Annotated in this window: 61 protein-coding genes (1 of these 61 cut by a window edge); 31 read left to right on the forward strand and 30 right to left on the reverse strand. The window is 71.1% G+C overall.

Annotated elements, in window-relative coordinates; genetic code table 11:
* Nucleotides 1-309: 309 nt before the first annotated feature.
* The 6 genes from ABZ342_RS32955 to ABZ342_RS32980 form a co-directional block, all read right to left on the reverse strand.
* Nucleotides 310-675, reverse strand: a complete 366-nt coding sequence (locus ABZ342_RS32955; protein ID WP_360481304.1) for a hypothetical protein — start codon at nt 673-675, stop codon at nt 310-312.
* Nucleotides 672-2,012: an alpha/beta hydrolase gene (locus ABZ342_RS32960; RefSeq protein WP_360481307.1), complete on the reverse strand. Its 1,341-nt coding sequence runs from the start codon at nt 2,010-2,012 to the stop codon at nt 672-674. The genes ABZ342_RS32955 and ABZ342_RS32960 overlap by 4 nt, the downstream gene beginning before the upstream one ends.
* A gap of 25 nt (nt 2,013-2,037) precedes the next feature.
* Nucleotides 2,038-3,345: a WXG100 family type VII secretion target gene (locus tag ABZ342_RS32965; protein WP_360481309.1), complete on the reverse strand. Its 1,308-nt coding sequence runs from the start codon at nt 3,343-3,345 to the stop codon at nt 2,038-2,040.
* A complete protein-coding gene (locus ABZ342_RS32970; protein ID WP_155541945.1) occupies nt 3,342-3,728 on the reverse strand; it encodes a hypothetical protein in 387 nt (128 codons plus the stop codon). The genes ABZ342_RS32965 and ABZ342_RS32970 overlap by 4 nt, the downstream gene beginning before the upstream one ends.
* A gap of 106 nt (nt 3,729-3,834) precedes the next feature.
* Nucleotides 3,835-4,137, reverse strand: coding sequence for a hypothetical protein (locus ABZ342_RS32975; RefSeq protein ID WP_020644701.1), 303 nt, complete (start codon nt 4,135-4,137; stop codon nt 3,835-3,837).
* Between the two features lie 17 nt (nt 4,138-4,154).
* Nucleotides 4,155-4,499: a WXG100 family type VII secretion target gene (locus ABZ342_RS32980; RefSeq protein ID WP_360481313.1), complete on the reverse strand. Its 345-nt coding sequence runs from the start codon at nt 4,497-4,499 to the stop codon at nt 4,155-4,157.
* Nucleotides 4,500-4,754: 255 nt separating this feature from the next.
* Between ABZ342_RS32980 and ABZ342_RS32985 the strand changes: the two genes are divergently transcribed.
* Nucleotides 4,755-6,218 carry a long-chain fatty acid--CoA ligase gene (locus ABZ342_RS32985; RefSeq protein ID WP_360481316.1) on the forward strand — a complete coding sequence of 488 codons (1,464 nt, stop codon included), beginning with the start codon at nt 4,755-4,757 and terminating at the stop codon, nt 6,216-6,218.
* Between the two features lie 63 nt (nt 6,219-6,281).
* On the opposite strand, the gene ABZ342_RS32990 is transcribed toward ABZ342_RS32985, so the two are convergent.
* The 3 genes from ABZ342_RS32990 to eccCa all read right to left on the reverse strand — a co-directional run bounded on the left by ABZ342_RS32990 (nt 6,282) and on the right by eccCa (nt 11,557).
* The gene (locus ABZ342_RS32990; protein ID WP_360481319.1) at nt 6,282-6,725 is read right to left on the reverse strand and encodes a YdeI/OmpD-associated family protein; all 444 of its coding nucleotides are present in this window, start codon (nt 6,723-6,725) and stop codon (nt 6,282-6,284) included.
* A gap of 55 nt (nt 6,726-6,780) precedes the next feature.
* Nucleotides 6,781-7,479: a trypsin-like serine protease gene (locus ABZ342_RS32995; protein ID WP_360481322.1), complete on the reverse strand. Its 699-nt coding sequence runs from the start codon at nt 7,477-7,479 to the stop codon at nt 6,781-6,783.
* A gap of 151 nt (nt 7,480-7,630) precedes the next feature.
* Nucleotides 7,631-11,557, reverse strand: a complete 3,927-nt coding sequence (gene eccCa, locus ABZ342_RS33000) for a type VII secretion protein EccCa (RefSeq protein ID WP_360481325.1) — start codon at nt 11,555-11,557, stop codon at nt 7,631-7,633.
* A 143-nt stretch (nt 11,558-11,700) separates the two neighbouring features.
* Between eccCa and ABZ342_RS33005 the strand changes: the two genes are divergently transcribed.
* The 7 genes from ABZ342_RS33005 (at nt 11,701) to ABZ342_RS33035 (ending at nt 17,617) form a co-directional block, all read left to right on the forward strand.
* Nucleotides 11,701-12,477 (forward strand): WXG100 family type VII secretion target, encoded by a 777-nt coding sequence (locus ABZ342_RS33005; protein WP_155541951.1) that lies wholly within the window; start codon nt 11,701-11,703, stop codon nt 12,475-12,477.
* 38 nt (nt 12,478-12,515) lie between these two features.
* Nucleotides 12,516-13,580, forward strand: coding sequence for a hypothetical protein (locus ABZ342_RS33010; protein WP_360481330.1), 1,065 nt, complete (start codon nt 12,516-12,518; stop codon nt 13,578-13,580).
* 2 nt (nt 13,581-13,582) lie between these two features.
* Entirely contained in the window at nt 13,583-14,944 is a 1,362-nt protein-coding gene (locus ABZ342_RS33015) for a WXG100 family type VII secretion target (protein WP_360481333.1), read from the forward strand.
* Nucleotides 14,944-15,414 (forward strand): hypothetical protein, encoded by a 471-nt coding sequence (locus tag ABZ342_RS33020; RefSeq protein ID WP_360481336.1) that lies wholly within the window; start codon nt 14,944-14,946, stop codon nt 15,412-15,414. The genes ABZ342_RS33015 and ABZ342_RS33020 overlap by 1 nt, the downstream gene beginning before the upstream one ends.
* Nucleotides 15,411-15,731 carry a YbaB/EbfC family nucleoid-associated protein gene (locus ABZ342_RS33025; RefSeq protein WP_086674669.1) on the forward strand — a complete coding sequence of 107 codons (321 nt, stop codon included), beginning with the start codon at nt 15,411-15,413 and terminating at the stop codon, nt 15,729-15,731. The genes ABZ342_RS33020 and ABZ342_RS33025 overlap by 4 nt, the downstream gene beginning before the upstream one ends.
* 37 nt (nt 15,732-15,768) lie before the next feature.
* A complete protein-coding gene (gene eccD / locus ABZ342_RS33030; protein WP_360481340.1) occupies nt 15,769-17,142 on the forward strand; it encodes a type VII secretion integral membrane protein EccD in 1,374 nt (457 codons plus the stop codon).
* 175 nt (nt 17,143-17,317) lie between these two features.
* Nucleotides 17,318-17,617 carry a hypothetical protein gene (locus ABZ342_RS33035; protein ID WP_360481343.1) on the forward strand — a complete coding sequence of 100 codons (300 nt, stop codon included), beginning with the start codon at nt 17,318-17,320 and terminating at the stop codon, nt 17,615-17,617.
* A 7-nt stretch (nt 17,618-17,624) separates the two neighbouring features.
* On the opposite strand, the gene ABZ342_RS33040 is transcribed toward ABZ342_RS33035, so the two are convergent.
* Nucleotides 17,625-18,674, reverse strand: a complete 1,050-nt coding sequence (locus ABZ342_RS33040) for a type VII secretion protein EccE (protein WP_360481346.1) — start codon at nt 18,672-18,674, stop codon at nt 17,625-17,627.
* A gap of 141 nt (nt 18,675-18,815) precedes the next feature.
* Between ABZ342_RS33040 and eccB the strand changes: the two genes are divergently transcribed.
* From eccB to ABZ342_RS33055, 3 genes are read left to right on the forward strand one after another with little or no spacing between them, the layout of a single operon-like run.
* Nucleotides 18,816-20,237: a type VII secretion protein EccB gene (gene eccB / locus ABZ342_RS33045; protein WP_360481348.1), complete on the forward strand. Its 1,422-nt coding sequence runs from the start codon at nt 18,816-18,818 to the stop codon at nt 20,235-20,237.
* An 11-nt stretch (nt 20,238-20,248) separates the two neighbouring features.
* On the forward strand, nt 20,249-20,944 hold the full coding sequence (locus ABZ342_RS33050; protein WP_196425225.1) for a response regulator transcription factor: 696 nt from the start codon (nt 20,249-20,251) through the stop codon (nt 20,942-20,944).
* Entirely contained in the window at nt 20,941-21,600 is a 660-nt protein-coding gene (locus ABZ342_RS33055; protein ID WP_155541960.1) for a response regulator transcription factor, read from the forward strand. Before ABZ342_RS33050 ends, ABZ342_RS33055 begins: the two co-directional genes overlap by 4 nt.
* A 42-nt stretch (nt 21,601-21,642) precedes the next feature.
* On the opposite strand, the gene ABZ342_RS33060 is transcribed toward ABZ342_RS33055, so the two are convergent.
* Nucleotides 21,643-22,437 carry a carbon-nitrogen hydrolase family protein gene (locus tag ABZ342_RS33060; RefSeq protein WP_360481487.1) on the reverse strand — a complete coding sequence of 265 codons (795 nt, stop codon included), beginning with the start codon at nt 22,435-22,437 and terminating at the stop codon, nt 21,643-21,645.
* 83 nt (nt 22,438-22,520) lie between these two features.
* On the opposite strand from ABZ342_RS33060, the gene hisD reads away from it, so the two are divergent.
* Genes hisD through ABZ342_RS33080 form a run of 4 tightly spaced genes read left to right on the forward strand, consistent with a single transcriptional unit; the run spans nt 22,521 to nt 25,694 of the window.
* Nucleotides 22,521-23,846, forward strand: a complete 1,326-nt coding sequence (hisD, locus tag ABZ342_RS33065; protein WP_360481353.1) for a histidinol dehydrogenase — start codon at nt 22,521-22,523, stop codon at nt 23,844-23,846.
* A complete protein-coding gene (locus ABZ342_RS33070; protein ID WP_360481356.1) occupies nt 23,843-24,943 on the forward strand; it encodes a histidinol-phosphate transaminase in 1,101 nt (366 codons plus the stop codon). The genes hisD and ABZ342_RS33070 overlap by 4 nt, the downstream gene beginning before the upstream one ends.
* Entirely contained in the window at nt 24,940-25,539 is a 600-nt protein-coding gene (gene hisB / locus ABZ342_RS33075; protein WP_155541963.1) for an imidazoleglycerol-phosphate dehydratase HisB, read from the forward strand. The genes ABZ342_RS33070 and hisB overlap by 4 nt, the downstream gene beginning before the upstream one ends.
* Complete coding sequence (locus ABZ342_RS33080) at nt 25,536-25,694, forward strand: hypothetical protein (protein ID WP_360481359.1); 159 nt, start codon at nt 25,536-25,538, stop codon at nt 25,692-25,694. The genes hisB and ABZ342_RS33080 overlap by 4 nt, the downstream gene beginning before the upstream one ends.
* Nucleotides 25,695-26,617: 923 nt before the next feature.
* Here the strand turns inward: ABZ342_RS33080 and ABZ342_RS33085 are convergent.
* The gene (locus ABZ342_RS33085) at nt 26,618-28,813 is read right to left on the reverse strand and encodes an MMPL family transporter (RefSeq protein WP_360481362.1); all 2,196 of its coding nucleotides are present in this window, start codon (nt 28,811-28,813) and stop codon (nt 26,618-26,620) included.
* 205 nt (nt 28,814-29,018) lie between these two features.
* Between ABZ342_RS33085 and ABZ342_RS33090 the strand changes: the two genes are divergently transcribed.
* Nucleotides 29,019-29,612, forward strand: a complete 594-nt coding sequence (locus ABZ342_RS33090; RefSeq protein ID WP_155541965.1) for a TetR family transcriptional regulator — start codon at nt 29,019-29,021, stop codon at nt 29,610-29,612.
* Between the two features lie 217 nt (nt 29,613-29,829).
* On the opposite strand, the gene ABZ342_RS33095 is transcribed toward ABZ342_RS33090, so the two are convergent.
* A complete protein-coding gene (locus tag ABZ342_RS33095) occupies nt 29,830-30,363 on the reverse strand; it encodes an RNA 2'-phosphotransferase (RefSeq protein WP_360481365.1) in 534 nt (177 codons plus the stop codon).
* A 33-nt stretch (nt 30,364-30,396) separates the two neighbouring features.
* A complete protein-coding gene (gene soxR, locus ABZ342_RS33100) occupies nt 30,397-30,858 on the reverse strand; it encodes a redox-sensitive transcriptional activator SoxR (RefSeq protein ID WP_360481368.1) in 462 nt (153 codons plus the stop codon).
* Nucleotides 30,859-30,910: 52 nt separating this feature from the next.
* Here soxR and ABZ342_RS33105 point away from each other — a divergent pair, with 52 nt between their 5' ends.
* Together ABZ342_RS33105 and ABZ342_RS33110 are read left to right on the forward strand one after the other, a co-directional pair.
* Nucleotides 30,911-31,600, forward strand: a complete 690-nt coding sequence (locus ABZ342_RS33105; RefSeq protein ID WP_360481371.1) for a thiamine pyrophosphate-dependent enzyme — start codon at nt 30,911-30,913, stop codon at nt 31,598-31,600.
* 6 nt (nt 31,601-31,606) lie between these two features.
* Nucleotides 31,607-32,491, forward strand: a complete 885-nt coding sequence (locus ABZ342_RS33110) for a transketolase (protein WP_360481374.1) — start codon at nt 31,607-31,609, stop codon at nt 32,489-32,491.
* Here the strand turns inward: ABZ342_RS33110 and ABZ342_RS33115 are convergent.
* Together ABZ342_RS33115 and ABZ342_RS33120 are read right to left on the reverse strand one after the other, a co-directional pair.
* Nucleotides 32,469-33,584 (reverse strand): hypothetical protein, encoded by a 1,116-nt coding sequence (locus ABZ342_RS33115; protein ID WP_360481377.1) that lies wholly within the window; start codon nt 33,582-33,584, stop codon nt 32,469-32,471. The genes ABZ342_RS33110 and ABZ342_RS33115 overlap by 23 nt on opposite strands.
* Complete coding sequence (locus tag ABZ342_RS33120) at nt 33,581-33,784, reverse strand: hypothetical protein (RefSeq protein WP_360481380.1); 204 nt, start codon at nt 33,782-33,784, stop codon at nt 33,581-33,583. Before ABZ342_RS33120 ends, ABZ342_RS33115 begins: the two co-directional genes overlap by 4 nt.
* 44 nt (nt 33,785-33,828) lie before the next feature.
* On the opposite strand from ABZ342_RS33120, the gene ABZ342_RS33125 reads away from it, so the two are divergent.
* Nucleotides 33,829-34,449 carry an NUDIX hydrolase gene (locus ABZ342_RS33125; protein ID WP_360481383.1) on the forward strand — a complete coding sequence of 207 codons (621 nt, stop codon included), beginning with the start codon at nt 33,829-33,831 and terminating at the stop codon, nt 34,447-34,449.
* Here ABZ342_RS33125 and ABZ342_RS33130 read toward each other — a convergent pair.
* Genes ABZ342_RS33130 through ABZ342_RS33140 form a run of 3 tightly spaced genes read right to left on the reverse strand, consistent with a single transcriptional unit; the run spans nt 34,435 to nt 36,394 of the window.
* Complete coding sequence (locus ABZ342_RS33130) at nt 34,435-34,959, reverse strand: NIPSNAP family protein (RefSeq protein WP_360481386.1); 525 nt, start codon at nt 34,957-34,959, stop codon at nt 34,435-34,437. The genes ABZ342_RS33125 and ABZ342_RS33130 overlap by 15 nt on opposite strands.
* Before the next feature lie 37 nt (nt 34,960-34,996).
* Complete coding sequence (locus ABZ342_RS33135) at nt 34,997-36,169, reverse strand: acyl-CoA dehydrogenase family protein (RefSeq protein ID WP_360481390.1); 1,173 nt, start codon at nt 36,167-36,169, stop codon at nt 34,997-34,999.
* Between the two features lie 48 nt (nt 36,170-36,217).
* Entirely contained in the window at nt 36,218-36,394 is a 177-nt protein-coding gene (locus ABZ342_RS33140; RefSeq protein ID WP_196425229.1) for a hypothetical protein, read from the reverse strand.
* Between the two features lie 169 nt (nt 36,395-36,563).
* Here ABZ342_RS33140 and ABZ342_RS33145 point away from each other — a divergent pair, with 169 nt between their 5' ends.
* From ABZ342_RS33145 to ABZ342_RS33165, 5 genes are all read left to right on the forward strand, one after another.
* Nucleotides 36,564-37,418, forward strand: coding sequence for a hypothetical protein (locus tag ABZ342_RS33145; RefSeq protein ID WP_360481393.1), 855 nt, complete (start codon nt 36,564-36,566; stop codon nt 37,416-37,418).
* A gap of 32 nt (nt 37,419-37,450) precedes the next feature.
* A complete protein-coding gene (gene hisH, locus ABZ342_RS33150; protein ID WP_155544323.1) occupies nt 37,451-38,068 on the forward strand; it encodes an imidazole glycerol phosphate synthase subunit HisH in 618 nt (205 codons plus the stop codon).
* A gap of 36 nt (nt 38,069-38,104) precedes the next feature.
* Complete coding sequence (gene priA, locus ABZ342_RS33155) at nt 38,105-38,842, forward strand: bifunctional 1-(5-phosphoribosyl)-5-((5-phosphoribosylamino)methylideneamino)imidazole-4-carboxamide isomerase/phosphoribosylanthranilate isomerase PriA (RefSeq protein WP_155541974.1); 738 nt, start codon at nt 38,105-38,107, stop codon at nt 38,840-38,842.
* 103 nt (nt 38,843-38,945) lie between these two features.
* Nucleotides 38,946-39,296 (forward strand): DUF1330 domain-containing protein, encoded by a 351-nt coding sequence (locus ABZ342_RS33160; RefSeq protein ID WP_360481396.1) that lies wholly within the window; start codon nt 38,946-38,948, stop codon nt 39,294-39,296.
* A 40-nt stretch (nt 39,297-39,336) separates the two neighbouring features.
* A complete protein-coding gene (locus ABZ342_RS33165; protein WP_360481399.1) occupies nt 39,337-39,813 on the forward strand; it encodes a GNAT family N-acetyltransferase in 477 nt (158 codons plus the stop codon).
* Here ABZ342_RS33165 and ABZ342_RS33170 read toward each other — a convergent pair.
* The 3 genes from ABZ342_RS33170 to ABZ342_RS33180 are packed head-to-tail and all read right to left on the reverse strand — an operon-like array spanning nt 39,797 to nt 41,641.
* Nucleotides 39,797-40,183 (reverse strand): PPOX class F420-dependent oxidoreductase, encoded by a 387-nt coding sequence (locus ABZ342_RS33170; protein WP_360481402.1) that lies wholly within the window; start codon nt 40,181-40,183, stop codon nt 39,797-39,799. The genes ABZ342_RS33165 and ABZ342_RS33170 overlap by 17 nt on opposite strands.
* A gap of 13 nt (nt 40,184-40,196) precedes the next feature.
* Nucleotides 40,197-40,931 (reverse strand): ABC transporter permease, encoded by a 735-nt coding sequence (locus ABZ342_RS33175; protein ID WP_360481405.1) that lies wholly within the window; start codon nt 40,929-40,931, stop codon nt 40,197-40,199.
* On the reverse strand, nt 40,928-41,641 hold the full coding sequence (locus ABZ342_RS33180; protein ID WP_360481408.1) for an ABC transporter ATP-binding protein: 714 nt from the start codon (nt 41,639-41,641) through the stop codon (nt 40,928-40,930). Before ABZ342_RS33180 ends, ABZ342_RS33175 begins: the two co-directional genes overlap by 4 nt.
* A 171-nt stretch (nt 41,642-41,812) precedes the next feature.
* Between ABZ342_RS33180 and ABZ342_RS33185 the strand changes: the two genes are divergently transcribed.
* Nucleotides 41,813-42,760, forward strand: a complete 948-nt coding sequence (locus ABZ342_RS33185; protein WP_360481411.1) for a hypothetical protein — start codon at nt 41,813-41,815, stop codon at nt 42,758-42,760.
* On the opposite strand, the gene ABZ342_RS33190 is transcribed toward ABZ342_RS33185, so the two are convergent.
* The 5 genes from ABZ342_RS33190 to ABZ342_RS33210 form a co-directional block, all read right to left on the reverse strand.
* On the reverse strand, nt 42,750-43,721 hold the full coding sequence (locus ABZ342_RS33190) for a hypothetical protein (RefSeq protein WP_360481414.1): 972 nt from the start codon (nt 43,719-43,721) through the stop codon (nt 42,750-42,752). The two genes, ABZ342_RS33185 and ABZ342_RS33190, sit on opposite strands and share 11 nt — an antisense overlap.
* Nucleotides 43,718-44,212 carry a SigE family RNA polymerase sigma factor gene (locus ABZ342_RS33195; RefSeq protein ID WP_360481417.1) on the reverse strand — a complete coding sequence of 165 codons (495 nt, stop codon included), beginning with the start codon at nt 44,210-44,212 and terminating at the stop codon, nt 43,718-43,720. The genes ABZ342_RS33190 and ABZ342_RS33195 overlap by 4 nt, the downstream gene beginning before the upstream one ends.
* 51 nt (nt 44,213-44,263) lie before the next feature.
* Nucleotides 44,264-45,763, reverse strand: a complete 1,500-nt coding sequence (locus tag ABZ342_RS33200; protein WP_360481420.1) for a right-handed parallel beta-helix repeat-containing protein — start codon at nt 45,761-45,763, stop codon at nt 44,264-44,266.
* Between the two features lie 137 nt (nt 45,764-45,900).
* Nucleotides 45,901-47,046 carry a phytase gene (locus ABZ342_RS33205; RefSeq protein ID WP_360481492.1) on the reverse strand — a complete coding sequence of 382 codons (1,146 nt, stop codon included), beginning with the start codon at nt 47,044-47,046 and terminating at the stop codon, nt 45,901-45,903.
* 88 nt (nt 47,047-47,134) lie between these two features.
* Nucleotides 47,135-47,776, reverse strand: a complete 642-nt coding sequence (locus ABZ342_RS33210) for a TetR family transcriptional regulator (RefSeq protein ID WP_360481423.1) — start codon at nt 47,774-47,776, stop codon at nt 47,135-47,137.
* A gap of 38 nt (nt 47,777-47,814) precedes the next feature.
* Between ABZ342_RS33210 and hisF the strand changes: the two genes are divergently transcribed.
* Genes hisF through ABZ342_RS33230 form a run of 4 tightly spaced genes read left to right on the forward strand, consistent with a single transcriptional unit; the run spans nt 47,815 to nt 49,680 of the window.
* Nucleotides 47,815-48,588: an imidazole glycerol phosphate synthase subunit HisF gene (gene hisF / locus ABZ342_RS33215; protein WP_086674706.1), complete on the forward strand. Its 774-nt coding sequence runs from the start codon at nt 47,815-47,817 to the stop codon at nt 48,586-48,588.
* Nucleotides 48,585-48,962 carry a hypothetical protein gene (locus tag ABZ342_RS33220; RefSeq protein WP_360481427.1) on the forward strand — a complete coding sequence of 126 codons (378 nt, stop codon included), beginning with the start codon at nt 48,585-48,587 and terminating at the stop codon, nt 48,960-48,962. The genes hisF and ABZ342_RS33220 overlap by 4 nt, the downstream gene beginning before the upstream one ends.
* The gene (gene hisI / locus ABZ342_RS33225; RefSeq protein ID WP_155541985.1) at nt 48,959-49,321 is read left to right on the forward strand and encodes a phosphoribosyl-AMP cyclohydrolase; all 363 of its coding nucleotides are present in this window, start codon (nt 48,959-48,961) and stop codon (nt 49,319-49,321) included. Before ABZ342_RS33220 ends, hisI begins: the two co-directional genes overlap by 4 nt.
* Nucleotides 49,318-49,680 carry a DUF1304 domain-containing protein gene (locus ABZ342_RS33230; protein ID WP_360481430.1) on the forward strand — a complete coding sequence of 121 codons (363 nt, stop codon included), beginning with the start codon at nt 49,318-49,320 and terminating at the stop codon, nt 49,678-49,680. The genes hisI and ABZ342_RS33230 overlap by 4 nt, the downstream gene beginning before the upstream one ends.
* Nucleotides 49,681-49,697: 17 nt before the next feature.
* Here ABZ342_RS33230 and ABZ342_RS33235 read toward each other — a convergent pair whose 3' ends face one another.
* Both ABZ342_RS33235 and ABZ342_RS33240 read right to left on the reverse strand, forming a co-directional pair.
* A complete protein-coding gene (locus ABZ342_RS33235) occupies nt 49,698-49,898 on the reverse strand; it encodes a DUF397 domain-containing protein (RefSeq protein WP_360481433.1) in 201 nt (66 codons plus the stop codon).
* An 11-nt stretch (nt 49,899-49,909) separates the two neighbouring features.
* Entirely contained in the window at nt 49,910-50,743 is an 834-nt protein-coding gene (locus ABZ342_RS33240; RefSeq protein WP_360481436.1) for a helix-turn-helix transcriptional regulator, read from the reverse strand.
* 162 nt (nt 50,744-50,905) lie between these two features.
* Here ABZ342_RS33240 and ABZ342_RS33245 point away from each other — a divergent pair, with 162 nt between their 5' ends.
* Nucleotides 50,906-51,859 carry a DUF3592 domain-containing protein gene (locus ABZ342_RS33245; protein ID WP_360481439.1) on the forward strand — a complete coding sequence of 318 codons (954 nt, stop codon included), beginning with the start codon at nt 50,906-50,908 and terminating at the stop codon, nt 51,857-51,859.
* Here ABZ342_RS33245 and ABZ342_RS33250 read toward each other — a convergent pair.
* Nucleotides 51,840-52,445 carry a TetR family transcriptional regulator gene (locus tag ABZ342_RS33250; RefSeq protein ID WP_196425230.1) on the reverse strand — a complete coding sequence of 202 codons (606 nt, stop codon included), beginning with the start codon at nt 52,443-52,445 and terminating at the stop codon, nt 51,840-51,842. The two genes, ABZ342_RS33245 and ABZ342_RS33250, sit on opposite strands and share 20 nt — an antisense overlap.
* Before the next feature lie 95 nt (nt 52,446-52,540).
* On the opposite strand from ABZ342_RS33250, the gene ABZ342_RS33255 reads away from it, so the two are divergent.
* A protein-coding gene (locus tag ABZ342_RS33255) for an anthranilate synthase component I (RefSeq protein ID WP_360481443.1) crosses the window boundary here: on the forward strand, nt 52,541-53,998 show its 5' portion. The gene runs 102 nt beyond the window's last position; 1,458 of the gene's 1,560 nt are visible here — the first part of the coding sequence; the start codon lies at nt 52,541-52,543; its stop codon lies beyond the right edge, outside the window.

Raw genomic sequence — 53,998 nt, forward strand, 5'->3', positions numbered from 1 at the left:
CTGGCCGGCGTGGCCCTCGCGGCCGCGGCGGGAGTGGCGATGGCGGCGGTCCGCCGCGCCCGGCGCCGTGGTTGGCGCCCGTCCCGCTTCACGCCATAACCCGTGTCGACCCCGCAATCACGAGTGATGCCCCTTCAATCACGCGAGATGCCCGCTCAATCACACGTGATGCCCGTTCGGTCACACGAGTCCGGTGTGCCTGGAGGGTCGGTTCGCCGGACTCGTGTGATCAGAGGGGTATCTCGCGTGATCAGGAAGGCATCACGTGTGATCAGAGGGGCATCACGCGTGATTGGAGGGTCGACACGGTCAGGCGGGGACGGGGCGGGTTGAGCCGATGATCGCCACCGCGTGGCTGGCCCTGGCCACGTGGATCGTGAAGTCCGCGCCCTCGCGGGAGAACCGCGCGATCAGCTCGCGGGGGGTGCTGCGGTCGTGGGCCTGCCAGCCGCGCTGCTCCAGGGTGGGGATCACCTCGGTGAGGCGGCGTTCCGGCTCGCCCGAGTGCTCCAGGCGGACGCCGTACTGCCAGCAGAAGAGCTTGCCCGGCTGAGTGGGGTCGCAGTCCAGCTCGCCGTTCACCGTCGGGGCCGCCGACGGGCCGAACGCCGCCGCGACGCCGTCGATCACGTCCGTCAGCTCGCTTGCCAGGAGGTCCAGGTCCGGAGTGGTCATCGCAGCACACCCCCGTCGTTGAGGAACTCGACGCCGTTCTCGAGGATGCCACGCGCGTCGAAGCTGCCGTTCGGCGTGGTGGGCCCGGACGTGAGCACGCGGTACATGTTCGTCCACGACTCCGAACCCGGCTTCAGCACGTCACTGTGCGAGGACAGGCCCCACAGCTGCGACCCGTCGGCGGCCCGGCCCGTCTCCAGCTCCGTGACGCCGGGGAACGTGTCCGGGTCGGCGCCGTGGCCGATGCCGGTCCACTCCAGGCCCCACGCGTTGCCCTGGGCGAGCTCGATCGGATCGAGCGGCGCGGTCATCGAGAACCGCTGGACGCCCGCCTGGCTCGGCGGCAGATCCGCGGGCGACCAGACGCCGTGGCCCATGCCCGCCGACTCGACGTGCAGGACGCGGTCGACGTCGAGACCCTGCGTCTCGGCCAGCCCGACCGTCGCGCCGCCGTAGCTGTGCCCGATCGCGGTCAGCGTGACGTCGGAACCGGCGTGGCTCGAGATCTCGCCGCGCAGGTCGTCGGTGAAGTGCTTGAGGTCCGGCGCCATCGCCTGCGCGTAGCTCGCGTCCGGGCCCTGCACCACCGGGTTCTGCGGGAAGACGCCGTCGGCCCAGACGACCATCGCCGTGCGCCCGGTCGGGTCTGCGGCCACCAGGCTGCGCCCGAGGCCCGCGTAGGCGTCGAAGTTCGACATCTGCGTGTTGACGCCGGGGACGAACAGCCCGACGTTGCGCGTCCCCGGCTCGATGTGCCCGACCAGCTCGGCGATCCGGCCGTTGCCCGACGGGTCGAACTTCAGGATCTGCCGGTTGTTCGCGAGGATATCCTCGTACAACTTGATCCGTGCCCGCGACCGCGCGATCTCGTCGGCGTCGGTCAGTCCCGCGAGCTTCGACCGCTCGGCGGTCAGCGCGTCGGCGACCTTCGTGTGGTTGGCGGCGATCGCCCGCGCCCACGCGCCGGTGTCGGCCGCACCGCCGATGCCCGCCGGGTTTCCGGCGGCCGGCAAGGGATCCTCGGGCAGCAGGGCACGGTACATCGCCGCGACCTGCGCGTCGGCCCGCCGGTACCCGGCCGCCGACTCGGTCAGTCCACTTTGGATCGTCTTGAGCCGGGACACGCTCGAATCGAGCTTCGACCCCAGCTCTTTCATGGTCTTCTCGAACGTCTTGGCCGCGGCCGCGGACGCATCGACCCGGCCGAAGGCGGTGGCGGGCACCTTCTCGCCCGCCACGGCCGTCTGCGCGGTGTGCAAAGCCCCGGCCCGCGAGCCGGACTCCCCGGCCACGGTGTCGAGGCGGGCCGGGGCGACGCGATAGCCGGCAGCCGTCACGGCCCGCCTCCAATCGTAGAGTGGCTCAGTACGCTTCCGGCTCTTCGCCGATCACCGGCGGCGCGACCGGCGCCGACTGGCCCCAGACGTTCTCCGTCTCGACCAGCCACGCCGGGATCCGGCGCCCGGACCCCATCTCGCCGCCACCGCCCATGCCCATCGGCATCATGGGCATCATCGGCATCGCGCCCTTGGCCGCCGCCGCGCCCGCGGCTCCGGCCGCGCCGCCGGCGAGCCCGCTCAGGGCGTTGCCCGCGCCGCCGTCGCCGGCCAGGCCCGAGTGCGCCGCCGGACCGTCGGCGCCGCCGCCGATCCCGGCCCCGCCGGGAATCCCGCCGGCGCCGCCGAGGGAAGGCGCGTCACCCCCGCCGATCGGGATGCCGCCCCCCGCGCCACCTTCGACGCCGGCCCCGCCGCCGCCGAGCTTCGTACCGGCCGGGTTTTCCTTGTCGTCCTTGGGATCCTTGCCGGTCGCCCACGACGGCACCTTCGGCATGATCGAGCCGAACCGGCCGAACGCGGCGGCCGAAGCCGCGGCGAGCCCGGCGGTGAACATGTCGCCGAACAGCGGGTTCGACGTCGGCACGGTGCCCGGCTGCTGCGGCGTGCCGGTCGAGGGCAGCGGGTGCCCGTCGGCCGGGGTGACGACGACGCCGGGGTCGGTGACGCCGTTGCCGACGAGCCCGGGCGAGCCCGCGCTCCCGGCGCCGCCGCCACCGGCGGGCGGTGCGGTGGGCGTCTGCACGGCGTTCGGCGACGCCGGGATCGACTCCTCGGCGGTGGTGTACTCGCCGGCCAGCTGCGTCATCACGACGATCGCCTTGCCGTGCGCCGACCCGGCCGCGTTCGCCGCGGACTGCTGGGCTTCGACGTTCGCGATGGCCTGCTGGCGCTGCTGCGCCGCGGCCTGGACGACGGCGGGGGAGGAGTCCGGCGGCAGCAGCGGCGGGTTCACCGCGAGCGCGACGTCGGAGGGGGAGACGTCCGGCACCGAAACCGGCGGCGGCATCTCCTTCTTGGCCTTGACCAAGGCGTCGGCGGCGTCGTCGAGCATCACGTTCATCGCCTCGGCGGTCCGCGCCACCTTGGAGATGCCGTTCGCGAGGTCGACGATCATGTGCTGGTACTGGTCGGCGGCGCCACCGGTCCACTGGTCCTTGAACTCGGTGAGCTCCGAGTTGAGGTTGTGGGCCTGCTCGTGCAGGTGCAGCGCGGCGGACTTCCACTTGTCGGCGGCGTGCCGCGCGCTGTTCGGGTCGCCGGCCTGGAGCATCGCGTACAGCTGCTGGTGGCTGTACGCGGCGAAGTTCGTGTGCGCGGTGTTCTTCGTCATCCCTTGCGGCTCCCGTCCGAGTCACCGAGGCCCAGCAGCCCGAGCACCGGGTCGAGGAGGTTGGTGACGGCGCCCGAGTGGTGCAGGTCCCCGGCCACCGCCTCGTCGGCGTTCTGGTAGCCGTCGGCGACCGTGGTGGTGACGTCCTGCGCGAACCCGATCGCGCTGCGGACCTGGTCGAGCAGGCCCTGCATCTCCGAAACCGCGGCGCGGTGGGCGTCGGCCAGCGACCCGGCTTCGCCGAACTCGCCGAACAACAGCGGCTCCTCGCCGAGGGTGAGCAGGAAGTCGTTCGGTTTGGCCATCGCGTGGATCTGGGTCTCCAGCTCCCGCACGAAGTCCTTCAGCGATTCCAGGTGGACGTAGTACGACTGGTCGTGCATCGGGTCCCGGCTCTCTGGTCGCACTCTCTTACGAACGGAGGGAAAGCCGGTCGGCCGGTGCGAGCGGGGGGTTTCCCGCACCGGCCGACCGACGTCTGGGCGCGGTTCAGCCCGCGAACAGTCCCTGGTTGCGGTTCTCCAGCGACTGCTGGAGGTCGTGGGCCTCGCCGACCTTGCCGCCGAACTGGGCGATGATGGCGACGATGTCCGCGGTGGCCTGCCGCAGCCGGGTCTCCGACTGGCGGGCCGCGTCACCGGCGGAGCTGCCGGAGGCGTACCAGGTCGCGGTGATCGGCTGAAGGTTCTGGTGCAGCTGCTCCAGCTGCGAGGTGAGCGCCTTGGCCTTGGCGGCCAGGGACGCCGAGCTGTGCTGCAGCGCGGCGAAGTTGATTTCGACGACGTCGGCCATCGGTACGTCCTCTCGGGTCAGGGGTTGAGGCGGGGGATCACGCCCGAGCCCTCGAGGGTGTTGCCGACCCCCTGGAAGCTCTGGTGGACGTCGGCGTCGCCGCGGCCGTAGTTCTGGTGGCTGGTGTGGACGAGCTGCGACATGTTGTCGAGCTCCTTCACCGCCACGGTCATCTTCTCCTGGAGCCGGCGCTGCAGGTCCCAGAACGCGACGGCCTGGTCACCCTTGTAGTTGCGGAGCGCCTCGGTCAGCTCGGACTCCAAGCTGGCCATCGTGGACTTGGCGTTCGTCGCGGTTTCCTCGAAACCCTGGACGGCGCGCGTCATGGCAGCGGAATCTGCCTGGAATCCCGGACTGGACATGGACGGGCCACCTCCTTCCTGAAGCGAATACCCCTGACGCGGTGGTCCGCGCGGTGTGAAAGTCACGCTAGAAAGAAGGCAGGTGTGGTCAAACGGCACAACTGCCGGTCGTACTGACGGCACTTATACCCACAGGGGGTGCCCCGCCCGCGCGTCTGCCGTGGCAGACGCAGGAAAGTGCTGGTCAGCGACGTTCTGCCGAAATTCTGAGATCCACCCGGTAGACCGGGCCGCCCCGGGCGAAAGGCGGTCGTGATGGTCCACCCGCAGGCACTGCTGGACGAGCTGGGGCGCGCCCCGGAGGATCCCGCGTTCGAGCACGGCTCGCGCGTCACGTCGCGGCGTGAGCTGCGGGAGCTGATCGGCCGGTTCACCGCGGGACTGCGGGCGGCCGGGCTGGGGCCGGGTGACGGCGTCGGCATCGCCACCGCCGTCACGCCGGAGGGGTTCGCCGCGATCATCGCCGCGCAGGTGCTCGGCTGCCGGGTCGTCGGGGTGCGGCCCGGGCTGCCCGTGCCGCAGCTGCGCCACGTCGTGAGCGACGTCGGCGCGCTGGTCGTCGACGCGGCGTCCGAGACGCCGGAGCTGCTCGGCACGGTCGCGGGCCTGCCGATCCTGCGCGTCGGGCCCGAGCTGCTGGCCGGTCACGAAGAGCCGGTGCCGCAAGGACGTCCGGACGACATCGCGACGGTCGTCTACACCAGCGGCAGCACGGGCGTGCCGAAGGGCGTCGCCTACAGCTACCGCGCCCTGACCGAAGGCCGGGTGTGGCGCGCGCCGGTGCCCGGTTCGGCCCACGAGCGGCTCGGCGCCGGGTTCGGGCGGTTCCTGTTGTTCGGCACGCTCACCAGCGCGGTGATGCTCGAACAGCTGGGGGTGTGCCTGCTGGCCGGCGGGACCGCGGTGGTGCCCGCCGAGCTGCCGGACTTCCCGTGGGTGCTGCCGCGGCTGCGGATCACCGCGGCGCTGATGACCGTGCCGCGGCTGCACCAGGTCCTGGACGTGCTGCAGGCCGAGGACGTCGACCTGAGCGGCCTGCGGACGCTGGTCGTGGCCGGCTCGCCGGTGCCGCCGCACAAGCTGGCCGAGGCGGTCGAGCTGATCGGGCCCGCGATGCACCACGCGTACGGGCAGACCGAGACCGGGATGCTGACGATCTGCGGCGCCGGCGAGGGCCACGGATCCGTCGGGAAGGCTTGCGACACCGTCGAAATCGAGGTCCGCGACGCCGCGGGCGCGCCCCTGCCGGCCGGCGCGGAGGGCGAGGTCTGGGTGCGGACGCCGTCGGCGCTGGCCGGGTACTGGCGCGACGAGGCCACCACCGCGCAGGTCCTGCGCGACGGCTGGGTGCGCACGCAGGACGTCGGCTCGCTGGACGACGCCGGGTACCTGCACCTGTCCGGTCGCGCGCGTGACGTCGTGATCGTCAACGCGGTCATCCACTACACCGGCCCGATCGAGCGGGCGATCGCGGCGCACCCGGACGTCGACCAGGCGTACGTCGTGGCGGTGCCGGACGAGCTGACGGGCGAGGCGGCGCACGCGTTCGTGGTGCCGGTCCCGGGCCGCGAGCCGAACCTCGACGCGGTCCGCAAGGCCGTGGCGGCCGAGCTGGGGGAGGCGGCGGTGCCCGCGCGGTTCAGCTTCGTGGGCGCGGTGCCGATCGCGCCGTCGGGGAAACCGGACAAGGCGGCGTTGCGGGCGTCCGTCGTGGACTAGAAGTGGGTGCGGACGCCGAAGGCCTCGCGGAGGTGCCGCATGTCCGCACGGTGCCGGCGGGCATCACTTCCCGGCGCGCAGGTCCGTGATCACCTTGGCGACGCGCCGCTGCCGCGTCTCCTCGGTTTTCGCCTGGCCGATCGGCAGCACGAACCGCTGTTTCCCGCTGTAGGAGAGGCTTTCGAACCGGGCTTTCGCGGTCTCGTCGGCCGCGAGGGCCGCCGCCAGGTCCGGGGGGATCTCCAGCTCGCGCGGCGCGGTGTCGAGGGCGATTTCCACCTCGACGTCGTCGCCGGCGGCCACTCCGGCCTTCTCGCGGTTCTCCGCGCTGAGCGACAGCAGGAACTGCCCGCCGCGGCTGGCGACCGTCGTGCGGTAGCTGTGCCCGCCGAGCGTGACGGTGACCGCGGGCTTCTTGCCCGCCCCGAGCGCCTCGACGACGTCGGCGGGGACCGGCAGGCCGGTCGCCGTCTTGCCGCCGAGCAGCACCTGAGTCCGGAACTTCATGGAGCGAGTATGCCCGGTCCGGCCACCCGGGCGGAGTGGCCGGGCCGGGCACGCCTCAGACGCCGGCCGTGGTGCGGATCCAGCTGCGGCTCGACGCGACGCTCGCGTAGTTCTGCGTGCCCTGCGGGTTCGAGCCGGAGTTGCTGCCCGTGGAGCACACGCCGACCTGCACGCCGCCGGAGAGCTGCGGCCCGCCGGAGTCGCCGTGCCACGCCGAGCCGTTGACGCCCTGGCTGGCGATGGCGGTGCCGCCGAACGCGTCGGTGCTGGTGCCGGTGACGCGGACGTTGGCGGTCTTGAGGGTGCTCGACGGCGGGCTGCTGCCCTGGGTGCGGCCCCAGCCGTAGATCTGGTTGGTCGACCCGGCCGGCGGGTTCCCGGTGCCGAGCTTCATGTAGGTCGTGTTCACCGCGGTCGTCAGGTGCAGCAGCGCGATGTCGCCGTTGGGCGAGGCCTTCTGCTGGTCGACGTTGGCGTTCGTGCCCTGCTGGAGCGTCACGTTGCCGACCTTGACGTGCATGCCCGGCGCGTTCAGGCAGTGCTGCGCGGTGAGCACCCACTGCGGGGCGATGATCGTCCCCGAGCACTCGAACCCGCCGTAGGTCGTCACGTTGTTCCAGTAGATCTGGGCACCCCACGGCGCGGAGGAGACGGTGGTCCCGCCGATGATGTCCTCCTGGGCGTCCGCAACCCCCGCTGAGACCAAGCTCAGCGCCGCGGCGGCGGCACCCACCGCGGCAACAGCCCTCGACATTCGCATGAAAATGCCCTTCGGCCAGGTGATCCGGATGTCGGCCCCGAAACCGGGCGACGAGCACAAAAGTAGGTTCGTGAGGGTTTGCCGGGTACCTACCGAAGTCGGTAACTTGCCGACGGTGACCGGCGCTCTGGTCGCGGTCCGTGCGTCAGGACTCCGCCGGCTTGGTCCACGCCACCTGGACCAGCCCCGTCCCGTGCCGCCGGGACACCAGCGTTCCCCGGCCCGGCGGCTGCGGCGACGGCTTCACGTCCGCCAGCAACGCCCCTTCGTCCTTCGTGCCCGACATGATCAGCCCCGGCGAGCCCAGCTCCCGCAGCCGCTGCAGCACCGGTTCGAACAACGCCCGTCCCGCGCCGCCGGAACCGCGGACGATGATCACGTGCAGCCCGATGTCCCGCGCCTGCGGGAGGAACTCCAGCAACGGCTGCAACGGGTTCCGTCCCACCGTCGCCACCAGCTCGTAGTCGTCCACCAGGACGAACAGCTCCGGCCCGCGCCACCACGACCGGTTGCGCAGCTGCTCCGGCGTCACCGACGGACCCGGCAGCCGGTTGCGCATGGCCTGCGCGCACTCGGTGATCAGCTCCGTCAGCTTGCCCTCGGCTCCCGCGTAGCCCAGCAGGTGCGCCTCCGGCACCGCGCCCAGCAGGCCGCGGCGGTAGTCCGCGACGATGATCGCCGCCTCGTCCGGGGTGTACGCCGACGTGATGCCCTGCGCCAGAGCACGCAGCAACGAGCTCTTGCCGGACTCGACGTCGCCGAAGGCCACGAAGTGCGGGTCCGCCGCGAAGTCCAGGTACACCGGCCGCAACGTCGATTCGGCGATGCCCAAGGTGACCTGACGCGAAGGCGCCGCGGGCAACCCGTCCAGGGGCACCTCGGGGGGCAGCAGCCGGACCTGCGGCGCGCGCGGTCCCTTCCACGCGTCCGAAATCTTCCGGACGAGGTCCACGCCGCCCGCGCCGACCGTCTCCGGGCGCTGGTCGCCGTCGATGCGGGGGAGCGCCGCGAGGAAGTGCAGCTTCTCCGCCGTGATGCCGCGCCCGGGCCGGTCGGCCGGGACGTTCACCGCGACCTTGCGGTCGATCGAGGAGTCCATCGGGTCGCCCAGACGCAGCTCGAAGCGCGTGCCGATCGCGTCGCGCAGCTGCGCGCGGACGCCGATCCACTGGTTCAGCGAGACGATCACGTGGATGCCGAACCCGAGCCCGCGCGCGGCGAGCCCGGTGATCTGCTCCTCCAGCTGCTCGTACTCCTGGCGGATCGTGGTCCAGTTGTCCACCAGCAGGAACACGTCGCCGAACTCGCGTCCGTCGGTGCTCTCGGTGAACTCCGCGCGCCGCTGGCGGAACGTCGTGATCGACTCGATCCCGTTGGCGGAGAAGAACTCTTCGCGCTGTTCGAGCAACGTCGTCAGCTCGGCGACGACCCGGCGGCAGCGCTGCGCGTCACGGCGGGTGGCGTAGCCGGACGTGTGCGGCAGGCCCGCGATCGGCGCCAGCGCGCCGCCACCCATGTCCAGCACGAACAGCTGCACCTCGGCCGGGGTGTGGGTCAGCGCGAGCATGCCCGCGATGTCCTTCATCAGCGTCGACTTGCCGCTCTGCGGGGCGCCGACGATCAGCGCGTGCCCGCCCGCGCCGGAGAAGTCGGCCCACAGCATGTCCCGGCGCTGCTCGAACGGCTTGTCCACCAGCGCGACCGGGATGGTCAGCTTGCCGTTGCCGCCCCAGCCGAGCGGACACAGGCCGCGCGCGGCGTCCTCGCCCAGCGGCGGCAGGAGCTGCTCCAGCGTCGGCGGCTCGTTCAGCGGCGGCAGCCAGATCTGGTGCGCGGCCGGCCCGCGGCCCTCCAGGCGCGAGAGCATCGCGTGGATGATCGTCTCGCCGGTGCCCTCCTCCGAAGGCGCCGAGGAGATCTCCGTCGTCACCGGGATCTCCACCGGGGCCAGGGAGAACGGCAGCACGCCCAGCTCCTGCCCGTCCTCGCGCACGACCGTGCTGCGCGGCGGCAGCTCCCCGGAGACGTACGCGGCCTTGAGCCGGATGAGCGTTTCGGTGTCGGACTTCAGGTACGCCGAGCCCGGCACCGGCGGGAGGTGGTAGGCGTCGGCGACGCCCAGCACGGTCCGGCTTTCCGACGCCGAGAACGTCCGCAGGCCGATCCGGTACGACAGGTGCGAGTCGAGCCCGCGCAGCCGGCCCTCCTCCAGCCGCTGCGACGCCAGCAGCAGGTGGATGCCGAGCGAGCGCCCGAGCCTGCCGATCGCGACGAACAGGTCGATGAACTCCGGCCGCGCGGACAGCAGCTCGCTGAACTCGTCGATGATCACCAGCAGCGACGGCAGCGGCTCCAGCGCCACGCCGTCCGCGCGCGCCTTCTCGTAGTCGCGCACCGACGCGTAGTTCCCGGCGGCGTGCAGCAGTTCCTGGCGCCGCAGCAGCTCGCCGTTGAGCGCGTCCGCCATGCGGTCGACCAGCGCGAGGTCGTCGGAGAGGTTCGTGATGACGGCGCAGGTGTGCGGCAGGTCGGTCATGCCGGCGAAGGTCGCGCCGCCCTTGAAGTCGATCAGCGCCAGGTTCAGCGTCTCCGACGAGTGCATCACCGCCAGCGCCGTCACCAGCGTCCGCAGCAGCTCGCTCTTGCCCGAGCCGGTCGCGCCGATGACCAGGCCGTGCGGCCCCATCCCGCCCTCGGCCGACTCCTTGAGGTCCAGCTCCACCGGGCGGCCCTCCGGGTTGACGCCCAGCGGGATCCGCAGCCGGTCGCGCGCGGCGCGCGGCGCCCACGTGATGGTCGTGTCGGTGTCGCGCGGGTCGCCGATGCCGAGCAGCCCGGACAACCCGAACGTCGCCGACATCGGCTTGTCGCCGACGACGGCGGCCGGGGTGTGCAACGGCGTCAGCATGCGGGCCAGCGCTTCCGCGGCGCCGCGGTCCAGGATGTCCGGGCGGCCGAGGAACCCGAGCCGCTGCTCGGTGGCGTCGCCGACGACCATGCCGAGGGAGTCGGGCGCGGTGTGCAGGCTCAGCAGCCGCTCGGTCGAGTACGTCCGCGGGTGCTCCTGCCCGATCTCCAGGACCGTGACGCCGAGCCTGCCGTCGTCGCCGATCAGCCGGGGCTCGCCGTGGGCGTTGCCGCCGTCGACGACGACCACCAGGTGCGGCAGGTCCAGCTCGGCCGCCGCGCGGCGGCTGAACGCGGGGCGTTCGCCGAGGTCCGCGCCGAGCAGCTCGGCCAGGCCGGCCGCCGAGTCGGCGGCCAGGCGACGGGAGCCGACGGCGTCGGCCGCGCCGGCCGCGGTCGCGTGCGGCAGCCACTTCGCCCACTCCCAGTCGTGCTGCCGGTCCTGCGGGACGCACACCGCGACCCGCAGGTCGGACGGGGAGTGGAAGGTGACGAGCTGGCACAGCAGCGACCGCACCAGGCCGAGCACGTCCGGCCGCCGCCCGGCCACGGTGACCGCGGCGAACGAGCGCAGCGACAGCGCCACCGGCAGGTCGTCGACCGTCGAGTAGGTGCGGATGAAGTGCTTGAGGCTGGTCGAGCACACCGGGTCGAGGTCTTCCAGCGGCACCGTCTGCGGCGCCTTCAGCGGGGTCGCCAGCCGCTGCGGCCCGGTGCCCGCGCGGACCTGCGCGAACTGGCCGTCGGTGCGCCGCCGGTCCCACAGCTTCCCGGTCTCGACGTAGGCCCAGAGGTCGGCGGGGTCGGGCTGGACGGCGATCATCGCGGCGCGCTGGCCGTCGGCGATGTCCCGGACCTGGGCCCGCAGCCCGGACAGGTAGCGCTGGTAGTCGCGGCGCTCGTCGTTGATCTGCGCCTTCTTCGCCATGCCGCCGCGGCCCAGCGACATCACGACCATGCCGCCCATGGCGCAGATGAACAGCGCGCCGAAGATGTAGGTCATCACGCCGCCGTCGCGTCCGATGTAGACGAACGACATCGCGCCCATGCCGAGCATCATCGGCAGGAACATCATCAGCTGCATCATCCCGCCGGACGAGCTCTTCGGGAGCATCGGCGGCGACTGCAGCACGATCTCGGAAGGGCGCTCCGGCGACAGGCTCATGAGGTAAGGCTCCAGCAGATCGGGGTGGCTCTGACCGGTATTTTGGCCACTTGCCGACACGGCGCGGTGGGTACTTTTGCCGTCCGCCCGCTTCCGGGGCCGAACTTACGCTCTGCCGAGCAGCCACCCGCGGAAGGAGAGCCATGGCCGGCGAGTACCGGGCGGAGCCCGAGGCGATGCGCTCGTCCGTCGGCAACGTCGGCGGCATCATCGCGCACGGCATCAACGCCGTGGCCGACCTCGAACGGCTCGTCGTGCAGCCGATGTCGTTCGCGGGCTTCGGCAGTGCCGTCGCCGCCGCCAACGCCGCCCTGCACTCCAGCCAGGTCACCGCCGTCCGCACGCTCCTGCAGCTGCTGCAGCAGGTCAACGGGCTGGTCAAGGCCAGTGCCGACGCCTACCAGGCGGCGGACCGGGCGGCGGCCGCCGGCTACGGCGGGGGTCACGACGGATCCACCACGCCCACGTCGTCGATCTGGGGCAGCTCACACGCCTCCGAGCTCGCCACCCTGGCGATCAACGACAGCGCGGGCGCCCACGGCGAGCCGTCGTCGGTCGGGAACGTGCTGCGCTACCTGGGGGACGCGCGGCTCGGCAGGCTCGGGGACCACCCGATCACCGACACGCGCTTCCACGGTGTCGCCGACTTCAACGACTGGCTCGCCGGCGACGCCGACAACCAGGCGCGCGTCGGCCTCATCGAGGTCTACGCCGGCACCGCGCGCACGTTCTCCGACGTTCCCGGCGGCGTGCACAGCGGGGACGTCGTGGTCGTCGAGCCGTTGCTGTTCTCCGACCGCCAGCCGGTCATCGGCGTCGCCGGCGACGGCGGCCGCCTGTACAACCACGGGCTCCTCGACGCTCGCATCGGCGGCCTGGCGAAGGTCAGCGTCTACCGGCCCGCCTCCGTCGTCGCCTGATCGTCCTGTCTGGCACTACAGAACCTTTGTGAGGTCCGATGCTGACTTTCCCGAACTCCAGCGCGATGGACGCGACCGCGTCCTCGGGCGGGCCGATCACCATCCTGCCGCAGATCGTCACCGGCCAGCCGGAGCAGATCGCGCAGCACGTGGCCGACCTGGTCAAGAAGGCCGAGCAGTTCCTGAGCATGTACACCGAGCTCACCAAGGCCGCCGACCAGCTCGGCAAGATCTGGTCGGGCGCGGCGAGCGAGTCGGCGCTGAAGAAGATCAGCGAATCGCTCGACCAGCTCACGAAGATCATCAACGTGGTCCAGAAGGGCGCCGAGCTGCTGGGGGTCTCCGGGACGCTGATCAAGACCGCGCAGGAGGCCTACCGCGCGGTCGTCTCGGCGGTGAACCCGACGGTCGCCGCGCTGATGTCGAACTGGTGGACCTACGGCGCGGCGGTCGCTTTGTCGACCGCGACGAGCGCGTCGCTGCGGGCGTTCATCACCGCTATCGGCGCGCTGCTCAAGGCGCTCGGCGCGGTCGACCTCGCCCAGCAGATCACCCAGCTCGCGCAGGTCATCGGCCAGATCGAGAAGCTCTTCCACCACGACTCCGGCGGTGCGGGCGCGACGACGCCGTCGATCGGGAACACCCCGGTCACGGCGCCCCAGGCCCCGTCGTCGGTGGCGAGTCCGGCCGGGCAGCAGGCGGTGGCGGGCGGGAGCGGCGGGGGGATCCCGCAGCAGCCTTCGTTCACCGACTACACCCCGCCCGCGCTCGCCACCGGCGGCGGTTCGGGCACCGGCACGGGAGCGAACGGCGCGACCGTGCCGGTGACCGCCAACGGGACCCCGCTGAACCCCTCGAACAGCTGGATCCCCGTCGACCACGCTTCGACGACGCCGGCCACCGGTTCGGTTCCCCCGGCCCCGGCTCCGATCCCCGCGCCGGCGCCCGCGCACCCCGACGAGGTCGTCATCCACACCAACCTCACCACCGGTGAGTCCACTGTGGAGGCTCCGGGCGGCCAGGACTTCGACCTCGACATCGCCATGGACTACAACGGCAAGCACTTCAGCCAGCACGTCGGTTACGACGCGGCCGGGAACTAGCCATGTGGTCCTCGGGGGTCGTCGACGCGTCGGGGGTGGTCAGCTCCGTGCTGTCCGGCTACCGGCAGGTTCTTCTCGAGTGCCAGCGGCGCGTCACCGGTGACCCCGGTGCGCTGAGCGCCGCGGCGCAGCGGGTCGCCACCCAGGCCTCGACGGTCTCGGGCAAGGCGAAGGAGATCGACGAGTCCGCGAAGACCCTGCACGCGGACTGGGACGGCGACGCCTACACCGCGTTCGCGACGGCCGCCGGGAAACTGGGCGAGGAGCTGACGGACGCCGCCACGAAGCTCGACGACCAGGCGAAACGGCTTTCGACGGCGGCGCAGCTCGTCCAGTCGGCGAAGGCCGCCGTCGACTCGGTCATCGCGCAGTTCGACCAGTACGCCCAGCAGCTGACCGCGCAGGCGCGCGCGGTGAACTCCGGCTCGGTCGGCGCGTTCATCCAGGCCGCGCGGCAGCTCGGGGAGCAGAGCGTCCAGGCCGCCCGCCAGGTCGTCGACGAGTTCTCCGACGCGCTGGCCGAGCTGTTCCCGCCCGAGGGCACCCAGCGGCTGGAGTACAAGCTGGGCAAGAAGACCTGGGGCCCCTTGGGCTGGCTCAACGGCAGCACCCTCGACGGGCGCAAGCGGCCGCGCGGCGCGCCGTCGTGGTTCGGCAACTCGGGCTGGAAGAAGCTCACCTGGGACGGCCTGGAAGGCACTCGCGCGCCGAAGAAGGCGGACACGCCGTTCGGGCAGCCGAAGCCCGAGGGGTTCAAGGACAAGCTCGGCAACAACACCGAGATCACGTACTACAAGTTCAAGCACGAGCAGGACGGGCTCACCCCGGAGTACGACGGCAAGATCACGTCGAAGGGCTGGGACGTCGGCGCGTCCGGGCACACCGAGCTGGCCGCGGTGAAGGAAGAGGCCGAGCTGAAGGGCGACTGGGGTCCCGCCGCGGCGCACGCCAAGGGCACGGTCTTCGCGGGTGGGGAGGCGAGCGCGTCCGGCACGATCGGGGCGCACGGCGTCGGCGCGCACGCGAACGTCTTCGCCGGCGGCAAGGTCGAAGGCGAGGTGGCCGCGGACGTCGCGGGCATCGGCGTCGGCGCGAACGGCACCCTGCAGTACGGCATCGGCGCGCAGCTCGACGCCCAGGCCACCTACGACGCCGGGCACATCAAGGTCAACTTCAAGGCGGGCGCGGCGCTGGGCCTCGGCGCCGGGGTCGGCGCGAAGATCGACATCGACCTGCCGAAGCTCGGCCACACCATCACCGAGTACGGTGGCGCGGCCGCGGACTACGTCGGGACCGCGGCGAACGACGCGGCCAACGCCGTCGGATCCGCTTGGGACGACGCCGTTTCTTACGTGGGGCTGTGATGACCCTTCCCCTGGACTTCGTCATCCCGGACGGCTGGACGGCCGTCGACCCGGGCGAGTCGGGCGCGGTGTTCGTCGCCGTGCACGACGCTCCGCCGGGCGAGTTCGTCCCGAACATCACGGTCAGCGTCCAGCAGCGGCCCGACGAAGCGTCGATCGACGCCATCGCCGCCGAGGCCGTCGAACGCCTGTCGCTCACGATGGCCGGCCTGGAAGTGCTGAGCCGCCGCGACGTCGGCGCCCCGGCCGCGCCCGGCGTCATGCAGCTGCTGCGCCTGCGCACCGGCGAAGGCGAAGAGCTGATCCAGACCCAGGTGCACCTGACGGTTCCCGGCCCCGCGCCGGCGGACCGGCTGGTGCTCGAGCTCGCCTGCACGGCCGCGCCCGCGACCGCGCGGCGGCTCTCACCCGGTTTCCAGCGGTTCGTGGGCAGTGTCCGCGTCCGCCAGCACGAAGGGATGCAACAGTGACCGATCCGTACGCGGTGCCGGACATGGACGAGCTGCTCGCGCAGGTGCGCAAGCAGACCGAGGAGGTCCAGCGGATCCAGCGCACGGTCGAGGCGATGGAGGTCAAGGCGCACTCGCGGCAGAACGAGGTCACCGTCACCCTCCGCGGCGACGGCCGGTTCACCTCGATCGACATCGACCCCCGCGCGATCCGCGAGTACGACGCCCGCAACCTCTCGGAGATCGTCCTCGAGGCGGTGAACGCCGGGCTGCAGAAGCTCGCCGAGGCGTCGAACGCCAAGTTCGCCCCGGTGATCTCGGCCGCGAAGAACGTCTGATGACCACCGCCGACGTACTTTTTTCCGCGGAGGCGGCATGACTACCGCTTCTCTGACAGGCACGACCCGCCGGGTCACGGTGGTGACGCCGAGGGCCCGGGTGGACGTCGCGCTGCCGCAGCAGTCGACGTTCGCCGAGCTGGTGCCGCAGCTGGTGCGGCTGGCCGGGGCGTCCGGGCAGGCGTCGGCCGAACATCCGGGCTGGGTGCTGTCCCGGCTCGGCGGCGCGCCGTTGGCGCTCGGCCTGAGCGTGGCGGCCGCCCAGATCCGGGACGGCGAAGTCCTCCACCTGACCCCGCGGGAACGCCCGCGGGGTCCGCTGCTGTTCGACGACGTCGTCGACTCGATCGCGAGCGTCGCCGATTCCGCCGGCGGCTGGGGGCCGTCGGTCGCGCGGCGGTCGGGGCTGGTGGCCGCGGTGGTGCTGCTGCTGGCCGGCGGCCTGCTGGTGCAGTCGGCGGCGTCCGGCAGCGTCCTGGCCCCGATCGGGACGGGCCTGCTGGCCCTGGTGCTGCTCCTCGGCGGCGGCGCGCTGAGCCGCGCGTACGGCGACGCCGAGGCCGGCGCGGCCGGCGCGGTGGCGGGCGTCGGCGTCGCGCTGCTGGCCGGGATGTCCGTCCTGGCGCCGCATCCGCTGTTTTCGCTGGCGGCGGGGCCGTTGGCGGCCGGGCTGGCGGCGGTGACGGTGTACGGCGTCCTGGCGGCGGTTTCGGTGGCCGACCGGCTGCCGTGGTTCGTGGCGATCACGACCGCGGCGGGCTTCGGCGCGATCACGACGGGCGTGGTCCTGCTGGCCGGCGTTTCTCCCGTGTCGGCGGCCGCGGTGGTCTCGGTGCTGAGCACGGCTTTGGCGGCGGTGGCCCCGATGCTGTCGCTGCGCCTGGCCCGGCTGCCGCTGCCCCGCGTGCCGGACGACATGGAGGCGTTCCGCGCGGACGAACAGCCGTCGCTGGGCACGGAGATGATCGGCCGGACATCCCGGGCCCAGGCCGTGCTGACGGGGCTGCTGGTGGGCCTGGGCCTGGTGGTGCTGGCGTCGTCGGTGGTGCTGTCGGCGGGCGGGCCGTGGGACGCCGGGCTGGCCGGGGTGCTGGGCTTGGCGTGGATCCTGCGATCACGGTCGTACGCGGGCCGGGTCCAGCGTCTGGTGCTGGTCGGGTTCGGCGTGCTTTCGCTGGTGTGCGCCGGGGTGTGGCTGGTGGCGTCGGGCAACCGGACGGTGGTGTTCGCAGCGGGCTGCGCGGTCGTCCTGGCGGCGGTGGTGTGCCTGGTTTACGCGACGCGGGTCGCGCGCGGGCTGCGTTCGCCTTACTGGTCGCGGCTTTTGGACGTTTCGGAGTTCCTGGTGCTGCTTTCGCTGGTGCCGTTCGTGGGCATGATCGCGGGGGTGTACGAAGCGGTCCGCGGCTGAGGGGTAATGGGCCGCCACCGCCGCTGACGACGACGGCTGCGGCGGCCCATTGTCGTTGCGATCTTGGGTGTCGCGGGTGTGGTGGTCGGTCAGGTGATCACCGGTCCTCGGCTCCTACGACCCTTTCGTGTCCAGCCATTCCGAGATCGGAACAGCCAGCTCCAGGCTTGATTCGGTGACCAAAGTGGTTCACGCTCAGCTGGGGAAGGTCGAGATAGTCGGGTCGGCCGAAACGTCCGCACAGCTGAAGTCGCTCAGTGGCTTTCTGCGTACTCTGAGATTCCTTTATCTGCAGTACCCGACCGGAGAAGGCCGCGAAGCCGACGCGGCCATGATCAGCGAGATCGCCCGGGACTCGAACGACCTGTATCCCCGGATCGAGTCAGCGGCTCGACAGCTGAATGAGTCCTTCCGGCGAGACTTGGGAATTCCGTCGACCGGCGCCGCAGAACATCCGCCCGGATCCCACGACTGACTCGTGCTCAGCTGTCCAGCGCCAGCGGAAGAGTCCGCCGCACCGCGGCGCCGTGCCGGCCGTGCAACGGAACCACCGGAATCCTCGGCGACGGGACCGCGGCCCCGGGCCGAGCCCCCACCCGCACCGTCACTTCAGCCTTTTCCCGCCCCCCGGCGGTCCGCGTCAGCAGGTACGAAGTCGCCGTGAAAGCCGCTCCCGGCACCGCGAAATCCACCACCTTCGACGTCCTCGGCCGGAAGCAAACCTGCGCCGAGTCACCCCAAGTCCAAGACTTCCACCGGTTCGGCGGAGCGGAAGCCGCCCCCTGGACACCCAGAGCGACCCGAAGCTCCTTCGCCAGCTCCCCGGCCTCCAGCACCGTGCTCTGGTACCCCGCCTCGGCCAGCGCCCCCATCAAGCTCAACGCCGCCGACGCCGTGCTCCGCAACGCACCCAGGTCGCCACCACCACGGGCCAATGCCGCGATCGGGGCCAGGTCCGGCCGGTACCGGACCGCCAGCCAGCGCACCCGCAGCACCTGCTCCCCGCGCGGGATGGCCCACGTCAGCAGCTGCGCCGACGCCAGCGGTACGTCCGTGCACGCGTAAGCCGAACGCAACGCCGCCACCAGCGGCCCCGGCGCTCCCGGCCCCTGCGTCAGCCGCACCAGCGCGCTCCAGCCGCCGTCGACCTCGGCGACGCCGAAGCGGTTGCCCGCGCGGTCGACGTGCTGGCGCACCTTGACCGGGCCGGCCACCGAAAGCAGCGGATCCGGGCTGTCGCGGCGCGTGTCGTGGCGCCGCAGCCGGAACGCCGTCCAGGTCAGGGCCCAGCCCGCCAGGTGCCGCCCGGCGAAGCGCACGGACGTCAGCAGCACCACGAGCCCGGCCGCCGCGCTGACCGCGATCCGCACCGGCTGCGAGACCGTGTCGACCATCCACGCGAGCAGGACGGCGATGCCCGCGATCTCCCACAGCGCGGCCTGCAGCGGCCGGATCGGCAGCAGCCAGGGCAGCGGCGTGGACGCGGGCCGCGGCGGTGCCGGGCGCACGGCGCCGGCGGTTTCGACGGACACGGGCTCCCCTTTCCCCGGGTCTGCGACGCTACTGCCTCCCCGGATGCCGTGTGGGCGTAAAAATTACCCTCCCCTTGCACCATTCGGGTGCCTAGCATCGAGCACTCGGGAGGACGACGCACACAGCCGGGGGCACAGCGCGTGTGGACGCAGCGGGACCAGATCCAGGCGTACCAGTTCCTCCGCCGCAGGCTCGTTTCCGCTCTCGTCGCGGGTGACGCCAACCACCCCGTCTCGCCCAGCCGGCGGCTCGTGCTCGGCACGGTGCTGGGGCTCGTGGCCGCCCTGCTCGTCACCGCCGTCTTCGGGATCATCGGCCTGCTGAACCCCTCCGGTGGCAAGGACTGGCTGGCCGGCGGCAAGGTGATCGTCGAGGAGGGCACCGGCGCGCGGTTCGTGCTCGGCGCCGACGGCGTCCTGCACCCCGTCCTCAACTACGCCTCCGCGCGGCTGCTGGCCGGCGGCAACGGCGACGCGACCGTGTCCGTCTCGCCGGAGAACCTCGGCAAGGCCGGCCGCGGCACCCCGATCGGCATCCCGGGGGCGCCCGACTCGGTGCCCGCCGCCGGAGCGCTGGTCACGACGCCGTGGACGAGCTGCAGCCGCACCACGCAGGACGCGCCCGCGTCGGCCGAGCCGCGCACCGCCGTCCTGCTCGCCGCGCCCGCGTCCGGGGTCGAGCTGCCCCGCGACCAGGGCGTGATCGTCCGGCTGCCCGAGGGCGACCGGTTCCTGCTCACCGGCGGCCGCCGCTACAAGCTGTCCGACGAGGCCGCGACCGCGCTGCAGTTCGACAGCTACCCGACGATCGCGGTGTCCGCGCGGTGGATCGACACCGTCCCGGCCGGGCGTGACCTGACCGCGCTGCCGGTCGACGGCGCCGGCGACCGGGGCCCCGAGGTGGGCGGCCGCGACACCCGCGTCGGTGAGGTCCTCGCCGTCGTGGACGCGATGGCCGCGCCCGGCTCCGCGACGTCGTACTACCTGGTCCGCCGGGACGGCCTCGAGCCGGTCGGGCAGACCGAAGCGAGCCTCCTGGTGACGACGGAGGCCAACGCGGCCGCGTACCCCGGCAGGCCGGCGCCGGTCGACGCCCGCGCGGCCGACGTCGCCGCCGTGCCGAAGGTCGCCGCGCCCCGCGCCGGCGGTGCTGACCCAGCTGCGTTCCCCGACCGCATCCCGGGCAAGGCGCCGATCACCGGTAACTCCGTCGTGCTGTGCATCCAGGGCAGCCGGTTGCTCGTTTCGGCCGAATTCCCGCTTTCCCCTGGCGCGAAAGCAATCCAGGTCGCCACGAGGACCGAAGCACGGGTGGCGGACGAGGTGTGGGTACCTCCGTCGGGGGGAGCCGTCGTCGTCGAATCCGGCTCGGCCACCACTTACCTGGTGACCGACACGGGCCGGAAGTACCCGGTGGTGAACGCGCAGGCAGTGGCCTCGCTCGGCTACGGAAACGTGGCCAAGTCACCGGTCAACGGTAGTTTGCTGGCATTGGTGCCGATGGGCCCCGCGCTGGACCCGGCCACGGCCGGGCAGCCGGCCCCGTCGGGTGGAACGGGGTGAAAGTCGTGCACATGACACAAGAGCGCTCGGCCGAGGACGATCTGGACCGGGGCCGGGTCCGGGTCGCGGTCATCGAAGACCACCCGCTGTACCGCGTTTCGGTGGAGCGGGTGCTGGCCGAAGCCGAATTCATCGAGCTGGGGGCGGTGGTCGACTCGGTGGCGCGGTTCCACGTCCACCGGCAGCCACCGGGCAGCGTGGTGCTGCTGGACCTGGGCCTCCCGGGCGTCGCCGGGGCGGCGGCGGTCCTGGAGGTCTGCGAGCTCGGGCACCACGTCCTCGTGGTCTCCGCGCAGGCGGAGCCCGAAGTCGTGCTGGGGGCGATCGCCGCGGGGGCGCGCGGCTTCCTCTCCAAGGACGTCGACGGGGACGAGCTGCTGATCGCGATCAAGACGGTCGCCGACGGCGGCGCGTACGTCTCGGCGGTGGTCGCCGGGATGATCATGAAGGACAACGCGGACCGGCCCGCCGTCTCGGCGGACGTCGAGCTGTCGCCGCGTGAAGAGCAGGTGCTGCGGCTGGTGGCGGCGGGGGAGCGCGACGTCGACATCGCGCTGATCCTCGGCATCGGCGTCCGGACGGTGCGGGGCTACCTCGACCGCATCCGCGACAAGACCGGCGAACGGCGTCGGCCGGGCCTGGTCAAGGAAGCCATCCGGCGCGGCCTGATCGGCGGCTCCGGCCCGCGGCGCGGCGGCCGCAAATGAGCGACGACGACCAGGCGGCGGCCAAGGCGCCCCGGCGGATCCACGTCGGGGTCATCGAGGACCACCCGCTCTACCGGTACGCGCTCACCCGCGTGCTCACCGAGGCCGCGGACATCGAGCTCGGCGCCGTCGCCGACTCGGTGGCCCGGTTCGCGGTGCAGGACCAGCCGGCCGGCAGCGTCGTGGTCCTCGACCTGAAGCTCCGGGGTGTCCAGGATGCGGCCGCGGTCCTGGAAGTGGGGCAGATGGGGCACAAGGTGCTGGTGGTGTCCGCGCACGCGGAACAGCCGGAGGTGCTCGGCGCGATGCAGGCGGGCGCGAAGGGCTTCTTGTCGAAGGACGTCGACGGCGACGAGCTGCTGCGCGCGATCCGCACGATCGCCGACGACAACGCCTACGTCTCGCCGACGCTGGCCGGGATGATCATCCAGGACAGCGAGGAGCGGCACGCGGGGCCGAAGATCGTCCTGTCGGAGCGCGAGAAGCAGGTGCTCCGCCTGGTGGCGGCGGGGGAGCGCGACGTCGACGTGGCGGAGATCCTCAACATCAGCGTCCGCACGGTCCGGTCGTACCTGGACCGGATCCGCGACAAGACGGGCGAACGGCGGCGCGCGGGCTTCGTGCGCGTCGCCATCCGCGAGGGCCTGCTCCGCTAGGCCCGTCCCGAGCTTTCCCGTGAAAGCTGTGTCCGGCCGGGTTCAGAGACGGCGGTTGGCCAGGGCTCCCGTCGCCGTGCGGGCCTTGGCCGACACCGAGGTGTCGATGTCGACCACCAGCGTCTCCGGGGCCGCGCCCGCGGCGGCGTGCACCCGGCCGAAACCGTCCGCGACCAGCGAATACCCGATCCCGGTCGGGGCCTTCGGGTTCACCGTGAGGCCCGTCGCCGCCGGGTCCGCCTGGCCGCAGGCCAGCACCCAGCAGCCCGAATCGAGGGCCCGCGCGCGCACCAGCACCTCCCACTGCTCGCGCTTGCCCTCGCCCGCGCCCCAGGACGCAGGCAGCAGCACGACGTCGGCACCGTCGTCGGCCAGCGCGCGGAACAGCTCCGGGAACCGCACGTCGTAGCAGGTCGCGACACCGTAGACGACGCCGTCCAGCTCGAACGTGGTCACCGACGCGCCGGGCGCCACCGTGTCCGACTCCGCGAAGCCGAACGCGTCGTAGAGGTGGATCTTGTCGTAGCCGCGGTGCTGCCCGGCGCCGGTGACCAGCAGCGTGTTGCGCACCCGGCCGCCGTCCGCGGGGGTGAACATCCCGGCGACGACCACCACGTCGTGCTCGGCGGCCACCGTGGCCACCGCCGAGGCCCACGGCCCGTCCAGCTCCTCCGCGACCGGCGCCAGCGGACGCCCGAAGCGGGCCATCGTCGCCTCGGGGAACACGACGATCCGCGCGCCGTCGGCCACCGCGGCTTCCACCCCGGAGCGAACGAGCTTCAGGTTCGCCTCCGGGTCGTCACCCGAGTTGACCTGGCACAACGCGATTCGCGCCACCGCTGCCTCCTGCATGCTGGGATCCGCCGTCACCGGGGAGTATCGCTGAAAACCCCTTCGGCGTGACCTCGTACCCTGGTGGCATGTTGAACCGCACCGACCTGCGTGGGCAGGTCCCGACCGCCGCCGAACTGCGCGCCACGCTTCCCCGCGCCGAATACGACGTGGACGCGGCGCTGCATCACGTGCGCCCGGTGGTCGAGGCGGTCCGTGACCGCGGTGTCGAAGCCGTCCTCGAGTACACGGAGAAGTTCGACAAGGTGCGGCCGGCGTCCGTGCGGGTGCCGCGTGCTTCGTTGACGAAGGCGCTGGCCGAGCTGGACCCGGCCGTGCGCGCCGCGCTGGAGGAGTCGATCACCCGCGCCCGGAAGGTGCACGAAGAGCAGCGCCGCACCGACGTCACGACCACGGTCGTCGACGGCGGCACGGTCACCGAGAAGTGGGTGCCGGTCGAGCGCGTCGGGCTGTACGCCCCGGGCGGGCTGGCCGTGTACCCCTCGACCGTGGTGATGAACGTCGTCCCGGCGCAGATCGCGGGAGTCGGCTCGCTGGTCGTCTGCTCACCGCCGCAGGCCGCGTTCGACGGCCTGCCGCACCCGACCATCCTCGCCGCGGCCGAGCTCCTCGGCGTCGACGAGGTGTGGGCGGTGGGAGGCGCCCAGGCCGTCGCGCTGCTCGCGTACGGCGGCACGGACACCGACGGCACGGAGCTCACCCCGGTCGACGTCGTCACCGGCCCGGGCAACATCTACCTGACCGCGGCGAAGCGGATGCTGCGCGGCCTGATCGGCATCGACTCCGAGGCCGGCCCGACCGAGATCGCCATCCTCGCCGACGAGACGGCCGACCCGGTGCACGTCGCCGCCGACCTGGTCAGCCAGGCCGAGCACGACCCCCTGGCGGCGAGCGTCCTGGTGACGACTTCCGTCGAGCTGGCCGACGCCGTCGACAAGGACCTGGTGAACCGCGTCACGGCGACGAAGCACTCCGAACGCGTCGCCGAGGCCTTGGGCGGCAAGCAGTCCGGCGTCATCCTGGTGTCCACAGTGGACGACGGCCTGCGCGTCGTCGACGCCTATGCCGCCGAGCACCTCGAGATCCAGACGGCGGACGCGCGCGCGGTCGCCGCCCGGGTCCGCAACGCGGGCGCGATTTTCGTCGGCGCGTACGCCCCGGTGTCGCTCGGCGACTACTGCGCCGGGTCCAACCACGTCCTGCCCACCGGCGGCTTCGCCCGCCACTCCTCGGGCCTGTCCGTGCAGAGCTTCCTCAAGGGCATCCACGTCGTGGACTACTCCGAGGACGCGCTGCGCGAGGTCGCCGGCCGCGTCGTCGCGCTGGCCGACGCCGAGGACCTGCCCGCGCACGGCGAGGCCGTCGCCGCGCGCTTCGGAGGTTCCGTCCGATGACCATCGGCGAGGACGTCACCCTGGACCAGCTGCCGCTGCGCGACGACCTGCGCGGGAAGACGCCGTACGGCGCGCCGCAGCTGGACGTCCCGGTCCGGCTCAACACCAACGAGAACCCGTACCCGCCGCCGCCCGAGCTGGTCGCGGACGTGGCCGAAGCCGTCCGTCTTGAGGCTGCCGAGCTGCACCGCTACCCGGACCGCGACGCCCTGGCGCTGCGCCAGGACCTGGCCGACTACCTGAGCGTGTCGACGCGGGTGGTGCTGTCGGAGGCGAACGTCTGGGCCGCCAACGGGTCCAACGAGGTGCTGCAGCAGATCCTCCAGGCTTTCGGCGGCCCGGGGCGCAGCGCGCTGGGGTTCGAGCCGTCGTACTCGATGCACCCGATCATCGCGTCGGGCACGCGCACCGAGTGGGTCCCGGCCCCGCGCCGCGCCGACTTCACGCTCGACACGGCCGCGGCGGCGGCGCTGATCGCCGAGAAGCGGCCGGACATCGTGTTCGTCACCAGCCCGAACAACCCGACCGGCGGCTCGATCCCGCTGCCGGAGCTGCGTGCCGCCCTGGACGCGGCCACGGGGATCGTGGTGGTCGACGAGGCGTACGCGGAGTTCTCGTCGCAGCCGAGCGCGGTGGAGCTGCTGGCCGACTACCCGGCGTCGTTGATCGTCTCACGCACGATGAGCAAGGCGTTCGCGTTCGCCGGCGGGCGGCTCGGCTACCTGGCCGCGGCCCCGGCGGTCGTCGACGCGCTGCAGCTGGTGCGGTTGCCGTACCACCTGTCGCGGCTCACACAGGCGGCCGCACGGGCGGCGCTGCGGCACGCGGACGCCACTTTGGACAGCGTGCACAAGCTGGCCGCCGAGCGCGACCGCGTCGTGGAGGCGTTGGCGGGCCTCGGGTTCGACCCGGTGCCGAGCGACTCGAACTTCGTCCTCTTCGGACCGTTCGCCTCGCCCGCGGCCGCTTGGAAGTCCTATTTGGACAAAGGTGTGCTGATCCGTGACCCCGGCATCGACGGGCACCTGCGCGTGAGCATCGGCACCCCGGAAGAGAACGACGCCTTCCTCGAGGCGAGTAAGGAAGTTTCCCGATGACCCGGATCGGCAAGATCGAGCGGACCACCAAGGAGTCCTCGATCTCCGTGCAGCTGGACCTCGACGGCACGGGCGAGGTCGAGATCTCGACCGGCGTGCCGTTCTACGACCACATGCTGACGGCGTTCGGCGTCCACGGCTCCCTGGACCTCAAGGTCGAGGCGACCGGCGACATCCACATCGACGCGCACCACACGGTCGAGGACACGGCGATCGTGCTGGGCCAGGCGATCCGCCAGGCCCTGGGCGACAAGAGCGGCATCCGCCGCTTCGGCGACGCGTGGATCCCGATGGACGAGACCCTGGCCCACGCGGCGATCGACGTGTCGGGGCGCCCGTACTGCGTGCACGTGGGCGAGCCGGAGCAGTTCAACACCTTCACGATCGGCGGCAACTACCCGTTCGTGCTGACGCGGCACGTGTTCGACTCGCTGTCGTTCCACGCGCAGATCGCGCTGCACGTAAGGGTGATCCACGGCCGCGACCCGCACCACATCGCGGAGGCGGAGTACAAGGCGGTGGCCCGCGCGTTGCGGGCGGCGACGGAGCCGGACCCGCGCGCGGCCGGCATCCCGTCCACGAAGGGCGTTCTGTGAGCAAGGAAGTCGTCGGAGTCCTCCTGCTCGCCCTCGGGGGCTTCCTTGTGGGCGGGGTCTACTCGACGTGGAAGACGGCCAAGTTCATGGCAGGCGTGCTGGGCGTCGCGGCCCTGCTTGCCATCGGCGGCGCGATCTTCTGGTTCGCCAGCTAGGGCCCCAGAAAAGACCCCGCCCTCCCAGAGGGGCGGGGTCTGGCGATCGTGACGTCTGGTGAGGAACGCGGGCCGGGTGTTCCCGGTGATCATCCTCGACGGCGTTCCCGCACCGGGCTGACCGCGCAGAGACTGACCGCCACCCTCTCCGGCACGGTTGCGGCGAAGTCGTTTGTTCTGTTCAGGTGGGTATTCCGAACAGGGTATGGGCTCGGGTGGCGTTGCGGGCGGTGCGGCGAAGCGCTTGGGTGATGGTGGTGTGCCCGGTGTGGCGGTGTGCGCTGGTGGCGAGGTTACGCAGGCTGGCCATGACTTGGGGTGCAGCCGGAGTACACCTGCTCGCCGCGATCACCCACGAAACGGCCGAAGGTGCCGCGTAGGGATTTTTGCCGTCCACCGCGATCGCCGCCGGCGCGGTCTGGGCCGGGTCGGTGGGTGCTGGTGTCGTGGTCGGTGAGCCAGTTTGCTGATCACGTCGTCGACGATGTCGCCGTCGACCCGTCCGGCGACGCGTCGCACGGTGGCTTCATCGGGTGCCACGTATCGGGGGTGGCGGGGATCGAATCGGGCGCCGGGGGCGGCCAGGACCGGCCGGGGTGCGTCGGCGGCCCATTCACCGATCGCGGTGAACGACTGGGCTCCGGCCACGACGGCTGCGGCGGCGAGCGCCAGGAAAGACCCCAAGTACGACAGGGATCAGGCACGATTGTGCAGCGGGCACAGCTCTCTCACACGATCATGGGACCTAGGCAATCACATGATCGATGAGGGCCGTGCCCGCCTGCAACCAGGCCACAAGACTTTGCCGGAACCCCCGCCCTCCCTGGGGGGCGTCCCTGGTCCAGTCTATCGGCCCCGGCCGACAAACCGGCGGCCGGAGCCTGGTTGTCCACAACCCTCCCGGGCTGTGGACAACCAGCGGCTCACCGGCTCGCGCCGACCAGTTCGCGCTCGTCGTCGTCGGGTGCGGTGTCGAGGTGCTTCGTGAGCTTCTCGCCCTCCACGTCGACGTCCGGCAGGATGCGGTCCAGCCACTTCGGCAGCCACCACGCGCCGCGGCCCAGCAGCGACATCACCGCCGGCACCAGCGTCATCCGGACCACGAACGCGTCCACCAGCACGCCGAACGCCAGCGCGAAGCCGATCGACTGGATCAGCGCCGACTCGGCCAGGATGAACCCGGCGAACACGCTGATCATGATCAGCGCCGCCGCGACGACCACCCGCGCGCCGTGGCGGAAGCCGGTGACCATCGCCTCCTGCGGCTCCGCGCCGTGGACGTGCTCCTCGCGCATCCGCGTCACCAGGAACACCTGGTAGTCCATCGCCAGTCCGAAGAGGACGCCGATCAGCAGGATCGGCAGCATGCTCATGATCGGCCCGGTCGACTTGACGCCGAGCAGGTCCGTCAGCCAGCCCCACTGGAACACCGCGACCACCGCGCCGAACGTCGCCGCGACCGAGCCGAGGAAGCCGATCGTCGCCTTCAGCGGCACCACGACCGAGCGGAACACCAGCATCAGCAGCACGAACGCCAGCCCGACGATCAGCGCGAGGTAGGGCAACATCGCGTCGGACAGCTTCTCCGAGACGTCGATGTTCGCGGCGGTCTGCCCGGTGACGGCCAGCTTCGCGCCGGTCGCGTTCTCCAGCGCGCCGGACTCGGTGCGGATCGCGGCCACCAGGTCCTCGGTCTGGGTGCTGCTCGGCCCGCTCTTGGGGATCACCGTGAGCAACGCCGTGTCACCGGTCTGGTTGACCCGCGGCGGAGTGACGGCGGCGACGTCGGGGAGCTTCTGGATGTCGGCCGCGGCCTGGCCGAGCGCGGCCTGCCGGTTGGTGCTCGCGCCGGTGTCGACGACGACCAGCAGCGGCCCGTTCGAGCCTTCGCCGAAGCTGCGGCTGGCGATCTCGTACGCCTTGTGCTGCGTGGACTCCGGCGCGGCGGTCGCGTCGTTGGGCAGGCCGAGCTGCATGCCGAGCGCGGGCAGCGCGACGACGGCCATCCCGGCCAGCGCGACGAGCAGCACCGGCCACCGGTGGCGGGCGACGAACCGCGCCCAACGCTCGCCGTGCGTCGTTTCGACGGGCTTGCGGCGCAGCCGGATGCGCTCGCCGGCGACCCGGGTGCCGGCGAAGCCGAGGATCGCGGGCAGCAGCGTCAGGGCGATGACCACGGCGACCGCCACGGTCACGGCCGCGGCGACGCCCATCTGGCCGAGGAACGGGATGCCGATGACGGTCAGGCCGGCCAGCGCGATGATGACGGTGAGCCCGGCGAACACGACAGCCGAACCGGCGGTGCCGGTGGCGCGGCCCGCGGCCTCCTCAGGATCGCGGCCGAGCTTCAGCTCGTGCCGGTAGCGCGACACGATGAACAGCGCGTAGTCGATGCCGACGGCCAGCCCGATCATCAGCGCGAGGATCGGCGTGTTCGAGTTCAGCTCCAGGAAGCCGGAGGCGAGGAAGATGCCGCCCATCCCGGTGCCGACGCCGATCAGCGCGGTGAGCAGCGGGATCCCGGCGGCGACGAGCGAGCCGAAGGTGATGATCAGCACGACGGCGGCGACCGCGACACCCAGGCCCTCGGTCGCGCCGGTCTCGGGGACGCCCTGGACGGCGTCACCGCCGAACTCGACGGTGAACCCGGCCGCGCGGGTGGCGTTCGCCGCGTCGAGCAGCGCCTGACGGTCACCGTCGGTGAGCTCGTAGGCCTTCGCGCCGTAGCTGACCTGGGCGAGCGCGACGCGCTTGTCGGGGGAGATCGACTGCGCCTGGAACGGGTCGACGACCACCGCGACCTTCGGCGCGGTCTTCAGCTGCCCGACCAGCGTCTCGACGGCCGCCTTGCCCTTCGCGTCGGAGACGGAGGTGCCGGCCGGCGCCTCGATCACGACGCGCGCGGTGGCGCCACCGGCGTTGGCCTGCGGGAACTTCTCGGTCAGCAGGTCGACGGCCCGCTGCGACTCGGTGCCGGGGATCGTCACCGAGTTCGACAGCTGGCCGGACAGCGTGAGCGCGCCCAGCCCGAGCGCCACGAGGACGGCCGCCCAGACGGCGGCGACCAGCGCTCGCCGCCGGAAGGACAACCGGCCGAGCCGGTACAGGAAGGTCGCCACGAGTCAGCTCCGTTTCGCCCGAACGGGGTCGGTTCACTCCATCTGATTACTGACCAAGCTAGCCGATCGGCAAGCAGAGGTCCAAGCCGATCGGCAAGTATGTGACTTGCCGAACAGCAAGGTTTATCCCAGCCGATCGGCTAGTGGCTGGTTTGCCGATCGACAGGGAGTGACGTACGCTCCGACGGCTCGATGAGGAGGAAGAATGACCGCCGGCCCGGCCGAGGACACCCGGACCCGACTGCTGCAGACCGCGTTGCGGCTGTTCACCGAACACGGGGTCGAGGGCACGTCGCTGCAGATGATCGCCGACGCGCTCGGCATCACGAAGGCGGCGGTCTACTACCACTTCAAGACGAAGGCGGAGATCACCGAGGCCGTCGCCGAGCCCGGCGTGCGCGATCTGGACGAGCTGGTGCTGCGCGCGGCCGCGCAGAAGCGCCGCGGCACGCAGGTGGACCTGCTGCTGGAGGGGTTCGTCGACCTGGTGATCCGGCACCGCGCGCTGGTGGCGCTGTTTTCGAGCGACCCGGGCCTGGTCCGCGCGATCGAGAAGTCGGCGCACGGCGGCATGGAGGGCTTCGGTCAGGCACTGCTGGGCATCCTGTCGGGCCCGGACCCGACGCCGGCGGCGCGGGTCAACGCGATGGTGGCGCTGACGGGCATCGCGATGGCCGGCGGTTCCCCGGACCTGGCCCGCCTGAGCGACGACGTCCTGCGCACGGAACTGCTGGATGTGGGCCGCCGCCTGCTCGGCCGCCCCCGCCGCCGAACCCCCACAGCGGTGTCGACCCTCTGATCACGCGAGATGCCCGCCCAGTCACGCGAGATGCCTCGCTGATCACGCGATATGCCTCGCCAGTCACGCGTGATGCCCGCCCGGTCACGCGTGATGCCTCGCTGATCACGCGGGTCGCGCGCCCATTCGCGCGAGATCCGGCTTCCGGCGCGCGTGTCGTCCGCCTGGGCACGCGTGTCGGCCGTCCGGGTACGCGTGTCGTCCGCTGCGGCGCGCCTCAACCGATGCGGTAGAGGTACTTCGGTGGCACGCTCGCCGTCAGCCAGACTCCGTTCGCGCTCACCTGGAACGCGTGTCCCGTCTCGGACATTGCCGCGGCGTCGACTCGGAGGATCACCGGCTTGCCCCGTCGGGCGCCTACCGTCCGGGCCGTGTCGACCGTTTCCGAAAGGTGGACCGCGTGGCGGTTCATCGGGCGCAGCCCTTCGCGCAGGATCGCGTCGAGGAACTTTGCCACCGTGCCGTGGTAGAGCACGTCCGGCGGCTGCGCGTCCGCCAGGCCGAGGTCGACCGAGACGCTGTGGCCCTGGCTCGCACGGATGCGCGCGCCGGTCTCGTCGAACGCGAAGCGGCGCTTGTTGTTCGTCTCGACCACTTCGTCGAGCTGTTCGCGCGTGATCTTCAGCGCGCGCAGCAGCGCGTCCACCTCGACCCAGCCGTCGGGCGAGAGGGTGAGGCCGGCCGCGGCCGGGTTGTGGCGCAGGTGCAGTGACATCCGTTTGGAGATGCGGATCAGTTCTTTCTCGTTCATTTCCTCCCCAGGATCCCGCGGCGGGCAAGCGATTTAGATGCCGCCCTCGACCGCCGGACGCAGCTTGCTCGCTCCCGGCCCGAAGCGCGCCAGCTCGTCGTCGTTGTTGTAGAGCGCGCAGCTGCGCAGCGACAGGCACCCGCAGCCGACGCAGCCGGTAAGCCGGTCGCGAAGCCGTTGCAGGGCGTCGATCCGCGCGTCGAGCTCGTGCTGCCAGTCGCGCGACAGCCGCGCCCAGTCGGTCTTCGTCGGGGCGTGGTCGGCGGGCAGTGACGCCAGCGCCGCGCTGATGTCTTCGAGGGAGAGCCCGACCCGTTGCGCGGCGCGGATGAACGCGATCCGCCGCAGCACCGAGCGTGGGTAGCGGCGCTGGTTGCCCGCCGACCGCTCCGAGCTGATCAGGCCTTTCTCCTCGTAGAACCGCAGTGCCGTGTGCGGCACGCCGCTGCGGTCCGCCACCTGTCCGATGCTGAGATGTTCAGCGAGCCTCGTCACCAGCTCAGGCTATCCTTGACTTCGAGTTTAGTCGAGGTTGCATCGTCGGAGTATGACCACTGCGACCGAACCGGGCTACGCCGAGCTACCGCGACTGATCTCGCTGATGACCGGCGACGACAAGCACCACGCCGCCGCGGAGTCCACTGTGGACGTCCTGTGGGTGCTCTACGACCGCGTGCTCGACGTCACGCCGGCGAACTTCCGCTCGCCGGACCGCGACCGTTTCCTGCTGTCCAAGGGACACGGGCCGATGGCGTACTACGCCGTGCTGACGGTGAAGGGCTTTCTCGACGAAGCCGAGCTGCCGATGTGGTCCAACGCGCTGTCGCGCCTCGGCCGCCACCCGGACCGCCGGCGCGTCCCCGGCGTCGAGATCTCCAGCGGCTCCCTCGGCCACGGCCTGCCGATCGCGTTCGGCACGGCGCTCGGGCTGCGCGCCCGCGGGCTGCCGTCGAAGGTCGTGACGCTGATCGGCGACGCCGAGCTGGACGAGGGATCGAACCACGAGGCGATCGTCGTCGCGGCGCGCACCGGTCTGGAGAACCTGACGACGGTGGTGATCGACAACCGATCGTCGACGCACGGCTGGCCGGGAGGCGTCGCCCGCCGTTTCGAGGTGGAGGGCTGGGAGACACGCACGGTGTCCGGCCGCGACCATGCGGCGCTGTACTCGGCGTTCACCGACGCCCATTCCGGCCGGCCGCTGGCCGTGGTCGCCGTCGTCGAACCGAAGGGCTGATTTTCCATGAGGGAAACATTTTTGAAGACGACGGAAGAGATTCTGGACGCGGACCCGGACGTGGCGGTGGTCTTGGCGGACATCTCGGCGGCCCAGCTGGCCGGCGCGGCTCGCCGTCATCCCGACCGGGTGATCAACGTGGGGATCCGTGAGCAGCTGCTGGTCAGCGCCGGTGCGGGGTTGGCGCTGGCGGGGTTGCGGCCGATCGTGCACACGTTCCCGTCGTTCCTGGTGGAGCGTGCGTTCGAGCAGATCAAGCTGGACTTTTCGCACCAGGAGGTGGGTGGGGTTCTGGTGTCGTACGGGGCGTCGTACGACATGTCGATGGCGGGGCGGACGCACCAGTCGCCGGGTGATGTTGCTTTGATCGACTCCTTGCCGGGGTGGACGGTGCATGTGCCGGGGCACGCTGCCGAGGCCCGTCGATTGTTGCTGGAGTCAATTCCTGGGGATGGGCGGGTTTATCTGCGGCTTTCGGCTCAGGCTAACGCTTCGCCGCATTTGGGGGTTGGGTTCACTCGGCTGCGGTTCGGAGCGTCTGGTGTTGTCGTTGCTGTGGGGCCGATGCTGGATCGGGTGCTGCGGGCGTGTGCGGGTCTGGATGTGACGGTGTTGTATGCGTCGACCATTCGGCCGTTTGATTCGGCTGGTTTGCGGTCGGCGGTGCTTTCGGCTTCTGGTTCGGTTGTTCTCGTGGAGCCTTATTCGGCGGGGACTTCGGCTTACTGGGTTTCGGAGGCTTTGTCGGATCTGCCGCATCGGTTGCGGTCTTTGGGGGTTCGGCGGGATGCCGAGGTGCGGACTTATGGGGAGATCGGTGACCATGATCTGGCCCATGGGCTGGACGCCGGGTCGTTGAGGTTGTCGATCAAGGACTTCCTGGGGGAGTAGGCGGAGTTCCGGTGCTGGGGTGTTTGTAGCGGACATTGACTTCGTCACTTCCCCCGAGGAGATCCATCAACGCGCCATTGGCTTTGCGCTCCTGGAGCGTGCTCGTCGGGAGGCGCACGTGCAAGCTCTCGTAGAGCTTGAACCGGTTCAGGTCGAGAACGGTGCGGACAACAGCCATATAGGTGTCGGCTGCCGCGATGGCGCCACGGTATGCGAGATAGGCGAGGAGGTAGGGACCGAGGGCGAGCAAGAGCCAAAAACCGTCGGTGAACAGGCACGCGACCGTTTCGATGGTCGCCAGCAAGGCGACGACGCAAAGTCTGACCGAGGTGTCCAGTTGTTGCCTGGTGTCGTTGAGGTAGCTTCGATCGAGTTCGGGTGAGATCAAGGCCAAGTACGGTGCTGTGCGAATGGCGCTCAGTCCGTACTGCCGGCCGACGGAGTCTTCGGCTTGGCGCAGAGCGTTGCCCAAGCGTGTCGGCATCATCCGGTCGATCTCAGGGTAGCGGCTCTTCTCTTGCCTGATTGACTCCAGTGCGGCTTTCAAACCGGAGAGCTCGTGTGCTCGGTCGCTTCCGAACATGCCCAGTTCGGCCTCTTTCCGATCCTCCTTGCTGAGATTCTCGGGATGGACGATATTCGGTTCCTCGTCGAGCAGGTCAAGAAAGTACTGTTCGGCAAGAAAGATCTTCAGGCGCCTTTTGAGGATATTCGAAAGCTCGCGTTCCTGTGTGTGGAGGCTGCGCCGCTGCTTCCGGTAGTGTGTTATCCGCATGCTCAACAACTTGACGGCCATTGGTGAGCTGCCCCAGTAGCCTTCGAGGAACCGGGTCATTGCCAGCTGAAGGGGATGCAGGAACAGTGCCACGATGATGGTGGCCAGAAGCAGCCAGGTGATCGAGGCGAAACCGATATCGGCGAGCCGAGGAACCATCCGGGACAAATTCGGCTCGGACTGCCAAGCGTCGCTCGCCACCAGGGCGGTACTCCACACGACCAGGAAGAGCGATGGCACCATGCTGACGATGCTGAAGTATCGGCCGATGCGGGCACCGAGACCGACCGCCGCGTCGGCCACCGACGGCGACGTCACTTCTGAGTTCCGTCAGCGTTGAACTTGACGAACTTCCCGCAGAAGGGACAGTACGGCTTGCGATAGTAGAGCTCCAGAGTCGTCCCGCACCTCCGGCAGTCGATCTCCTCCTGCTCGATCAGCTTCTCGATCCCGGGCAGGGAGAAGGGCGGATACTCGGTGAGCAGGGTTATCCGGTGGATGAGTCGCCAAGCTCGCACGTCTTGCACCCCCGCCCACCAGGATCGAACCATCGTAGGCCAGCATGCACGCACAGTCGACCAGCTGGAACGAGGTGGTGATCGGCATTTCGGTCTGGTGCTACCCGGTTGTGGGTGTAGTGGCCGTGGCGGCTTCTGGGGAGTTCGGGCTTGGCTGGACCCTCTCGCTGGCGGCGATCGTAGCGGCCCTTGGGTGGCTGGTGCTTCGAACGCGACGGGCCGATAGCGTGGCCTCCATGGGGTCCAGCATTCGGCCGATCGCGCTCGGTCTGCTACGGCGGCGCGATGAAATCCTTGTCTTCGAAGGGCGTGACGACGTCAAAGACGAGACCTACTACCGGCCCCTCGGTGGTGGGGTCGAGTTCGGGGAGAACAGCGAGGACGCCCTCAAGAGGGAGTTTCGCGAAGAGCTCGACGCCGAGATCAAAGTCGGCAAACGGCTGGGCGTGCTCGAGAACGTCTTCACCTGGCGAAGCCGCCCCGGGCATGAGATCGCCTTCGTCTACGAGGCCGAGTTCGTCGACTCCGACTTGTACGCCCGGGACGAGATGAAGATCCTCGACGACCCCGCCACCGCGCAGTGGGTGGCCGTCGAGGAGTTCGAGAACGGCAGCAAGATCCTCTACCCCAACGGGCTCATCGAACTGCTCTCATCGGAGCGGTGATCGCGCCGTCGGCTCCAGCCTCTCTCCCGGTGATTCGCGGCTGAACGACACCGTGAACGGCCCGTCCGTCCGCACCGGCAGCTGCGGGAAGTTGTTCGGCGCGGGCTCCGTCTCGAACACCGCGAACGCCGACGGCGACGCCTCGAAGGAGACGTACAACCCCGAACCCGGGGGTGGGGAAGTCAGCCCACGACGGACCGGACGCAGCAGCAGCACGTTGTCCGAGTCCACCATCGTCGCGTTCGCCTCGTCGCGGAAACGGCGCCACACCGGTCCCGTGTAGAACGCGGAAAGCGCGTCCGCGCGCGCAGCCAAGGAAGAGAACCCCCGCAACCACACGAACTCGTCCGGGGACGACGGAGTCCGGAACAGCCCGAACAGATGCGCCCCCACCGCCTCTTGCGGCGAAACGAACTCGCGCTCGAACAGCGCGATCAGCTCGTCGCGCCGGCCGGGGTGCAGGGTGTAGCGGCGCAGTTCCAGCACCGTCTCGAACGATGAAAAGTCCACGGCCCGCACACTAGAGACCACCACCGACAAAAACTGATCAGCGGAACGCCGCCAGCCCCGTCACCGCCTGGCCCAGGGACAGCGCGTGCATCTCCTCCGTGCCCTCGTACGTCAGGACCGTCTCCAGGTTCGCCATGTGCCGCATCACCGGGTACTCCAGCGAAATCCCGTTCGCGCCCAGCATCGAGCGGGCTTCACGCGCCGCGGAAAGAGCCGATCGGACGTTCGCCATCTTGCCGAAGCTCACGTGGTTGTGGTGCAACGTCCCCGCGTCCTTGAGCCGCCCGATCTGCAGCGCCACCAGGCCGGCCCGGTTGACCTCCACCAGCAGGTCGGCCAGCTTGCGCTGGGTCAGCTGGAACCCGGCCAGCGGCTTGCCGAACTGCGACCGCGACAGCGTGTACTCCAGCGCCGACTCGTAGCACGCGCGAGCCGCCCCGACCACGCCGAACAAGATCCCGTAGCGGGCTTCGTTCAAGCACGACAGCGGGCCGCGCAAGCCCCGGACCTCGGGGAACGCGGCAGAAGAGGGGAGCCGCACGCCGTCGAGGACCAGTTCCGCCGTCAGTGACGCCCGCAGCGACAGCTTGTGCTTGACCTCGTTGGCCGTGAACCCCGGTGTCGACGTCGGGACGACGAAGCCGCGGATGCCGTCGTCGGTCTGGGCCCAGACGACCGCCACGTCGGCGACCGTTCCGTTGGTGATCCACATCTTCGTGCCCGAAAGCACCCAGTCCGGCCCGTCGCGCACCGCCCGCGTCCGCATCGCGCCCGGGTCGCTGCCCGCGTCCGGCTCGGTCAGCCCGAAGCAGCCCAGCGCGTCGCCGGTGGCCATCCGCGGCAGCCACTCCTGGCGCTGCTCCTCGCTGCCCCACTTGTGGATCGCGTACATCGCCAGCGAACCCTGCACCGACACGAAGCTGCGCAGCCCCGAGTCGACGGCTTCCAGCTCGCGGCAGGCGATGCCGTACGCGACCGCGCTGGTGCCCGCGCAGCCGTAGCCCTCCAGGTGCATGCCCAGCAGCCCCAGCGAACCGAAGCCCTTGGCCAGCTCGGCGGCCGGCAGCGCGCCCGATTCGTACCAATCGGCGACGTGGTCGAGCAGGTTGTCCTTCGCGTACGCGCGAACGGCGTCGCGGATGCCGCGCTCTTCCTCGGCGAGCCCGGCGTCGAGGTCGAGGAAGTCGTGCGGATCAGGGGTGCGGCTCATGAGGGCTCCCGGGGGACGCGGCGATGCGGCCCTCGCAGGAAACCACAGTCAGGCGTCTGTCCTCCGCGTGGCGTTCGTCACGCGGGCAGCAGACGCAGACGGCGAACACCGCGGCCGGATCTGCTGACGGGGGATCAGCAGCTCGGTGAACTGCGGAAACGGCACGCTCTCGATGTCGTCGCGCCAGGCGTGCAGCATCTGGGACAGCAAGTCGTCCTCGGCCATCTTCGCCTCCTGGCGTCCGGTCGCGCGAGGGTCACCCACACGATCGGATGGCTGAGTACCCAGCGAGCGGGACGCCCAAACGTCCTTCGCCAAGATTCTTCCGGCCCGCGACCCCGCCATGGCAGAATCGCGTCGCCGCCGCCAAGGCCTCTACTCCCGAGGAGCGCACATGCGCGCGGCCAGTCTGCTCGCTCTCACCACCGCCATCCTGCTCGGCGCCACCGGGGTCGCCACGGCGCACGAAAGCTCCTGGCGCCGGACCGGGCACACCACCGCCGAGAACCGCGTCAGCGGCGAGGGCCTCACCACGCTGCGCCTGCCCGGCCACGCCCCCGAAATCGTCTACCGCAACGGCGCCACCATCCCGCAGCCGCTCAAGGACGAGGGCTGGGGACACGTCGGCGACCCGGACTCGCTGCGCGGCTACGTCTTCGACGTCTACCAGGACACCGTCGCTCCGACGCCCACCAGGAAGATGTACCTGGTCACCCAGCCGGACGGCACGACGACGGAGTTCGTCCACCCGCTGCAGGCCGACGAGCCCGCCCCGAACGCCAACGCCCAGGTCGCGGCCACCCCCGACGGCCAGTGGCTCGTCTCCGGCCCGCTCGGCGAGATCGACCGCCTCTACGTCTCCCCGACGCCGTTCCTCAACCCGCGCGGCCCGAAGACCGCCGGCGACCTGCCCGTCGCCGCCCGCATCCACCTCGACCACCACATCCGCAGCGCCCAGGGCTGCGACTTCGTCAGCCCCACCCGCCTGATCTGCGCGACCAGCGACCCGTACAACGACCTGTTCCCGACGAACCTGCAGCTCCTGCAGATCGACCTCCCGCGGCCCCTCACCGGCCACGACGTCACGGCGAAGGTGCGCGAAATCGGCCAGGTCCCGCTGGTCAGCACCTGCACCGGCACGTTCACGCCGGAGGGCGTCGACTACGACGCCGGCGTGCTGCGCGTCGAGGTCGTGCCGCCCGCACCGTGCAACACCGTGACGGACGTCTATTCGTTCGAGCGCCGCTGAGGGCGGCGGCTACGCTGGGTGGCGTGTCTCGTGTGGTGATTCTCGACTACGGCTCCGGCAACCTCCGCTCCGCCGAACGCGCCGTGGCGCGCGCCGGGGCCGAAGTCGAGGTCACCGCCGACCCGCATGCCGCGATCGAGGCCGACGGCCTGGTCGTGCCCGGGGTCGGCGCGTACTCGGCGTGCATGGCGGGACTGCTGGACGTCAAGGGCCACCGGATCATCGGCAAGCGCCTCGCCGGCGGCCGTCCCGTGCTCGGCATCTGCGTCGGCATGCAGATCCTCTTCTCCCGCGGCGTCGAGCACGGCGAGGAGACCGAGGGCACGGGGGAGTGGCCGGGCGTCGTCGACCGGCTGAACGCCGACGTCCTGCCGCACATGGGCTGGAACACGGTGCGCGCGCCGGCCGATTCGCAGCTCTTCGCCGGGCTCGACCCCGCGGAGCGCTTCTACTTCGTGCACTCCTACGCGGCGCGCAAGTGGGAGCTGGAATCCGGGATCGGCCAGGCACCCAAGGTCACCTGGGCCAACCACGGCGAGGACTTCGTCGCGGCGGTCGAAAACGGGCCGCTCTGGGCCACCCAGTTCCACCCGGAGAAGTCCGGCGACGCGGGCGCGCAGCTGCTGAAGAACTGGCTCGCGACCCTCTGACCGGGTGACGGGGGTCTCCGCTTTAGAGTTACCGGCGTGACTTTCACGCTGCTTCCCGCCGTTGATGTGGCCGATGGCCAGGCCGTGCGACTCGTCCAGGGCGAGGCCGGCACCGAGACCTCCTATGGCAGCCCGCTGGAAGCGGCGCTCGCCTGGGAGCGCGACGGCGCCGAGTGGATCCACCTGGTCGACCTCGACGCCGCCTTCGGCAAGGGCAGCAACCGCGAGCTGCTCGCCGACGTCGTCGGCCGGCTGGACGTCCAGGTCGAGCTCTCCGGCGGCATCCGCGACGACGCGTCGCTGAAGGCCGCGCTGGCCACCGGTGCCCGCCGCGTCAACCTCGGCACCGCCGCGCTCGAGGACCCGGAGTGGACCGCCCGCGTGATCGGCGAGTACGGCGACCGCGTCGCGATCGGCCTCGACGTGCGGATCACCGAGGCGGGCCACCGCCTGTCGGCCCGCGGCTGGACCTCCGACGGCGGCGACCTGTGGGAGGTCCTCGACCGCCTGGACCGCGACGGCGCGTCCCGCTACGTCGTGACGGACGTGAGCAAGGACGGCACCCTGCGCGGCCCGAACCTCGAGCTGCTGCGCGACGTCGTCGCCCGCACCGACGCACCGGTGATCGCCTCCGGCGGCGTGTCCAGTGTGGACGACCTGGTCGCGCTGGCCGGGCTGGCTTCGGACGGGGTCGAGGGCTCGATCGTCGGGAAGGCTCTGTACGCGGGGGCCTTCACACTCCCCGAGGCGCTGGCCGCGGTCGCGAAGGTCTAGCCGGGCGGGTCACGGTTCGTGCGGCGCCGTCATTACCTCCGGCGTAATCGACGGTGGTCGCGAGAAGCGTCAGGATTCCTTTCACGACAACGAAAGGGACGCCATGACCGCCTACGGACTCGCCCACCTGCGCCCGCCCGCCGTGCTGCCGGAGGACGTCTTCGAGTACCTGGAACGCATCCAGGCGACGCTCGATCCGTACGGCGGGAAGTTCGTCGTGCACGGTTCGCCGGTGCACGTCGTGGAAGGCGAATGGCCCGGCGCGCTCGTCGTCATCGAGTTCCCGGGCCTCGACGCCGCGCGCGAGTGGTACGGCTCACCCGCCTACCGCGAGATCCTGCGGCTGCGCGCCGACCACATCCCCGGTGACCTGGTGCTCGTCGAAGGCTGCGGCCCGGACCACGACTCGGCCGCCATGGCCGCGGCGATGCGCGCGGCGAGCGTGCCCCGATAAGGGGCTGACAGCGGCGGCCGGGGGCCGTAGGTTGCCGCGGGTGGAGGAGATCGTCACCCAGCTCGAAATGACCGCCGCCGACCAGCTCAACCCGGCGCCGGTCGTCGACGGCGTCGCGCTCGAACCCGCCGGACCGGGGCCGGTGATCCGCGACCTGCACGTCCGGATCGGCACGCCGTACCGGTGGCCGAGTGCGTCCAGGACCGACGAGGACTGGGAAAGCTGGCTGGCCGAACCGAACCGGCGGTACCGGCTCATCGAATACCGCGGCGACGTCGCGGGCGCCGCCGACGTCGAGTCGCAGCCCGGCGGCGACGTCGAGATCACCACCTTCGGCCTGCTGCCGGAGTTCGTCGGCAAGGGGCTCGGCGGCTACGCGCTCACCCTCGTCGTGGCCGACGCGTGGGCACTCCCCGGCACCAAAAGGGTCTGGCTGCACACCTCGACGCTCGATCACCCGAACGCCCTGCCGAACTACCTGCGCCGCGGCTTCCGCGGGTTCAGTCGTCCAGCTTGACGGCGATCCCGACCGTCCGGTCGGCCGGGCCGCGCAGCTTCGAGAAGAACATCGACAGGCGCCCCAAGACACCGTACTTGCGCCCGATCACGCCCTGGACCCGCCGGGTGTCGTCGAGGTCCAGCAGCCGGGCCTGCCCGCTGACCTTCGCGCCGTGGGTCTTGCGGCCGCGGAGGTCGCAGGCCTGCACCTCCACCCGGCCGCTGTTGCCGATGCGCTTGACCTTGCCGACGTCGCGCACGGAGTTGAAGACGAGCTCGCCGCCGTCGCCCGCCACCCAGATCGGGGTCGGCACCGCGCGCCCGTCGCGGCGGAACGTGGTCAGGACGACGTAACGCTCGGCCGCGAGCCGGTCCGTTTCGGATGCCATGGCACCACGGTAGTCACGGCGTCCGGCGCCGCAAGGTCGCCGCGCCGAGCACCAGCGCCAGCAGCGCGCAGCAGGCCACCACCACGAGGTTGCGCAGGATCACCGCGTCGATCGTGCTGGACGCCGTGACGCGGGTCAGCGCTTCGACCGCGTACGACAGCGGCATGACGTCCGACAGCCACCGCAGCAGCCAGCCCATGTCGGCACGGGGCACGAACAGCCCGCACAGCAGGATCTGCGGCAGCACGAACACCGGCATGAACTGGATGGCCTGGAACTCGGTGCGCGCGAACGCGCTGACGAACAGCCCGAGCGCCATGCCCAGCAGCGCGTCGAGGACGGCGATCACCAGCAGCATCACGACCGAACCGGCGAGGTCGAGACCGAGCCACCCCAGCGAGACGCCCGCCGCGAGCGCCACCTGGACGACGGCGATCGAGCCGAACGCCAGCGCGTAGCCGAAGAGCAGGTCGAGCCGGCCGATGGGGAGCGTCATCAGGCGTTCGAGGGTGGCCGTGGTCCGCTCCCGCAGCGTCGTGATCGACGCGATGAGGAACATGATCAGGAACGGGAACACCCCGAGCAGCGCGGGCGCGATGCGGCTGAACACCAGCGTCGAGTTGAAGACGTAGCGCAGCAGCACCATCAGGAGCGTGGGCACCACGATCAGCATCACGACGGTGCGCGGGTCGTGCCGCAGCTGCGTGAGGATGCGCCGGGTGGTGGCGAGCGTCAGCGCCGGGTTCACGACGCGGCCCGCACGAGGTGCAGGAAGGCGCCTTCGAGGTCGGCGGCGCCGGTGCGTTCGCGCAGGGCGAGCGGTGCGTCGTCGGCCAGCAGGACACCTTCGCGCATCAGCAGGAGCCGGTCGCAGCGCGCGGCCTCGTCCATGACGTGGCTGGACACGAGCAGCGTGGCGCCGCCGTCGGCGAGCCGGCGGAAGAGCGCCCAGAGCTCGTCGCGCAGCACGGGGTCGAGCCCGACGGTGGGCTCGTCGAGCACGAGCAGTTCCGGCTCGCCGAGCAGCGCGACGGCGAGGTTCGCGCGGTTGTGCTGCCCGCCCGACAGTGACCCGACGAGCTTGCCGGCGTGGTCCGCCAGGCCGACTTCGTCGATCACCCGGTCCACATCGGACGCCGGCGCGCGCAGCACCGCGGCGAAGTAGCGCAACGCTTCGCGCACGGTCAGGTCGGCGTAGATCGCCGGATTCTGGGTGGCGTACCCGATCCGGCGCCGCAGCGGCGGGCTGCCGGCGGGCAGGCCCAGCACGGTGACGGTGCCGCCTTCGACGATCTGCACGCCGACGATCGCCCGCATCAGCGTGGTCTTGCCGCAGCCGCTCGGGCCGAGCAGCCCGGTGACGGCACCGCGCGGCACCGCGAAGCTCACGTCCCGCACCACCGTCCGGCCTCCGCGCCGGACCCGCAGGCCGGTGACCTCGAGCGCAGAATTAGTCATGTGTTTAATTCTGCGCTCGGTGAGTTCCCGGAGTCAAGAGCCCGCCGGGCGGCGTGAAAAACGCCTAGTCCGTTCGCCGGGGGAACCCCACACGACCGGCGGAAGCGTTTCAACACCTGCGTCTGAAACGCTTTATGGACTGGGGGGTTTCCTGATCCGGAGGGCATGTCGATGGCCGTCACACAGCAGGTACCGGTTCATCCGCAAGCACAGTTCTTCGGCGCGGGGCCCTATCCCACGCGCCGCGTGGCGATCGCCGTCGTCGCGGTCCTCGCCGGCTTCGCGCTGACCGCCCTGTGGTCCGCGCCGTTCGTCGACTCCGTCATCGGCGACAGCGTCGCGAACGGGCTGCTCGGTTACGACGCGAAAGCCACGCCGATCAGCGGAGTCCTCGCCGGGACGCTCTTCGCGTTCGTCTCCGGCCTCGCGGGGTCCTTCACCGCCTGCAACATCGCCGCGTTCGGCGCGGTCGCCCCGCTCGTCGGCGGCCAGGCCGGGGAGAAACGGCGCTTCGCCACCACGCTCAAGCCGCTGGGCTGGATCGCCGCGGGCATGCTCGCGGTGTCGATCGTCTACGGCGTCATCGTCGCACTGGTCGGCACCCGGATGCCGCAGTTCTCCACCGCGCAGACGTCCGGGCTGAGCCCGCGCAGCGTCCAGTCGATGGTCGCGTTCGGTGTCGTCGGGCTGGTGTTCCTGGCCATGGGCCTGATCGCGCTCGGCATCCTCCCGAACCCGTTCGCCGGGTTCGTCGCCCGCCACCCCGCGGCCCCGCTCGTCCTGATGGGCGCGCTCATCGGCGGGTTCCTCATCGGCCGCCCGTACCCGCTGTTCCGGATCATGTTCCGCAGCGCCGCCGAGGAGCACAACGTCCTGTACGGCGCGGCCGCGTTCGCGCTGCAGTCGGTCGGCAACATCGTCGTCATGGCGGTGCTGTTCCTGCTCCTCACGCACGCCACCGGCGGCCGCGTGCAGCGCTGGCTCGCCGCGAAACCCGCCCGGATCGCGACGGTGACCGGCGCGGCGCTGCTCGTCGGCGGCACGTTCACGCTGCTCTACTGGGACGTTCGCGTGCTCGGCCGGCTCGGGATCATCTGGTTCCCCATGGTCAGCTGGTAGCCCGCCCGAGCCAGCGGTAATCCGGCGAGGGGTCGAGCCGGACGCCGTCCGCGACGGCGACCAGCTCGGCCTCCGGCCGCGCGCCCGACACCGTCAGCCAGCGCCCGGACGGCAGGCGGACGGCGACGGTCGCTTCCCGGCCGGCCACGAAGAACCCCTGGCCGCCGCGGACGGTGACGGGGGCGGCACCGCTCACGCCGGGGGAGCCCGCGCTCGCCGTGACGCGGACCGCCGGCACCGACGGCCGCGCGGAGTCGGCCGCGGTCAGCTCGGTGCTCGCGTCGCCCGGGCCGGTGCCCTTCACGGCGGCGGACCGTTCGGTCAGCCCCGCCGGGAGCGCGCCGAACCGCAGCTCCCCGCGGACGCCGACCGGCGCGGCGGTGACCCCTTGAGCGATCCACAGGGCCACCAAGCGGGCTTCCGGGACCCCGGCGACCCGCGCGGTCAAGACGTGGTCGTCGTCGGCGAGCCAGGTGATCAGCGCGGCCGTCCCGGTGTCGCCGGTGACCATCGCGACGCGGCCGCGCACCAGGACCTGGTCGCGGATCGACGCGATCCGCAGCTCCGTCTGCGACCACTCGGGGTCGGCGGTCGAGTAGACCGACAGCGTGACCTCCGCGGGGCCGGCGAACCACCGCCGGACCTGCGGCGCGGTGCCGGGTCCCCCTTCGCGGTACTGCTCGGTGAAGCCGTCCGGCAGCCAGCCGGGGCTGTAGCCGAGCACCGGGCGGCTCGCGGCCGGGTCGAGGTCCGGAGTGGTGATCGCCCGCGTACCCACGAAGACCCCGGCGACCAGCACGACCACCGCCGCGGCGACCAGGGCCAGCTTCGTCGCCGGACGCCGCTGCCGCCCGGCCCGGGCCAGCGCGTCCCGGACCGCGTCGCCGTCCGGGGCGCGGGCGGCGAGGCGGTCGAGGCTGTCCCGGATCAGCGTCTCGGTGTCGTGCTCGCTGCGGGTCATTCGGGGGCTCCGGTGAGGATCGTGGGGTGCGGGGCCTGGCGCAGGGCCGCGAGGGCGCGGGAGATCTGGCTGCGCACGGTGGAGGTGCCGCAGCGCAGGACGGCGGCGATCTCGGCGTCGGAGTAGTTCTCGTAGTAGCGCAGGACGATCGCCGCGCGCTGCTTGCGGGGCAGCGTCGCCAGGAGGCCGAGCATGGCGTCCCGCTCGTCGTAGGCGGCCGACGGGTCGGCTTGCGGCGGGCCGAGCGCGTCGAGGACGTCGTGACTGCTCGGCACCATCCGCCGCACCGCCCGCCGGCGCCACGACAGGTACTCGTTGGTGATCATCCGCCGGACGTAGGCCGGCGGCGCGTCGATGCCGTCCCAGCGCTGCTGGGCGCGCAGCAGCACGTCCTGGACGATGTCCTGCGCGAGGTGCGGGTCGTTCGTCAGGACGGTCGCGTAGCGCAGCAGCCCCTCCAGCCGCTCCGCCACGAACTCTTCGAATCCCACCCCCTATGGACGCACGAGGGCGCCCGGGTGCTGCACGCGGGCGGAGATTTTTCAGCAGTTCGGCGTCACGCCGTCGAAGGACGCGCAGTCGTCCTGGTTCCACGGGTCGTTCTGCCACTGCTCCGGGGTGAGGGTGCGGGAGCTGTCGCCGGCGACGAACGTCCACGGGCCGACGTAGTCGTTGCTGTACCAGTAGTTGTCCTGGTCGTGGGTGATCGCCTCCTGCACGACGGTCGCCCGGTACGGCGACCACGCCGGGTAGGTGCCGTAGTTCGACAGCACCGCCATCCGGCCGCACAGGCCGGCGCAGCCCGGCCGGGCGGGGTCGAAGCGGAAGGTGTTCGAGTGGATTTCGACCCGCTGGGTCTTCCACCGGCAGTCGTCGAACAACGGCTCGTCGTCGATGCCCGGCGCCGAGCACCGGGTCCGGTCGGTGACCAGCTTGGTGCAGCTCGCGCTGGACGTGTTCGCCGGGCTGTTGCAGAAGCGGTCGGCGTTCTCCCACAGCGTGATCGCGGACCAGTTGTCCTCGAAGGTGTTGCCGTAGACGTCGAGGACGTCGGTGCGGGCCGGGACGCGCGGTTCGCCGCCGGACTCGGACAGGTACACCGCCGCGGACGGGAAGTTGTCGCCGCGGGACGCGCGGCGGCTGCCGGCCACCACGTTGTTGCGGCGGATGACGTTGTGCCGGATGACGACGTTGTAGCTGATCTCGTAGAAGATCGCTTCGGCGTCGTTGTCCTCGATGAGGTTGTCTTCGATCAGGAAATCGTTGTCGTTGGTGTCGGCCCACAGGCCGGCGCCGTGGTTGTGGTGGATCCAATTGCCGCGGACGTCGGCGCCGTTCACGGCCCAGAACTTGATTCCACCGCTGCACCCGCAGCCGGGGTTGCGCGTTTCCCAGTCGTCGACGTTGTTGTCCGAGATTTCGTTGCCCTCGACGACGAGCCCGGTGATCGCATTGTCGGGGCGGTAGGCGTTCATCCCGTACTGCCCGTTGCCGCGCAGGCAGTTCGCCCGCACAACCTGGCGGACCCCCGCCATCAACGCGGCGCCGCGGTTGTTCTGAATGGTGCTGTTCTCGATCACCCAGTGCTCGCCGGAGTCGTGGTTGACCACGCCCTGGTCCTGCGGGGCGACGAAGTTCTGGATGGTGAGGCCGCGGATGACGACGTCCTTCGCCTGCTGGGTGAACGCGGCCTGGTTGACCCCGCCGCCGTCGAGCACGGCGCCGGGTGCGCCGAGGTAGACGTCGCCGTCCTTGGGGATGACCTGGCCGAACTGGTCCGCGGCCAGGTGGTGGGTGCCCGGTGGCAGCCAGAAGGTGGTCCCGGGTGCCGCGGACCGCGTCTTGACCGACAGGTCGCCCTCGACGCCCGCGTCGACGACCACGGCACCGGCCGGGGCCTGCGGGTTCAGGGCGGGCTGGTGGTCGCAGACGGCCCCCGTGAGTGCGGCAGCGGCGACGGCGGCGGGCGCGGCGGCCGGGAAAACGGGAATGACGAAGGCGGCCGTGAGCAGGACGACGAGCGCGGAATGGGGGCGCGGCATGCCGTGAACCTACGCGAAATCGATGGGGGGAATACCGCCATCAGTGGAACACTCCGGTCGTTCGGCAGGCGGCCGGTCACGGTTAAAGAATCACGTGACCGGCCACTGGACAAATGCTGGACAATGAAATCATCCCCTTACCGGGGGATGGCGTCCTCCAGCCGGAGGAAAGCGAAGCCCGTGGTCGCCGAATCGCCCACCGCCGGGCGCCGCTCGCCGTCGTGGACCACCAGCAGGCCGTGCGGGAACCGGCGGCCCAGGTACGCCGTGCTGATCGCCGAACCGTCCGAATGCTCCACCGAGTCCGTGCCGCGGCCCGCGACGATCCGCAGGTCACGTGTGCGGCCGGGGCCGTACACGACGAACCGGGAGTCGCCCTGGCTGGAGGCGAACAGCGTGCCGTGCGCCACCGCCAGGCCCTCGGCGTCCGCGGTGAGCCACTTGCCGCCGAAGCCCGGGTCGGCGCCGTCCGGCACGCACTCCTCGGCGACGTCGTCCCAGCGCCGCGGGACGCCGTACGAGCGCACCCGGTCGACCAGCTCGGGCCGGCCGAAGCCCGACGGCCCGACCGGGATCCGCCAGATCCCGACGTCCTCCTGCGCGGTGTAGAGCGTCCGGCCGTCGAGCACCGAGCCCTCCAGCTGCGGGCCCTCGCCCGGCTCCTCGCACGGCGACCAGGGCACGCCGTCCGGCAGCCGGAACGACGACGGCAGGTCCACGACCCCGAGTGGGGCCGTGCCGACGCCGCCCGGCTTGTCGACCAGCCGCAGCAGCGCCACCCGCGTCTCGTGGCGGCGGGTCACCGCCACCCAGCGGATGCCGGTGACCGGGTCGCGGCCCGCCGCCAGGCCGTACGCCGTGCGCTGTTCGTCCACTCCGGACTCCGGGAACACCCGGGCGGTGGCCGGGTCGGTGACGTCGCGCAGCACCCCCGCGCCCGCCGCCGCGCCGCGCGGGTCGATCCGGTAGACCCGGATGCGGTCCTGGCCGCGGTCGCTCACCACGGCCAGGTCGCCGACGACGTCGACGTTGTTGAACCGGCCGCCCGGCCCGGCCGGGACCCGCTGCAGCGTCCTCGCGTCCAGGTCGAACGCCGCGAGGCCGCCCTGCTTCAGCGTCCCGAGCACGATGCTGCGCGACGGGTCGTGGGGGTGGACCCAGATGGCGGGGTCGTCGGCGTCGGCGGGCTCGGCGAAGGCCTGGGTCTGGCGGACCGGGGAGGGATCGCGGGGCGCGGCGGAGGCGGGGACGGCGGTCAGCAGGGAGACGGCGGCGACGGCCACCGGAAGGAGTCTGCGCACCGGCGCAAAGTAGACGAATCGGGTGGCCGGGACGTGAACGTGCGGTGTGGCGCAGCCCCCGGTCTCCACTTTACGGCGGGGGACCGACAGTTTTTCCGCTGTCGAGCTGCCCGCCGTCGAGTTGTCCACTGTCGAGTTTCCGGCCGTCGAGGTAGTACTGCGCCACCGGCGCGAGCAGGGCCACGATCTCCTCGTCGTCCGCCTCGGCCAGCGGGGGCAGCTTGATCACGTACCGCAGCAGCGCGACGCCCATCATCTGCGCCGCGATCCCCGTCACCCGGATCCGCGGCACGTCCAGTGCCTTCGCCACCTCGGCCAGCACCGTGCGCTCGATGAACTGGCGCATCATCAGCGCGACCTGCTCGTTCGTCGCCGCCGCGCGCAGCATCGCGATGAACGGCGTGCGCCCCTCCGGCACCGCCCAGACCGCCAGGAACGCGCGCACCAGCCGTTCACCCAGGGAGGCGCGCGGACCCGCCAGGATCGCCGGGACCAGCTCGGCCGGGTTCACCGGCAGGTTCATCGCCGCCGCGAAGAGCTGCTGCTTGCTGCCGAAGAAGTGGTGCAGCAGGGCCGCGTTCACGCCCGCGTCGGCGGCGATCCCGCGGACCGTCGCGCCGTCGTACCCCAGCTCGGCGAATCGGTGCCGGGCCGCGTCGAGGATCTTCTCCCGCGTCTCGGTCTGCCCCGGCCGCCGCCCCGCCCGTGCCATCGGTCGAGCTTAGAACGCTCTTGACTACGCTGGTGACCATGTCTGTCGCGGTGCGGGTGATCCCCTGTCTCGACGTCGACGCGGGCCGGGTCGTCAAGGGCGTCAACTTCGCCGGCCTCCGCGACGCCGGCGACCCCGTCGAGCTGGCCCGGCGCTATGACGCCGAGGGAGCCGACGAGCTGACGTTCCTCGACGTCACGGCGTCCTCCGGCGACCGCGAAACCACCTACGACGTGGTCCGCCGCACCGCCGAGCAGGTGTTCATCCCGCTCACCGTCGGCGGCGGCGTCCGCAGCAACGACGACGTCAACCGGCTGCTGCGCACCGGCGCGGACAAGGTCAGCATCAACACCGCCGCGATCGCCCGGCCGGAGTTCCTCCACGAGGCCTCGCGCCGGTTCGGCGCCCAGTGCATCGTCCTGTCGGTCGACGCCCGCCGCGTGCCCGAGGGCGGCGAGCCCACCGCGTCCGGCTTCGAGGTCACCACCCACGGCGGCCGCCGCGGCACCGGTATCGACGCCGTCGAGTGGGCCGCGCGCGGCGAAGAGCTCGGCGTCGGCGAGATCCTGCTGAACTCCATGGACGCCGACGGCACCAAGAACGGCTTCGACCTCGAGCTCATCGAGCTGGTCCGCAAGGCCGTCCGGGTCCCGGTGATCGCCAGCGGGGGAGCGGGCGCGGTCGAGCACTTCCTGCCGGCCGTGCGAACGGGCGCCGACGCGGTCCTCGCGGCCAGTGTGTTCCACTTCGGACAGCTCAAGATCGGCGACGTCAAGGACGCGCTGCGGGAAGGCGGGGTCGAGGTCCGATGAAGTCCTGGCAAGCACCCGTCGAGGTCAAGGTCACCGCCGCCCTGCTGGTCGGGCTGCCGGTGGCGTGGGCGCTGCTCGACCTGGTCCCGGTGCTCGGCGCCGGCTCGGGCCTGGAGATCTTCCGGATCCCCGCGCTCGCGCTCATCCTCGGCGGCGTCGTGACGACCGGGCTCGTGCTCAAGCTGGGCAGCGCCCGGATCGGCGGGCTCGTCGTCACCGTGGTGTTCGCGCTGCTGCACGCGTTCCTGCTGCTCGCCGCCGCGCTGTGGTGGAACAAGCTGTTCTCCGGCCTGTCCTTCGCCGGGTACGGCTACGCGTTCGTCCTGTTCAACTCGATGCCGCTGAAGCGGCACATCCTGGGAGTACGCGCATGACCCTGGACGCGGCCGTCTCGGCGCGCCTCAAGCGCAACGCCGACGGCCTGATCTCCGCGGTCGTCGTCGAGCACGCCACTTCGGACGTGCTGATGATGGCCTGGATGAACGACGACGCGCTCGCCGCGACCCTCGCCACCCGCCGCGGCACGTACTGGTCGCGCAGCCGGGGGAAGCTGTGGGTCAAGGGCGAGACGTCCGGCCACTACCAGCACGTCCGCGAGGTGCGGATCGACTGCGACGGCGATACTGTCCTGCTGCGCGTCGACCAGACCGGCCCGGCCTGTCACACCGGCACGCACACCTGTTTCGACACCGAGGAGCGCCTGCTCCTGGCCGATGAGAAAGAGCACGCGTGACAATCGTCGCCGACGTCCTGGTCGGGCTGGTCGCCCTGATCCACGTCTACATCGTCGTCCTGGAGATGTTCCTCTGGACGACGCCCCGGGCCCGCGCGGCCTTCGGCACGACGCCGGAGTTCGCCGAGGAGTCCAAGACGCTGGCCGCGAACCAGGGGCTGTACAACGACTTCCTGGCGCTAGCGCTGGTGTGGGGCCTCATCGCGAGCGACCCGACCGGGTTCCAGCTCAAGCTGTACGGCCTGGTGTGCGTGATCATCGCCGGCCTCTACGGCGCCGCGACGGCCAGCAAGCGGATCCTGTTCGTGCAGGTGCTGCCGGCCGCGCTGGCCCTGATCGCGCTGCTGATCGCCCGCTAGGCCGAAGCGGAAAGGGCCTACGCGGTGCCGGCGTTCGCGCCGGCCCGGCGCGAGAACGCGTGATCGAGCGCGGACCGCCAGGCCTGCGCGGAGACGGTGAGCTGACCGGCCCGCCGGGCCTTGGTGTCCCGCACGCCGACGACCGGCCCCAGCGCCACCTCGACACAGTTGTCGTTGGGGCCGCTGTAGGAAGACTTGCGCCAACCGGTCGAGCCCACGATCGCCTCCGTTATCGGGCGGCTTCCCGAAGCAGGGTCCGGGAAGCCTCTTCGCTCAGAGCTAGTCCGCGTAGCACCTTAGCATCGTGTTTATGGCCTGTGGTCTGGGATTCCTCGTGGAGGAATGCCGTCGAGCTGACATGTTCGACCGAGGCGATCGGCGGTGAGTCGGCGAATTCGTAGATGTCGAACGGGCCGACCAGGCCGGGGTGGTAACCGATTCCGGACGGCACGATGCGCAGGCTGATGTTCGCGCGCCCGGACATTTCCAGCAGGTGATCGATCTGGTCGGACATGACCTCGACGCCGCCGAAGTTTTCCCGGAGGGACTGCTCGCCGATCAGGGCGCTGAACCGCACCGGATCCCGGCGGGTGAGGATCCGCTGCCGATCGAGCCTGACCCGGAGCCGGTTGTCGGCTTGCTCGACCGATACCGGGGATTCATCCATGATCGAGCGGATGTAGTCCGGGGTTTGCAGCAGCCCGGGAACGATCAGCGGCGACCACGTGGTGATGCCGGTTGCGGTGCTTTCCAGATTGAGCCGAGTGGTGAGGGCGAACGGGATGTCCGAGTTGCTCGACGCCAGCCAGTTGGGTTCCCGGGCGTGCCTCGCCAGCGTCCGGATCCGGTCCCGTTTCTCCCCGGTCACCCCGAGCAGCGCGAGGATCGCCGACACGTCCTCGACGCTCGGCAACCGCTGCCCCTTCTCCCACAGCGACAGCACTTGCGGCAGGATTCCCAATTGCTCCGCGAGCCGGCGAAGGCCGACTTTGCGCGCTTCGCGTTCTTCGCGCAGAGAAGCGGCGAGCGTTCTCGCCGCCGGGCTTGAAGACGTTGGCTTCACGGACGAAGCATACGAATCCCGTCGATTCCCCGAATGCGCGAACGGTGTCAGCGAAAGGTGACGCCTGCTCGCTTACACGCTCGACAAGGCCTTCCGGTTGTCTCCTCGCCCTGTGCCGTTTCTCGCAGCTTCCACGCTGGTCAGCGCGCCTACCATCACTCCATGCGGGCATTCTGGGTGGTCATCGCCGTCGTCTTTTCGGTCCTCTCCGGGATCGGCGCCACGGCCACGGTGTACTCGCTCTTCTCCGGCGACGACGATCTGCCGGCCAACGTGATCCTCCTGACCGGTTCCCTCGCGTTCGCCGCCTTCGGCTGGTACGTGCTGCGGGTCCTGGACCGCGACGCGCCGGCCGCCGCCGGTGCCCACCCGAAAGACGGTGCCCACCCGAACGACGGCGCCCACCCGGAACTGGACGCCCGCCTGCGCCGGGCTTCCCGCCGCGCGACGGCCTTCGCCGCGGGCTGGGCGGCGGTGTTCGCGGCCGGGTTGACCCAGGTCGCCCTGGTGGACACCGCCGCCGACGACCTGCTCGCCACCGGCTTCCACGAGCCCGGTGTGGTGGTCGGCGTGTTCCACAACCCCAAGGGCACGTCGCACATCCGGGTGAGCCACGGCGACCGGACCGACGAGCTCGTCTGGCACTCGAACCGCGACTACCACGTCGGCGAGCGGGTGGTCGTCATCTACGACCCGGCCGACCCGGCGCGTGTGCGCACCGCTGACGAACAGAACGAAGACCAGGCTCAGCTCTCGGTCGGCATGGTCCCGGTGCTGGCCGCCCTGTTCGGCCTGCCGTTCTCGATCGGGGCGGCGGCCGGCTGGTGGCGCCGGATCCGGGCCGTCGAGCGCACCGGGTGGCGGCAGGCCGGCGTGACCGACCACCAGTGGGGAGGACGCCAAGGGGGGTACCTGGACGCGGAGTTCCGCGACGGGACGGCGGTCGCCCTCCGCCGCTCCTGGGCGTTCCTCCGGCTGTCGCCGTCGGCCGGCTGGAAGAACAAGCAGGCCTGGGTCGGCGGCCGGGGCAAGGCGATGGTCGTGGGAACCGTGGACCGCCCGTACGTCCTGGCCGTCCACGCGATCCGGGGGCCGGTCAGCCGATCTCGCCCGTGAGGTAGCGCTGCAGGGTCGGCGCGACCGCGCGCACCACGACCTCGACGTCTTCGGAGGCGAGCGGCTCGAACTTCGCCACGTACCGGATCATGCCCATGCCGACCATCTGGGACGCGCAGAGCGTCATGCGCAGCGAGATGTCGTCCGAGCCGATCGAGGAGATCAGCGCGGTGAAGAACTTCTGGAAGAACTCGCGCAGCACCTGCCCGGCCTGCTCGTTCCCGCTGACGCTGCGGATGAGCGCGACGAACACGCCGCCGCCCGCGCCGTCCCAGCGGGTGATGAAGGTGCGGACGATCCGCTCGCCGAGCTCCTCGTCCGGGCCGTTCCGCAGGATCTTCAGCAGCTCCAGCGGGTCGAACGGCAGCTCGAGCACGGCCCGCGCGAACAAGCCCTCCTTGCCGCCGAACCAGTGGTTGACCATGGCGGCGTCGACGCCCGCGCGGGTGGCGATCGCGCGCACGGTGGCCCCGTCGTAGCCGTTCTCGGCGAACACGGCCCGCGCGGCTTCGATCAGCGCCGTGCGGGTGTCCTGGCCGGCGGGGCGCCGCCCGCGGCGTCGCGAAGTAGGCTCAGCGGTGCTCACCCTTTCATCATGACGCACGTCCACCCTGAATTCAACATTCATTGAATTCAGGGTCTGGGAAAACCCCTTCCGGGGGGTGCAGCACAATGAGGGGCATGGTCAGCACCTCGAGCAGCAAGTCCGGTCCCGGTTCGGTCAGCCCGTCCCGTGAGGACTTCCGCGCCCTCGCCGAGAGCCGCCGCGTCATACCGGTCGTGCGCCGGGTCCTCGCCGACGGTGAAACGCCGATCGGGGTCTACCGCAAGCTCGCCGCCGACCGCCCGGGCACGTTCCTGTTCGAGTCCGCGGAGAACGGCGCCTCCTGGACGCGCTGGTCGTTCATCGGCGTCCGCAGCCCGGCTGCACTCACCGTCCGCGACGGCCAAGCGGTCTGGACCGGCACCCCGCCGGTCGGCCTGCCGTCCGAGGGCAACCCGCTCACCGTGCTGCGTGAAACGATCGAAGCGTTGCACACCGAGCCGTTGCCCGGATTGCCGCCGCTGACCGGCGGCATGGTCGGCTACATCGGCTACGACTCCGTGCGCTGGCTCGAAAAACTGCCGGAGCTGGCCGAGCGCGACCTCGACATCCCCGAGCTGACCATGCTCCTGGCCACCGACCTCGCGGCGTTCGACCACCACGAGGGCACGGTCACGCTCATCGCGAACGCCGTCAACTGGGACGACTCGCCCGAGCGCGTGGACGCGGCCTACGACGACGCGGTCGCCCGGCTGAGCGCGATGACGGAGCAGCTGCAGGTGCCCGCGCCGGCCACGGTCGCCGCGTTCGACCGGCCCGAGCCCGAGTTCACGCGCAAGCGCTCCAAGGCGGACTTCCACGCCGCGGTCGAGAAGGCCGTCGAGGCGATCAAGGCCGGCGAAGCGTTCCAGATCGTGCCGTCGCAACGCTTCGAGATCCCGACCGCCGCCGACGCGCTCGACATCTACCGCGTGCTGCGGACGTCCAACCCGAGCCCGTACATGTACCTGCTGCGGCTGGAGGGTTTCGACATCGTCGGCTCCAGCCCCGAGTCGCTCGTCACCGTGCGGGACGGCCGCGCGACCACGCACCCGATCGCGGGCACGCGCTGGCGCGGCGCCGACCCGGAGGAGGACGCGCAGCTCGCGAAGGACCTCCTCGCCGACGAGAAGGAGCGGTCGGAGCACCTGATGCTCGTCGACCTCGGCCGCAACGACCTCGGCAAGGTCTGCAAGCCGGGCACCGTGCGCGTCGTCGACTTCTTCCAGATCGAGCGGTACAGCCACGTCATGCACATCGTGTCGACCGTCACCGGCGAGCTGGCCGAGGGCAAGACGGCGTTCGACGCGGTCACGGCGTGCTTCCCGGCCGGGACGCTGTCCGGCGCGCCGAAGGTCCGCGCGATGCAGCTGATCGAGGAGCTGGAGCCGGTCCGCCGCGCGCTGTACGGCGGCGTCGTCGGCTACCTCGACTTCGCCGGCGACGCGGACACCGCGATCGCGATCCGCACGGCGCTGGTCAAGGACGGGATCGCGCACGTCCAGGCCGGTGGCGGCGTCGTCGCCGACTCGGTGCCGGCCTACGAGGACACCGAG

The organism is Amycolatopsis sp. NPDC005961 (assembly GCF_040629235.1).
GTDB classification, from domain to species: domain Bacteria; phylum Actinomycetota; class Actinomycetes; order Mycobacteriales; family Pseudonocardiaceae; genus Amycolatopsis; species Amycolatopsis camponoti.

Excerpts from the sequence above, each read along its gene's own strand:
- ABZ342_RS33015 (WP_360481333.1), top strand. The coding sequence starts at position 13,583 with ATGTGGTCCTCGGGGGTCGTCGACGCGTCGGGGGTGGTCAGCTCCGTG.
- ABZ342_RS33185 (WP_360481411.1), top strand. The coding sequence starts at position 41,813 with ATGGCCGTCACACAGCAGGTACCGGTTCATCCGCAAGCACAGTTCTTC.
- ABZ342_RS33050 (WP_196425225.1), top strand. The coding sequence starts at position 20,249 with ATGACACAAGAGCGCTCGGCCGAGGACGATCTGGACCGGGGCCGGGTC.
- ABZ342_RS32995 (WP_360481322.1), bottom strand. The coding sequence starts at position 7,479 with ATGTCGAGGGCTGTTGCCGCGGTGGGTGCCGCCGCCGCGGCGCTGAGC.
- ABZ342_RS32975 (WP_020644701.1), bottom strand. The coding sequence starts at position 4,137 with ATGGCCGACGTCGTCGAAATCAACTTCGCCGCGCTGCAGCACAGCTCG.
- ABZ342_RS32955 (WP_360481304.1), bottom strand. The coding sequence starts at position 675 with ATGACCACTCCGGACCTGGACCTCCTGGCAAGCGAGCTGACGGACGTG.
- hisF (WP_086674706.1), top strand. The coding sequence starts at position 47,815 with ATGTCTGTCGCGGTGCGGGTGATCCCCTGTCTCGACGTCGACGCGGGC.
- ABZ342_RS32985 (WP_360481316.1), top strand. The coding sequence starts at position 4,755 with ATGGTCCACCCGCAGGCACTGCTGGACGAGCTGGGGCGCGCCCCGGAG.
- eccD (WP_360481340.1), top strand. The coding sequence starts at position 15,769 with ATGACTACCGCTTCTCTGACAGGCACGACCCGCCGGGTCACGGTGGTG.
- ABZ342_RS32970 (WP_155541945.1), bottom strand. The coding sequence starts at position 3,728 with ATGCACGACCAGTCGTACTACGTCCACCTGGAATCGCTGAAGGACTTC.
- ABZ342_RS33005 (WP_155541951.1), top strand. The coding sequence starts at position 11,701 with ATGGCCGGCGAGTACCGGGCGGAGCCCGAGGCGATGCGCTCGTCCGTC.
- ABZ342_RS33070 (WP_360481356.1), top strand. The coding sequence starts at position 23,843 with ATGACCATCGGCGAGGACGTCACCCTGGACCAGCTGCCGCTGCGCGAC.
- hisD (WP_360481353.1), top strand. The coding sequence starts at position 22,521 with ATGTTGAACCGCACCGACCTGCGTGGGCAGGTCCCGACCGCCGCCGAA.
- ABZ342_RS33190 (WP_360481414.1), bottom strand. The coding sequence starts at position 43,721 with ATGACCCGCAGCGAGCACGACACCGAGACGCTGATCCGGGACAGCCTC.
- ABZ342_RS33135 (WP_360481390.1), bottom strand. The coding sequence starts at position 36,169 with ATGAGCCGCACCCCTGATCCGCACGACTTCCTCGACCTCGACGCCGGG.
- ABZ342_RS33200 (WP_360481420.1), bottom strand. The coding sequence starts at position 45,763 with ATGCCGCGCCCCCATTCCGCGCTCGTCGTCCTGCTCACGGCCGCCTTC.
- ABZ342_RS33105 (WP_360481371.1), top strand. The coding sequence starts at position 30,911 with ATGACCACTGCGACCGAACCGGGCTACGCCGAGCTACCGCGACTGATC.
- ABZ342_RS32990 (WP_360481319.1), bottom strand. The coding sequence starts at position 6,725 with ATGAAGTTCCGGACTCAGGTGCTGCTCGGCGGCAAGACGGCGACCGGC.
- ABZ342_RS33220 (WP_360481427.1), top strand. The coding sequence starts at position 48,585 with ATGAAGTCCTGGCAAGCACCCGTCGAGGTCAAGGTCACCGCCGCCCTG.
- ABZ342_RS32980 (WP_360481313.1), bottom strand. The coding sequence starts at position 4,499 with ATGTCCAGTCCGGGATTCCAGGCAGATTCCGCTGCCATGACGCGCGCC.
- ABZ342_RS33180 (WP_360481408.1), bottom strand. The coding sequence starts at position 41,641 with ATGACTAATTCTGCGCTCGAGGTCACCGGCCTGCGGGTCCGGCGCGGA.
- eccCa (WP_360481325.1), bottom strand. The coding sequence starts at position 11,557 with ATGAGCCTGTCGCCGGAGCGCCCTTCCGAGATCGTGCTGCAGTCGCCG.
- hisB (WP_155541963.1), top strand. The coding sequence starts at position 24,940 with ATGACCCGGATCGGCAAGATCGAGCGGACCACCAAGGAGTCCTCGATC.
- ABZ342_RS33055 (WP_155541960.1), top strand. The coding sequence starts at position 20,941 with ATGAGCGACGACGACCAGGCGGCGGCCAAGGCGCCCCGGCGGATCCAC.
- ABZ342_RS33010 (WP_360481330.1), top strand. The coding sequence starts at position 12,516 with ATGCTGACTTTCCCGAACTCCAGCGCGATGGACGCGACCGCGTCCTCG.
- ABZ342_RS33125 (WP_360481383.1), top strand. The coding sequence starts at position 33,829 with ATGCACGCACAGTCGACCAGCTGGAACGAGGTGGTGATCGGCATTTCG.
- ABZ342_RS32965 (WP_360481309.1), bottom strand. The coding sequence starts at position 3,345 with ATGACGAAGAACACCGCGCACACGAACTTCGCCGCGTACAGCCACCAG.
- ABZ342_RS33095 (WP_360481365.1), bottom strand. The coding sequence starts at position 30,363 with ATGAACGAGAAAGAACTGATCCGCATCTCCAAACGGATGTCACTGCAC.
- hisI (WP_155541985.1), top strand. The coding sequence starts at position 48,959 with ATGACCCTGGACGCGGCCGTCTCGGCGCGCCTCAAGCGCAACGCCGAC.
- ABZ342_RS33160 (WP_360481396.1), top strand. The coding sequence starts at position 38,946 with ATGACCGCCTACGGACTCGCCCACCTGCGCCCGCCCGCCGTGCTGCCG.
- ABZ342_RS33020 (WP_360481336.1), top strand. The coding sequence starts at position 14,944 with ATGACCCTTCCCCTGGACTTCGTCATCCCGGACGGCTGGACGGCCGTC.
- ABZ342_RS33245 (WP_360481439.1), top strand. The coding sequence starts at position 50,906 with ATGCGGGCATTCTGGGTGGTCATCGCCGTCGTCTTTTCGGTCCTCTCC.
- ABZ342_RS33140 (WP_196425229.1), bottom strand. The coding sequence starts at position 36,394 with ATGGCCGAGGACGACTTGCTGTCCCAGATGCTGCACGCCTGGCGCGAC.
- ABZ342_RS33210 (WP_360481423.1), bottom strand. The coding sequence starts at position 47,776 with ATGGCACGGGCGGGGCGGCGGCCGGGGCAGACCGAGACGCGGGAGAAG.
- ABZ342_RS33090 (WP_155541965.1), top strand. The coding sequence starts at position 29,019 with ATGACCGCCGGCCCGGCCGAGGACACCCGGACCCGACTGCTGCAGACC.
- ABZ342_RS33170 (WP_360481402.1), bottom strand. The coding sequence starts at position 40,183 with ATGGCATCCGAAACGGACCGGCTCGCGGCCGAGCGTTACGTCGTCCTG.
- ABZ342_RS33110 (WP_360481374.1), top strand. The coding sequence starts at position 31,607 with ATGAGGGAAACATTTTTGAAGACGACGGAAGAGATTCTGGACGCGGAC.
- ABZ342_RS33145 (WP_360481393.1), top strand. The coding sequence starts at position 36,564 with ATGCGCGCGGCCAGTCTGCTCGCTCTCACCACCGCCATCCTGCTCGGC.